This is a genomic window from Alkalihalobacillus sp. NPDC127517, assembly GCF_050276055.1.
Lineage (GTDB): Bacteria > Bacillota > Bacilli > Bacillales > Bacillaceae_D > Alkalicoccobacillus.
Genome location: NZ_JBNNQX010000001.1, coordinates 1 through 48841, shown reverse-complemented (window position 1 = coordinate 48841; position 48841 = coordinate 1). Strand labels below are relative to the sequence as shown.

At 41.0% G+C, this 48841-nt stretch carries 47 protein-coding genes, 1 other RNA gene and 2 riboswitches; of the genes, 37 read left to right on the top strand and 11 right to left on the bottom strand.

The window, feature by feature from the left end:
- Window positions 1-256 precede the first annotated feature (256 nt).
- Entirely contained in the window at window positions 257-850 is a 594-nt protein-coding gene (gene clpP, locus ACQKKO_RS00240) for an ATP-dependent Clp endopeptidase proteolytic subunit ClpP (RefSeq protein WP_479823290.1), read from the bottom strand.
- Window positions 851-1101: 251 nt separating this feature from the next.
- On the opposite strand from clpP, the gene ACQKKO_RS00235 reads away from it, so the two are divergent.
- The 8 genes from ACQKKO_RS00235 (at window position 1102) to secG (ending at window position 8937) form a co-directional block, all read left to right on the top strand.
- Window positions 1102-1359: a glutaredoxin family protein gene (locus tag ACQKKO_RS00235; RefSeq protein ID WP_498643177.1), complete on the top strand. Its 258-nt coding sequence runs from the start codon at window positions 1102-1104 to the stop codon at window positions 1357-1359.
- A gap of 136 nt (window positions 1360-1495) precedes the next feature.
- A complete protein-coding gene (locus ACQKKO_RS00230; protein ID WP_498643769.1) occupies window positions 1496-2518 on the top strand; it encodes a sugar-binding transcriptional regulator in 1023 nt (340 codons plus the stop codon).
- A gap of 65 nt (window positions 2519-2583) precedes the next feature.
- A complete protein-coding gene (gene gap / locus ACQKKO_RS00225; protein ID WP_498643176.1) occupies window positions 2584-3591 on the top strand; it encodes a type I glyceraldehyde-3-phosphate dehydrogenase in 1008 nt (335 codons plus the stop codon).
- Between the two features lie 88 nt (window positions 3592-3679).
- Entirely contained in the window at window positions 3680-4867 is a 1188-nt protein-coding gene (locus tag ACQKKO_RS00220; protein ID WP_498643175.1) for a phosphoglycerate kinase, read from the top strand.
- A 23-nt stretch (window positions 4868-4890) separates the two neighbouring features.
- Window positions 4891-5646: a triose-phosphate isomerase gene (gene tpiA / locus ACQKKO_RS00215; RefSeq protein ID WP_498643174.1), complete on the top strand. Its 756-nt coding sequence runs from the start codon at window positions 4891-4893 to the stop codon at window positions 5644-5646.
- On the top strand, window positions 5643-7175 hold the full coding sequence (gene gpmI / locus ACQKKO_RS00210; RefSeq protein ID WP_498643173.1) for a 2,3-bisphosphoglycerate-independent phosphoglycerate mutase: 1533 nt from the start codon (window positions 5643-5645) through the stop codon (window positions 7173-7175). The genes tpiA and gpmI overlap by 4 nt, the downstream gene beginning before the upstream one ends.
- Before the next feature lie 32 nt (window positions 7176-7207).
- Window positions 7208-8491, top strand: coding sequence for a phosphopyruvate hydratase (eno, locus tag ACQKKO_RS00205; RefSeq protein WP_498643767.1), 1284 nt, complete (start codon window positions 7208-7210; stop codon window positions 8489-8491).
- A gap of 194 nt (window positions 8492-8685) precedes the next feature.
- Window positions 8686-8937 (top strand): preprotein translocase subunit SecG, encoded by a 252-nt coding sequence (gene secG, locus ACQKKO_RS00200; RefSeq protein ID WP_498643172.1) that lies wholly within the window; start codon window positions 8686-8688, stop codon window positions 8935-8937.
- A gap of 56 nt (window positions 8938-8993) precedes the next feature.
- On the opposite strand, the gene ACQKKO_RS00195 is transcribed toward secG, so the two are convergent.
- Complete coding sequence (locus ACQKKO_RS00195; RefSeq protein WP_498643171.1) at window positions 8994-9515, bottom strand: isochorismatase family protein; 522 nt, start codon at window positions 9513-9515, stop codon at window positions 8994-8996.
- 65 nt (window positions 9516-9580) lie between these two features.
- Between ACQKKO_RS00195 and ACQKKO_RS00190 the strand changes: the two genes are divergently transcribed.
- The 13 genes from ACQKKO_RS00190 (at window position 9581) to ACQKKO_RS00130 (ending at window position 26365) form a co-directional block, all read left to right on the top strand.
- On the top strand, window positions 9581-10558 hold the full coding sequence (locus tag ACQKKO_RS00190; protein ID WP_498643170.1) for an AEC family transporter: 978 nt from the start codon (window positions 9581-9583) through the stop codon (window positions 10556-10558).
- A 71-nt stretch (window positions 10559-10629) separates the two neighbouring features.
- Complete coding sequence (locus ACQKKO_RS00185) at window positions 10630-11670, top strand: LacI family DNA-binding transcriptional regulator (RefSeq protein ID WP_498643169.1); 1041 nt, start codon at window positions 10630-10632, stop codon at window positions 11668-11670.
- Between the two features lie 123 nt (window positions 11671-11793).
- Entirely contained in the window at window positions 11794-13074 is a 1281-nt protein-coding gene (locus ACQKKO_RS00180; protein ID WP_498643168.1) for an extracellular solute-binding protein, read from the top strand.
- Window positions 13075-13141: 67 nt separating this feature from the next.
- Window positions 13142-14080, top strand: coding sequence for a carbohydrate ABC transporter permease (locus ACQKKO_RS00175; RefSeq protein WP_498643167.1), 939 nt, complete (start codon window positions 13142-13144; stop codon window positions 14078-14080).
- 16 nt (window positions 14081-14096) lie between these two features.
- The gene (locus ACQKKO_RS00170) at window positions 14097-14933 is read left to right on the top strand and encodes a carbohydrate ABC transporter permease (RefSeq protein ID WP_498643166.1); all 837 of its coding nucleotides are present in this window, start codon (window positions 14097-14099) and stop codon (window positions 14931-14933) included.
- Window positions 14934-14951: 18 nt separating this feature from the next.
- Window positions 14952-18035 carry a beta-galactosidase gene (locus ACQKKO_RS00165; RefSeq protein ID WP_498643165.1) on the top strand — a complete coding sequence of 1028 codons (3084 nt, stop codon included), beginning with the start codon at window positions 14952-14954 and terminating at the stop codon, window positions 18033-18035.
- Between the two features lie 159 nt (window positions 18036-18194).
- Window positions 18195-19193: an LLM class flavin-dependent oxidoreductase gene (locus ACQKKO_RS00160; RefSeq protein WP_498643164.1), complete on the top strand. Its 999-nt coding sequence runs from the start codon at window positions 18195-18197 to the stop codon at window positions 19191-19193.
- Window positions 19194-19222: 29 nt separating this feature from the next.
- Window positions 19223-19951 (top strand): alpha/beta hydrolase, encoded by a 729-nt coding sequence (locus ACQKKO_RS00155; RefSeq protein WP_498643163.1) that lies wholly within the window; start codon window positions 19223-19225, stop codon window positions 19949-19951.
- The gene (locus ACQKKO_RS00150; protein ID WP_498643162.1) at window positions 19932-20678 is read left to right on the top strand and encodes an alpha/beta hydrolase; all 747 of its coding nucleotides are present in this window, start codon (window positions 19932-19934) and stop codon (window positions 20676-20678) included. The genes ACQKKO_RS00155 and ACQKKO_RS00150 overlap by 20 nt, the downstream gene beginning before the upstream one ends.
- 57 nt (window positions 20679-20735) lie before the next feature.
- On the top strand, window positions 20736-23093 hold the full coding sequence (gene rnr / locus ACQKKO_RS00145; RefSeq protein WP_498643161.1) for a ribonuclease R: 2358 nt from the start codon (window positions 20736-20738) through the stop codon (window positions 23091-23093).
- 74 nt (window positions 23094-23167) lie between these two features.
- Window positions 23168-23641, top strand: coding sequence for an SsrA-binding protein SmpB (smpB, locus tag ACQKKO_RS00140; RefSeq protein ID WP_498643160.1), 474 nt, complete (start codon window positions 23168-23170; stop codon window positions 23639-23641).
- Between the two features lie 78 nt (window positions 23642-23719).
- Window positions 23720-24082: a transfer-messenger RNA gene (gene ssrA / locus ACQKKO_RS00135) on the top strand.
- Window positions 24083-24181: 99 nt separating this feature from the next.
- Window positions 24182-26365 (top strand): Z1 domain-containing protein, encoded by a 2184-nt coding sequence (locus ACQKKO_RS00130; RefSeq protein ID WP_498643159.1) that lies wholly within the window; start codon window positions 24182-24184, stop codon window positions 26363-26365.
- Window positions 26366-26416: 51 nt separating this feature from the next.
- On the opposite strand, the gene ACQKKO_RS00125 is transcribed toward ACQKKO_RS00130, so the two are convergent.
- Together ACQKKO_RS00125 and ACQKKO_RS00120 are read right to left on the bottom strand one after the other, a co-directional pair.
- Complete coding sequence (locus ACQKKO_RS00125) at window positions 26417-27265, bottom strand: carbonic anhydrase (protein ID WP_498643158.1); 849 nt, start codon at window positions 27263-27265, stop codon at window positions 26417-26419.
- Window positions 27266-27582: 317 nt separating this feature from the next.
- Window positions 27583-28749, bottom strand: a complete 1167-nt coding sequence (locus ACQKKO_RS00120) for a hypothetical protein (protein ID WP_498643157.1) — start codon at window positions 28747-28749, stop codon at window positions 27583-27585.
- Between the two features lie 176 nt (window positions 28750-28925).
- Here ACQKKO_RS00120 and ACQKKO_RS00115 point away from each other — a divergent pair, with 176 nt between their 5' ends.
- The 3 genes from ACQKKO_RS00115 (at window position 28926) to ACQKKO_RS00105 (ending at window position 31239) form a co-directional block, all read left to right on the top strand.
- The gene (locus tag ACQKKO_RS00115; RefSeq protein ID WP_498643156.1) at window positions 28926-29447 is read left to right on the top strand and encodes a GNAT family N-acetyltransferase; all 522 of its coding nucleotides are present in this window, start codon (window positions 28926-28928) and stop codon (window positions 29445-29447) included.
- Window positions 29448-29570: 123 nt separating this feature from the next.
- The gene (locus ACQKKO_RS00110) at window positions 29571-30497 is read left to right on the top strand and encodes a manganese-dependent inorganic pyrophosphatase (protein WP_498643155.1); all 927 of its coding nucleotides are present in this window, start codon (window positions 29571-29573) and stop codon (window positions 30495-30497) included.
- Between the two features lie 124 nt (window positions 30498-30621).
- On the top strand, window positions 30622-31239 hold the full coding sequence (locus ACQKKO_RS00105; protein ID WP_498643154.1) for a superoxide dismutase family protein: 618 nt from the start codon (window positions 30622-30624) through the stop codon (window positions 31237-31239).
- 42 nt (window positions 31240-31281) lie between these two features.
- Here ACQKKO_RS00105 and ACQKKO_RS00100 read toward each other — a convergent pair whose 3' ends face one another.
- From ACQKKO_RS00100 to ACQKKO_RS00080, 5 genes are all read right to left on the bottom strand, one after another.
- Window positions 31282-31965, bottom strand: a complete 684-nt coding sequence (locus tag ACQKKO_RS00100; RefSeq protein WP_498643153.1) for a DUF4052 family protein — start codon at window positions 31963-31965, stop codon at window positions 31282-31284.
- Window positions 31962-32846 carry an ATP-binding cassette domain-containing protein gene (locus tag ACQKKO_RS00095; protein WP_498643152.1) on the bottom strand — a complete coding sequence of 295 codons (885 nt, stop codon included), beginning with the start codon at window positions 32844-32846 and terminating at the stop codon, window positions 31962-31964. Before ACQKKO_RS00095 ends, ACQKKO_RS00100 begins: the two co-directional genes overlap by 4 nt.
- On the bottom strand, window positions 32843-33214 hold the full coding sequence (locus ACQKKO_RS00090) for a GntR family transcriptional regulator (protein ID WP_498643151.1): 372 nt from the start codon (window positions 33212-33214) through the stop codon (window positions 32843-32845). The genes ACQKKO_RS00095 and ACQKKO_RS00090 overlap by 4 nt, the downstream gene beginning before the upstream one ends.
- 143 nt (window positions 33215-33357) lie before the next feature.
- Window positions 33358-33678 carry a spore coat protein gene (locus ACQKKO_RS00085; protein ID WP_498643150.1) on the bottom strand — a complete coding sequence of 107 codons (321 nt, stop codon included), beginning with the start codon at window positions 33676-33678 and terminating at the stop codon, window positions 33358-33360.
- A 17-nt stretch (window positions 33679-33695) separates the two neighbouring features.
- Window positions 33696-33968, bottom strand: coding sequence for a hypothetical protein (locus ACQKKO_RS00080; RefSeq protein WP_498643149.1), 273 nt, complete (start codon window positions 33966-33968; stop codon window positions 33696-33698).
- Between the two features lie 148 nt (window positions 33969-34116).
- Between ACQKKO_RS00080 and ACQKKO_RS00075 the strand changes: the two genes are divergently transcribed.
- The 12 genes from ACQKKO_RS00075 to sufB all read left to right on the top strand — a co-directional run bounded on the left by ACQKKO_RS00075 (window position 34117) and on the right by sufB (window position 45050).
- A complete protein-coding gene (locus ACQKKO_RS00075; RefSeq protein ID WP_498643148.1) occupies window positions 34117-34473 on the top strand; it encodes an arsenate reductase family protein in 357 nt (118 codons plus the stop codon).
- A gap of 71 nt (window positions 34474-34544) precedes the next feature.
- Window positions 34545-34934, top strand: coding sequence for a glycine cleavage system protein GcvH (gene gcvH, locus ACQKKO_RS00070; RefSeq protein ID WP_498643147.1), 390 nt, complete (start codon window positions 34545-34547; stop codon window positions 34932-34934).
- A gap of 120 nt (window positions 34935-35054) precedes the next feature.
- On the top strand, window positions 35055-36332 hold the full coding sequence (locus ACQKKO_RS00065) for an MFS transporter (RefSeq protein WP_498643146.1): 1278 nt from the start codon (window positions 35055-35057) through the stop codon (window positions 36330-36332).
- A 54-nt stretch (window positions 36333-36386) separates the two neighbouring features.
- Window positions 36387-36503, top strand: a riboswitch (SAM riboswitch).
- Window positions 36504-36581: 78 nt separating this feature from the next.
- Complete coding sequence (locus tag ACQKKO_RS00060; protein WP_498643145.1) at window positions 36582-37607, top strand: methionine ABC transporter ATP-binding protein; 1026 nt, start codon at window positions 36582-36584, stop codon at window positions 37605-37607.
- Window positions 37600-38268 (top strand): methionine ABC transporter permease, encoded by a 669-nt coding sequence (locus ACQKKO_RS00055; RefSeq protein ID WP_498643144.1) that lies wholly within the window; start codon window positions 37600-37602, stop codon window positions 38266-38268. Before ACQKKO_RS00060 ends, ACQKKO_RS00055 begins: the two co-directional genes overlap by 8 nt.
- Window positions 38269-38291: 23 nt before the next feature.
- On the top strand, window positions 38292-39158 hold the full coding sequence (locus ACQKKO_RS00050) for a MetQ/NlpA family ABC transporter substrate-binding protein (RefSeq protein ID WP_498643143.1): 867 nt from the start codon (window positions 38292-38294) through the stop codon (window positions 39156-39158).
- Window positions 39159-39266: 108 nt separating this feature from the next.
- Window positions 39267-39656 carry a carboxymuconolactone decarboxylase family protein gene (locus ACQKKO_RS00045; RefSeq protein WP_498643142.1) on the top strand — a complete coding sequence of 130 codons (390 nt, stop codon included), beginning with the start codon at window positions 39267-39269 and terminating at the stop codon, window positions 39654-39656.
- A 194-nt stretch (window positions 39657-39850) separates the two neighbouring features.
- Window positions 39851-40636, top strand: coding sequence for a Fe-S cluster assembly ATPase SufC (gene sufC, locus ACQKKO_RS00040; protein WP_479828248.1), 786 nt, complete (start codon window positions 39851-39853; stop codon window positions 40634-40636).
- Window positions 40637-40669: 33 nt separating this feature from the next.
- Window positions 40670-41971, top strand: coding sequence for a Fe-S cluster assembly protein SufD (gene sufD, locus ACQKKO_RS00035; protein ID WP_498643141.1), 1302 nt, complete (start codon window positions 40670-40672; stop codon window positions 41969-41971).
- A complete protein-coding gene (locus ACQKKO_RS00030; RefSeq protein ID WP_498643140.1) occupies window positions 41971-43191 on the top strand; it encodes a cysteine desulfurase in 1221 nt (406 codons plus the stop codon). The genes sufD and ACQKKO_RS00030 overlap by 1 nt, the downstream gene beginning before the upstream one ends.
- Window positions 43181-43621 (top strand): Fe-S cluster assembly sulfur transfer protein SufU, encoded by a 441-nt coding sequence (gene sufU, locus ACQKKO_RS00025; protein WP_479828254.1) that lies wholly within the window; start codon window positions 43181-43183, stop codon window positions 43619-43621. Before ACQKKO_RS00030 ends, sufU begins: the two co-directional genes overlap by 11 nt.
- Before the next feature lie 31 nt (window positions 43622-43652).
- Entirely contained in the window at window positions 43653-45050 is a 1398-nt protein-coding gene (gene sufB, locus ACQKKO_RS00020; RefSeq protein ID WP_498643139.1) for a Fe-S cluster assembly protein SufB, read from the top strand.
- A gap of 79 nt (window positions 45051-45129) precedes the next feature.
- Here sufB and ACQKKO_RS00015 read toward each other — a convergent pair whose 3' ends face one another.
- Both ACQKKO_RS00015 and ACQKKO_RS00010 read right to left on the bottom strand, forming a co-directional pair.
- Window positions 45130-46458: a TrkH family potassium uptake protein gene (locus ACQKKO_RS00015; protein ID WP_498643138.1), complete on the bottom strand. Its 1329-nt coding sequence runs from the start codon at window positions 46456-46458 to the stop codon at window positions 45130-45132.
- A gap of 1 nt (window position 46459) precedes the next feature.
- Window positions 46460-47128, bottom strand: a complete 669-nt coding sequence (locus ACQKKO_RS00010; RefSeq protein ID WP_498643137.1) for a potassium channel family protein — start codon at window positions 47126-47128, stop codon at window positions 46460-46462.
- Between the two features lie 52 nt (window positions 47129-47180).
- Window positions 47181-47334, bottom strand: a riboswitch (cyclic di-AMP (ydaO/yuaA leader).
- Between the two features lie 198 nt (window positions 47335-47532).
- Between ACQKKO_RS00010 and ytvI the strand changes: the two genes are divergently transcribed.
- On the top strand, window positions 47533-48591 hold the full coding sequence (ytvI, locus tag ACQKKO_RS00005) for a sporulation integral membrane protein YtvI (RefSeq protein ID WP_498643136.1): 1059 nt from the start codon (window positions 47533-47535) through the stop codon (window positions 48589-48591).
- Window positions 48592-48841 lie beyond the last annotated feature (250 nt).

Here is a 48841-nt window from a genome sequence, read left to right as displayed (position 1 = left end):
TAGCGAGGTCCGTGCTCAAAAAGGTGTAGAAAGCGCAAAAAAGCGAAATCCGTGCTCAAAAAGCATCTAGAATGTTCAAAAATGCTGAGATCACTCATTCTAAACATGATTATCTATAAAATTACCCAAAGCTCCAAGTCTTCTCATCCTGGTAGCGGGTTGTAAGCAGTAAACTTAAGATCATAGCTAATCCCGGCACCAACATACGACCTGCCCACATAAAAAAAGCAGCCACGCAGGCTGCTTTTCTTCGTTATTATTTCTGATCAGATGGAGAAGAGATCACTTGGTCAATTAGACCGTATTCTTTTGCACGTTCAGCTGTCATGAAGTTATCACGATCAGTGTCACGAGAAATGATGTCGATTGATTGACCAGTGCGCTCTGATAGGATTTCGTTTAGTTTCTCACGCATTTCGATGATACGACGAGCGTGGATTTCAATATCAGACGCTTGACCTTGTGTTCCACCTAATGGTTGGTGAATCATTACTTCACTGTTAGGGAGTGCAAGGCGTTTTCCTTTTGCTCCGGCTGCTAGTAGGAATGAACCCATAGATGCAGCCATACCGATGCAGATTGTTGATACATCTGGCTTAATGAAGTTCATTGTGTCGTAGATTGCCATTCCAGCTGTGATGGAACCACCTGGGCTATTAATATAAAGAGAGATATCTTTGTCTGGATCTTCTGCTTGTAGGAATAGTAATTGAGCAACGATTGAGTTTGCTACGTTATCGTCAATGGCACTTCCTAACATAATGATACGATCTTTTAAAAGACGAGAGTAGATATCATACGCGCGCTCGCCGCGGTTTGTTTGTTCAATAACTGTAGGGATGAGATTCATGGATCATTCCTCCTGTGAAATGTAATTTAAATTCAATTTACTGTTTGTCAGCTCTTTCATTGCTGTTATGTACATCATACCTATTAGGTCAGAGAAGGTCAAATATAAACCACTCTACACATATACATTCCCTATTCATTGCGTAATTCCTCTATTCATCATTTCCGTTTCTAAAAGAAGTTAAACCGTTAGTTATGAAAAGCTTGTTTGGTATACTGTGAATAGAAGCAAATAAATGGAGGGAACTCTTAATGGAGATTATTTTCTATTCAAAGGATCAGTGTTCTTTATGTGAAAAAGGTAAAAAGGTGTTAGATCAATTAAACATCAACTATCAAACCATTGATATTTATCAAGACGATGTTTTGCTTGAAACCTACATGTTTCGCATTCCAGTGGTGACGGTTAATGGACAAGTTGCCGATGAAGGAATCCTTTCATACGATACGTTAAAGGATTCAATTCAGTCTGCCACTCATGCTAACAGATTATCAAATGAAAAAAACTAAGCTAAAAAACTTGTCATTTTGGTGAACGATTGGTATGATGACTTTGTGGCAAACGTTTCGTGCGCATAAGTCGGGACGTAAAATGTCATCGCGGGACGTATTAGGTCCCTATCTGAGGAAGAGGTGCTGCGAAATGTTGAGAAAGCTGGTTAATATCCAAAAACAGCTAGTACCAGATTTAGTAGAAACCATGCAGAAGCGATACAGAATGCTACAGTTTGTTCATCTTAAACAACCGATTGGTCGAAGGTCGCTTTCCGTGAATCTTCAGCTTTCTGAACGTGTAGTTCGAGGTGAAGTCACCTTTCTGAAGGACCAACGTCTTATTTCATTTAATACGGCGGGAATGAGTTTAACAAGAGAAGGAGAAACTGTTCTTGTTCAGCTTGAGGAAATGATGAAGGAAATTCTCGGGTTACGTGCCCTTGAAACGGAGCTTGAACAAAAGCTTGGCGTGACAAAGGTCGTTATAGTGCCGGGAAATAGTGATGAAGAAGATTGGGTAAAGCAAGAGATGGGGCAGGCTTGTGTCCTTGAGCTAAAATCAATCATTATTCCAAGCTCAGTTGTTGCAGTAATGGGCGGAACGACGCTTGCTGCTGTTGCACAAATGATGACGCCTGATCCAAAGGTGAGTCAATCGATTTTTGTTCCAGCTAGAGGTGGGCTCGGAGAACGAGTTGAAAATCAAGCCAACACCATTAGCGCAGAATTCGCTGATCGAGCAGGAGCTGAATACAGGCTCATGCATGTTCCAGATCAGCTAAGTGAAGAAGCGTATTCTTCATTAGTACTTGAGCCTTCCGTCAAGGAAATTCTAGATTTAATTAAAACATCTCGAATTTTACTACATGGGATTGGTGATGCTACTAGAATGGCTGCCAGACGAAGCTCAGAAGAACCGTTTATGAATAAATTAAAACGGGAACACGCAGTAGCAGAGGCATTTGGTTATTACTTTAACCAAATGGGAGAGATTATTCACAAACAGCGGACAATTGGTCTTCAATTGGATGAGCTAGATGCAGGAAAGCATGTGATTTCTGTTGCAGGTGGTGCATCAAAAGCCAATGCCATAGCAGCTTACATGAAGCATCGACCAAGTGATGTTCTCATTACAGATGAGGCTGCAGCTAAAAGATTGCTTCACAATGAATAGGAAGAAAAGGGTTTTGCCCTTTTTGATAGATTAAGCTTTTTAATAGAAGTCAGGAGGAATTTAACATGGCAACAAAAATTGGTATTAACGGTTTTGGTCGTATTGGACGTAACGTATTCCGCACGGCTCTTAACAACCCTAACGTAGAGGTAGTAGCAATCAACGATTTAACGGATGCAAACATGCTTGCACACTTACTTAAGCATGACACGGTTCACGGTATCCTTGATGCTGACATTCAAGTAAAAGACAACTCTTTAGTTGTAAATGGTAAAGAAATCAAAGTTTCTGCTGAGCGTAACCCAGCTGAAATCGGATGGGATAAGCACGGAGTAGAAGTTGTAATTGAGTCTACTGGTTTCTTCACGAAGCGTGCTGACGCTGCGAAGCACATCGAAGCAGGAGCTAAAAAAGTTATCATTTCTGCACCAGCATCTGATGAGGATATCACAGTTGTTGTAGGTGTTAACGAAGACAAATACGATCCAGCAAGCCATGACGTTATCTCTAACGCATCTTGCACAACAAACTGCCTAGCACCATTTGCGAAAGTATTAAACGATCAATTTGGTATCCGTCGTGGACTTATGAACACTGTTCACTCTTACACGAACGACCAACAAATCCTTGATCTTCCGCACAAAGACTACCGTCGTGCGCGTGCTGCAGCTGAGAACATCATCCCAACTTCAACAGGAGCTGCTAAAGCAGTAGCACTAGTTCTTCCTGAACTTAAAGGTAAACTTAACGGAGCTGCAATGCGTGTTCCTACACCAAACGTATCTCTAGTTGACCTTGTTGTTGAACTTGATAAAGAAGTAACAGCTGAAGAAGTAAACGCTGCTCTTAAAGAAGCGGCTGAAGGTAACCTTAAAGGAATTCTTGGATACTCTGAAGATCCACTTGTATCTCAAGATTACAATGGTAACACTCATTCTTCTACAATCGACGCACTTTCTACAATGGTTATGGAAGGTAACATGGTTAAAGTTATCTCTTGGTATGATAACGAGACTGGTTTCTCAAACCGTGTCGTTGACTTAGTTGAATACATTGCTAGCAAAGGGCTATAATTAAGCGAGCGGCATAGAAGGGGAGGAGGGTCCAGAATCTGACTCCCCTTTCCGCTTGTCACAACATATGAATAGGAGGAGGTTCGTTATGAATAAACAAACCCTTCAAGACGTAACATTAACTGGGAAGCGTGTATTTGTGCGTGTTGACTTTAATGTTCCAATGAAAGATGGAGCAATCACGGATGAAACTCGTATCAAAGCAGCACTTCCAACGATTAAGCATTTAGTAGATCAAGGGGCAAAAGTCATTCTTGCTAGTCACTTAGGTCGTCCTAAAGGTGAAGCAGTTGAAGAGCTTCGTCTTAAGCCAGTTGCAGAGCGTCTGTCTGAGCTATTAGGTCAGCCTGTTGCAGCAAGTACTGAAGCTCGCGGTGAAGTAGCAGAAGCAGATGTAAGTAAGCTTGAGAATGGTGACATTCTATTGCTTGAAAACGTACGTTTCTATGCTGGTGAAGAGAAGAATGATGCTGAGCTTGCAAAAGAATTTGCTTCTTTAGCTGATTTTTATGTGAATGATGCATTTGGTGCAGCTCACCGTGCTCATGCTTCTACAGAAGGCATTGCAAAACACCTTCCTTCCGCAGCTGGTTTCTTAATGGAAAAAGAGCTTGAAGTGCTTGGACAAGCCTTAACGGAGCCTAAACGCCCATTCACAGCTATTATCGGTGGAGCGAAAGTAAAAGATAAGATTGGTGTTATTGACCATCTTCTTGATAAAGTAGATAATTTAATTATTGGTGGCGGACTTGCTTACACATTCGTAAAAGCATTAGGTCACGAAGTTGGGTTGTCACTACTTGAAGAAGACAAAATCGATCTTGCTAAAACCTTCATGGAAAAAGCGAAGAAAAATGGCGTGAACTTCTATATGCCTCAAGATGTATTAGTAGCTGATGATTTCTCAAATGATGCCAATACAAAGATTGTGCCAATTAGTGAAATTCCATCTGATTGGGAAGCATTAGATATCGGTCCAAAAACTCAAGATACATACAAGAGTGTGGTTTCTGAATCTGCGCTTGTCATCTGGAATGGACCTATGGGAGTGTTTGAAATTGAAGCATTCGCTAGTGGGACAAAGGCTGTAGCTACAGCTCTTGCAGATAGCACTGATACGTATTCCGTTATTGGTGGAGGAGATTCAGCAGCTGCTGTTGAAATGTTTGGACTGGCAGACAAAATGAGCCATATCTCTACTGGCGGAGGCGCGTCATTAGAGTTTATGGAAGGGAAAGACCTTCCAGGCGTTGTCGCTCTTTCAGATAAAGAGTAATTAATTACGAGAGGTGATGAACCATGCGTAAACCAATTATTGCAGGAAACTGGAAAATGAACAAAACACTCTCTGAAGCAAAATCTTTTGCCGAAGAAGTAAAAGCAAAGCTGCCTAGCTCTGAGTCTGTTGACTCTGTTGTTTGTGCACCTGCTCTTTTCTTACAAAGCTTAGTGGAAGCAGCAGAAGGTACAGATTTAAAGGTAGGAGCTCAAAATGCTTACTTTGAAACAAGTGGAGCGTTCACTGGTGAAATTAGCCCATCAGCACTTGCTGATCTAGGTGTTCACTATGTGGTTTTAGGCCACTCTGAACGTAGAGAATTGTTTGGAGAAACAGACGAACTCATTAACAAAAAAGTTCATGCTGCTCACGAACAAGGTGTAACTCCAATTCTTTGCTGCGGTGAAACATTAGAAGAGAAAGAAGCAAACCGTACAAATGAAGTTCTTCACGAGCAAATTACAAAAGGTCTTGAGGGACTTTCTGAAGAGCAAGTGAAAAACACGGTTATCGCTTATGAGCCAGTTTGGGCAATTGGAACTGGGAAATCTTCTTCTTCTGAAGATGCAAATGAAGGCTGCGGATACATCCGTACCGTTGTTGCAGAAGCATTCACACACCAAGTATCTGATGCTGTACGTATTCAATATGGCGGTAGCGTAAAACCTGCTAACATTGCTGAATACATGGCGCAAACTGATATTGATGGAGCTTTAGTTGGAGGAGCGAGCTTAGAGCCAGCTTCATTCCTTGAGCTTCTGGAGGCGGTAAAATGAGTAAGAAACCCGTTGCTCTGATTATCCTAGATGGCTTTGGTTTAAGGGACGAAACCAAAGGCAACGCGGTAGAGCAGTCGAAAAAACCTAATTATGATCGGTACATCAATGAATTCCCCCATGCAACACTCAAAGCAGACGGGGAAGCAGTTGGCTTACCAGATGGTCAAATGGGGAACTCAGAGGTTGGACACTTAAATATTGGTGCTGGCCGTATCGTTTATCAAAGTTTAACAAGAGTAAATCTAGCTATCCGTGAAGGTGAGTTTTTTGAAAATCAAACGTTCCTTGATGCCATTGATCATGTAAATGAAAAGGGAACCGCTCTTCATTTATATGGCTTGTTATCTGACGGAGGCATTCATAGTCACATTGAGCACTTGTTTGCACTCTTAGATTTAGCTAAGCGTAAAAATGTGAAAAAAGTATACATTCACGGCTTTCTTGATGGGCGCGATGTAGCTCCAACAAGTGCGGAAACCTACCTTCGTTCACTTCAAGAAAAGCTTGATGAAATAGGCATTGGTGAGCTTGCTACTGTGCACGGCCGCTATTATGCAATGGATCGCGACAAGCGTTGGGATCGTTTAGAGAAATCATACCGCGCCATGGTTTATGGTGATGGACCTTCATATGAAAATGCTCTAGATGTACTCGAAGATAATTACAAAAACGAAATCCATGATGAGTTCGTGATTCCTTCTGTGTTGACGGACAAAGAAGGTAAACCAGTAGCGACTGTTCAGGATAACGATGCTGTGATTTTCTTTAACTTCCGACCTGACCGTGCAATCCAATTATCACAAGTATTCACAAACGAAGACTTTAGAGGATTTGATCGTGGAGATAAGTTTCCAAAGCATCTACACTTTGTGTGCTTAACAAAGTTTAGTGAGTCTGTTGATGGATTTGTAGCCTTCAAACCAACAAATCTTGATAACACTCTTGGAGAAGTTCTTTCACAACAAAATCTTCGGCAGCTTCGAATTGCTGAAACAGAGAAATACCCTCATGTTACGTTTTTCTTTAGCGGTGGACGTGAGCAGGAATTCCCTGGTGAATCTCGCATTTTAATCGATTCACCTAAAGTAGCAACATATGATTTACAACCTGAAATGAGTGCATATGAAGTAACAGATGCATTGGTTTCTGACATTGAAGCGGACAAGCACGATGCGATTATCTTAAACTTCGCAAACCCTGACATGGTCGGCCATTCAGGAAAGCTTGAACCAACAATTAAAGCCATTGAAGCAGTAGACGAATGTCTTGGAAAAGTAGTAGACGCAATCCTTGAAAAAGGTGGCGCGGCCATCATTACCGCTGATCACGGGAATGCTGATGAAGTCGTTACACTTGAAGGAAATCCAATGACAGCTCACACAACAAATCGTGTGCCAGTCATTGTAACTGAAAAGGGCGTTACACTACGCGAGGATGGTATTTTAGCTGACCTTGCACCAACTGTTCTTCAATTACTTGATGCAAAACAACCAGAAGAAATGACTGGAAAGACGTTAATAAAATAAACCAACCATTAAGGGAGATGATTAGCTTGACTATGATTACTGATATTCATGCCCGTGAAGTTCTTGATTCACGTGGTAACCCAACAGTAGAAGTAGAAGTATATGTAGAATCTGGAGCAATGGGACGTGCCCTTGTACCAAGTGGCGCATCTACAGGAGAATACGAAGCAGTAGAACTTCGTGACGGTGGAGACCGTTTCATGGGCAAAGGTGTATTAACAGCTGTTGCTAACGTTAACGACATTATTGCACCTAAATTAATCGGTGTTGACGCAATGGACCAACTTGGAATCGATCAGCTTCTTCTTGAGCTTGACGGTACAAAAAACAAAGCAAAATTAGGTGCTAACGCAATCCTTGGTGTTTCTATGGCTGTTGCTCACGCTGCTGCTAAAGCGCTTGGTATTCCTTTATACGTATACCTTGGTGGATTCAGCGCAAAAACTCTTCCAGTACCAATGATGAACATCATCAACGGTGGAGAGCACGCTGATAACAACGTAGATATTCAAGAATTCATGATCATGCCAGTTGGAGCTGATAGCTTCAAGCACGCTGTTCAAATCGGTGCGGAAATCTTCCACAACCTTAAATCAGTTCTTAAATCTAAAGGCTACAACACTGCAGTTGGAGACGAGGGTGGATTTGCTCCTAACTTATCTTCAAATGAAGAAGCACTTCAAACTATCATTGAAGCCATTGAAAAAGCTGGTTACAAGCCAGGTGAAGAAGTACAACTTGCAATGGACGTTGCCTCTTCTGAGTTATTCAACAAAGAAGATGGTAAATACCATCTTTCTGGAGAAGGTAAAGTATTATCTTCTGAAGAACTTGTTACATTCTATGAAGATCTTGTTTCTAAATACCCAATCATCTCGATTGAAGATGGCCTAGACGAAAACGACTGGGAAGGTCACAAGCTATTAACTGAAAAGCTTGGGGACAAAGTACAGCTTGTTGGTGATGACTTGTTTGTTACAAACACTGAAAAGCTTGCTGAAGGGATTGAAAAAGGAATCTCTAACTCAATCCTTATTAAAGTTAACCAAATCGGTACGCTTACTGAAACATTTGAAGCAATCGAAATGGCTAAACGCGCTGGTTACACAGCAGTTATCTCTCACCGTTCTGGTGAAACTGAAGATGCAACAATTGCTGATATCGCAGTTGCTACAAACGCTGGTCAAATTAAAACGGGTGCACCATCTCGTACAGATCGCGTAGCGAAATACAACCAATTGATTCGTATTGAAGACGAGCTTGCTGACGTATCTGTATACGGCGGACGTAAGTCTTTCTACAATCTTTCTAAGTAATAACAGGTGAAACCCACTCACAGAGGTGAGTGGGTTTTTCTACTTTTTGCTAGGGGAAATGTAACTATTGCTCGGGAAATAGATGAGATGCTGTAGAATGTCGTGGAAATTAGCTATTAAATGACTTATACACAATTTTTACTAAAGTAGATTGAATTGATTACGTGGTTATGGTAGATTAAAATTAGCGTAAAATGTGCTTGGAGGTGGATTTTTTGCAATTAGTACTTATGGTATTATTAGTGATTGTTTCAATCGCTTTAATTACGGTTGTTGTACTTCAATCAGGTAAGAGTGCCGGTTTGTCTGGAGCAATCTCAGGTGGTGCTGAGCAGTTACTAGGTAAACAAAAAGCCAGAGGAGTAGACTTAGTTCTTCATAGAGCAACAATTGTCCTAGCTGTACTATTCTTTATCTTGGCTGTTGCTCTTGGTTACTTCTTATAATAGATCCATACTCGACCACTCCATTTCACTTGAAGTAATGGAGTGGTTCTTTTTATTTATCCGATGTATTCCTCTGTATCCATGACTTTGATTGTACCAGACCAGTCAAGTAGGGTTGCAATGAAGTCTCGAATGTCTAATCCAGGCATCTCGTAGGTTTGATCAGTATTAACTGTAGCGGAGGCATCTTCTATAAATGTGACCTGATACCCCTTTTCATGAGCAATAATGCTGTTAAACAAACAACAGTATTCCACATTAAAACCAGTAACAACAAGTTGTGTGATTTGATTCGTTTTCAAATACTCGTCAAGATCTGTTTGTAAAAAAGCACTAGGCTGCTGTTTCTCAATAATTTTATGAGTGAATGATTGAAGCGAAGCATGTAATTCCCCAGAATGTGTCTGGTCTGTTATTAGACTCTTTTCATTTGAATCAATATGTCTTGTCATGATGACAACTCCTTGTTGCTGTTGAAAGTAATTAGCAAGTAATTGATTACGAGATAACACTTCACTGAAGTCGCCTGCTTCTGTAAAACCGTTTTGGATATCGAGCATAAGTAGAGCTGATTTCATTGCTTCATCCTCCATTTTTCTCTTATTTAGATCTTTTCTTCCAACTATAATATAATTAGGAGTGGATGGGAATCAATCAACTCGTTTTTGCGATGAGTATCATTGTTTTAGGTTTGGTTATTGGCGGAATGCTAAGAGTGATGGCTGAAAAACAATATACGCCTAGTTGGTTTCCTTTATCGGCATTTTTGTTTTATTGTATTCGAGTTGTCTTACTAGGGATGAACCCTATTATTCTAGTGGGGGCTTTTTGGTCTGCTGAATTAACAGATGGGAATCTCGTTTTTCTACCACTACTCGGAGTGCTGACAATTGTACTAGGTGGGTTATTGGGTATCCTGTTATCAAAAATGTTTTCTCTTAACAAGCCGCAAACAGGTGCGATGTTTGTGACGGGATCCTTTATCAATTTAGGAACGTTTGGCTCACTTTTTTGTGTGATGCTTCTTGGGGAAAAAAGCTTAGCTTATGTTGCGATGTTTAGACTGTTTGAGGAATTATTCTATTACACGGTTTGTTATCCAGTTGCTAAAAGATATGGTGTTTCTCAAAATGAAGGTAGGTATAGGGGATGGCGTTCTATCATTCGAGACCCCTTTATTATGGTGACCTTTCTCTCAATTGTCATTGGTGGCATGTTAAATGTCTCGGGTTTAGAACGAATTGATGGCTATGGTCAAATGATACAAATTCTTGTACCGCTTACCGCCATTCTCTTGCTGATTCCAGTAGGTTTTTCAATGAGAATCAAATCGGTACGGAAGCATTTATTACTAAGCGTGTCGCTATCATTGGTAAAAGGCTTATTGGTTCCTCTTCTAGTTGTCAGTGCAGCACTTGCGCTCGGATTGGGAAGCATATACGACGGTTATATTGTTCAAGTCATCCTTATCTTATGTATGATGCCAACAGCTGTTTCTGCTTTAGTGCCTCCTCAGCTTTATCGACTTGATGTTGATTTGGCGAATTCAAACTGGTTGGTGAATACTTGTCTTTTAGTAATATACATACCTCTGCTTTATGTAGTTATTCCATTAATTTAAACGCTTTCTGCTAATTATTCTGTTATAATGCTAACAAAGATAACAAAAGTGAACGTTGACGAGGTGGAAGAATGGGCCATAGAAAGATAACCATGCAAGTGATTGCTGATACGGTAGGAGTGTCGAAGTATGTGGTATCAAAGACATTAAACAGCAAACCAGGTGTAAGTGAAGCAACAAGAAAGAAAATATTATTTGCAGCTAAGCAATTAGGTTACTTAAAAGAAGGTACGAATCCAAATCAGGGTTTAAATAATGAAAAAGTAGAAGTTGAAAATGGGTATGTTCTTGTTTTCTTGCCAAACCAGCAATACCAAAACATTACCTACACATATTGGGGAACGGTGTTTCAAGGTGTGTCTGCTAGTATTCAGTCTAAAAAAGCCGGGATGATTGTTATCTCCAACGAAATGGACTTATCTAAAAAAGTCGATCTTACGAATTTAATTGGAATTATCACACTTGGTACGTTGGATGAACAAACGCTTGTCGCCTTATCTGACTATGGTTTACCAATGGTAATGATTGATCACGAGGATAAGATGATGCGTGCAGATAGCTTGTTTATGAATAATCGGAATGGGATTGAACGAGTGACGGATCATCTAATTGGCTTAGGACATAAGCGCTTAGCTTTTGTTGGGCAAGTGAATTATTCTACCAGTTTTTTTGATCGGTGGTTAGGATATCGAACATCTGTTGAACAAGCGGGTCTTGATCGGTTATCGACTTTAATGGATATCGAATATCATGACGATATGGAAATAGCCATTCAACATGAGATTGATGTATGGAAGCGGAACAAGGTAGAATTCCCAACTGCTTTTGTGTGTGCAAATGATCACATTGCTAGGCGTGTCATCAATTTACTTGATCGGAACGGCTACACCTGTCCAAAAGATGTATCGGTTACGGGGTTTGATTTATTAGATGAAGAAGAAGGTAAGAAGCCTTCACTTACTACCGTTCAGGTCTTAAAACAAATGATCGGGCAACGTGCAGTGGAACGTTTGGTATGGAGATTACAGCATCCTGAATATCCTTCGGAGAAAATATTAATTGCGGGTGAGATGTTGTTAAAAGAATCTGTTGATGTACCAAGGAATCGGTGAGCTAGCGCTCATCGATTTTTTATTTTTATTAAATTAAGCGTTTACATTAATCGTTAGTAGTGATATGTTTTAGTTATAAATAACAACTTAAGATAACAAAAATAACAAATAAGGGGAGTTATTATGAAGAAGCTTACTCAAAAATCGTTATTAGTCTTAGGAAGTGCCGGACTTGCAGTTAGTTTAGCAGCGTGTTCATCAGGATCGAGTTCTGATGGAGGCGGTAGTGATAGTGGAGGCGATGTTACGTTAACGATGTGGCTTTGGCCAGGAATGGGCTTTGCTGAAAAGGCTAAGCAGTACGAAGAAGAAAATCCGGGAATTAAGATTGATATTCAAGAAGCAGAATATGCAGATGCTCATCAGAATTTAATTACTGCACTTGCAGCAGGTTCAGGAGCTCCTGATATCTCTGGAGTCGATGAAGGTTACTTAGAACGAATCAAAGAGAGTAGCGATATGTTTTACGACTTGTCTGAATACGGTGCACAGGACTTGGAAAGCGACTATCTTGATTGGAAGTGGAAACAAGCCTCTTCTGATGATGGGTCGGTAATAGGAATTCCAACAGATATAGGACCGATGGCTATGGCGTATCGGGTTGATCTGTTTGAAGAAGCGGGTCTTCCGACAAACCCGGATGAAGTGAATCAAGTACTTGGAACTTGGGATCAATACATTGAAGCAGGCAAACAGTTAAAAGAACAGACGGGCTCATTTATGTTCAGTGATGTAGCTGATATGTATTCTGCGATCAGAGAGCAAGGAGATAAGCAATACTTTGAGACAGATGGCACACTCATCCTAGAAGACAGCCCTCAAATCCAAAAGGCCTGGGATAAATCGGTTGAAGCGATTGATATTCAAGCGAATATCGAACGAGGCACACCAGAGTGGGGAGCAGCTCTAGCAAATGGAGATTTTGCAACAGTTTTCTTACCGCCATGGATGCTTCAAAACATTAAAAATGATGCACCGGATACATCAGGACTTTGGGACATTGCTCTTATGCCTGAGGGTTCAGGAAACTGGGGAGGTTCATTCCTTACCGTACCAAAGCAGAGTGATCATCCAGAGGAAGCGTACGAATTTATTACTTGGTTAATGTCTCCTGAGAACCAGCTTGATATTTTCAAAGAAAATGGAAACTTCCCATCTACACCAGGAATTTATGATGATCCTGCGGTTCAAGAGCTAGATGATGAATTCTTTATCCGTAAAGATATTGGTGCGATCTATGCTGAAGCTGCGACACTTGTTCAAGATGTGTATCGTGCTCCGATGACAGCGCCAATTAATACGATTATGCAGGATGCGCTTGGTTCCATTGCGGATGGGGTGTCCACACCTGAAGCTGCTTGGGATAAAGCCTTAGAAGAGGTAGATAGACAGGTCTCTCGTTAACAGGATGGATAACAGCGTAGGAGAGATCTTACGCTGTTTCTTATGAAAATTAGAAAGGATGAAGATGATGGGCACTCCAACAAACGTGCAACAAGCTACACCACCCGCACCCCGCGCGCCAAAGAGAAAGTATAACCAACGGGTTCGTGACCGAATCTCAGGTTATCTGTATATTTCTCCGTTCTTTTTACTGTTTGGTGTCTTTGGGATGTTTCCACTTATTTTCACAGCGTATCTATCTTTTCATAAATGGAACATTCTCGGCGAACGAGAGTTTATTGGATTTGCAAACTATGTAGGGTTATTTACAAATGACCCGTTGTTTTGGAAGTCAGTGGGAAATACATTTAGTATTTGGGCACTCTCGACGATACCACAGCTGTTTGTCGCATTAATTTTGGCATTTATTCTAAACCAGGCCTTTTTGAAAGGCAAAAGTCTTTTCAGGTTAGCTGTGTTTATGCCGAACGTGACGTCAATTGTTGCAGTAACCATTGTGTTCTCTGCTATTTTTGGTACTCAGTACGGAATCATCAACTATGTTCTTAGCATGATTGGGATTGATCCGGTTAACTGGAAGGGTTCCTACTTTGGAACGCATGTTGCGATCTCTCTAATGGTCATGTGGAGATGGGTCGGGTATAACACGATCATTTATCTAGCGGGCCTTCAAAGTATTCCGAAAGACTTATATGAAGCAGCAACGATTGATGGGGCTACTAAAGTTCAGCAATTCTTTTATATCACCATTCCAATGGTTCGACCAATTATCATTTTTACCGTTCTCTTATCATCCATTGGTGGAATGCAAGTATTTACAGAGCCATTAATCTTTGGTGCGGGTTCAGAGTCTCAAGGTCTAACAATGACTCTTTACTTATACCAAGAAGCATTTGAACGATTCTCATTTGGATACGCAGCAGCAATTGCATGGGTGTTGTTCCTCATTATCATTCTTGTTTCGCTATTAAATATGTTCTTAACCAAACGGATAAAGTCTGCATAAAAGGAGTGACATGACTATGAAAGAAGTTGGACAAAGAAAAGGGCCTAAAGTGTTGTTATATACCTTTTTGGTCATCAGTTCCTTATTATCGCTGTTCCCTTTTTACTGGATGTTTGTCATCGGTTCAAATACGACCTCTTCTGTTAATCAGTTCCCACCGGCGATGTTACCGGGAACTCATTTTATTGAAAATGCGATGAACGTGTTTGATCGCATCGACTTTTTTGGAGCGATGTTTAATTCCTTTTTTATCTCATCAACTGTTACGTTATCTGTTTTATTCTTTAGTTCACTCGCTGGTTTTGCTTTTGCCAAGCTGCAGTTTGAAGGGAAAAATCTCTTATTTGTTTTCTTACTAGCAACGATGATGATACCGCCTCAATTAGGATTGATTCCATCCTTTATGATCATTAGTAGTCTTGGATGGATTGATACGCTACAAGCGGTTATTGTACCAGCGATGGTCAGTGCATTTGGAGTCTTTTGGATGCGACAGTACATTTCAACTGCCATTCCTGATGAGCTACTAGAAGCGGCTAGAATGGATGGGTGCAGCACATTCAGGACGTATTGGAATATTGTACTTCCTACTGTGAAACCAGGGCTTGCCACACTTGGAATCGTTACGTTTATGAACACGTGGAACGATTTTCTCTGGCCGTTGGTTGTTTTAAAAGATCGCAGTGTACACACGATTCAAATTGCGTTACGGACGTTAAATGACGTCTTTTATACGGATTATTCAATGATCCTAGCTGGAACCTTTATGGCAACACTTCCGATCTTAATTGTATTTATTTTATTCAGTCGTTACTTTATCGCAGGTCTTACTGAAGGTGCTGTGAAAAACTAGAAGTAAAGGGGTTCGATCATGAGTATTTTGTTTTTCTATGATTCTACGTTTCCATTTGATGGCGTGCGCCCGTCTGAAAACCAACTTGCTAGCCTCCAAGACATTGCAAACACCGATGAGTTGGAGTTGGCGCTTGCGAGTGGTAACTACCAGACCCTTGTACATTTACACGGTTCCTATTTTCCGAAAGACCATTGGCATACGATCTTGCGTTTCCTCCAAGGCGGAGGAGGGCTTGTCCATGTAGGGGATATTCCTTTTCGCTTTCCTGTTTATAAAGAAGAGGGTGAATGGAAGATTGAAGTGGAGCAAACAGCTTATCATCAGCACCTAAATATACATGAAGCCCTGAAGGTTAATCATTCTAAAGTACGTGAGCTTGTAAGTTCAGCTGATCGTCCAATGCTTGATGGTCTTGAAAAAGCCTTTTCGATTCAACCGACATATGGTTTTGTTTTGCACCCGACAAAGCAGGATGATCAACCACATGAAAATGGGTCAAGTGGACCGATGGATGCGCATATCTACCCAATGCTTAAAGGGATTTCAGAGGAAGGTAGAGAGATTTCGGCTCCTGTTGTATTAATTGAAAATACAAAGGGTTCATTTGCAGGTGGACGTTGGATGTTTATTAATCAACGGACGGATGATGTGTTTTGGGAGCATGGAGTAGAGGTGCTTAATGAGTCTGCGCGCTATACGTCTGAGGGCGTAACGGAAATTTGGGTAAAACCAGGGTATGCCAGCTACTACCCAGGTGAGACTCCAACTCTAACGATACAACTTCAAAGCCTGGCTCACATAAAAGGAAAGCAATGGACGATGCAGCTGCATGTTCTAAAGGATGGATCTGATGAGATCAGCTATCAGGAGGTATTTACGTTTGATGAGTCGAGAGAATGGTCAAGTCTCAGAAGAACGATGCCGTTTCAGGTGGAGGAGGGCTTCTACACTATCCATGTTAAAGCCCTTTCATCAACGGGAGAGGTTATCCATTTTAACCAAGGATTTTGGGGATTCTCAGAAACCTTACTGCAAGAAGGTTCACCGCTAATTGCAGGCCGAGATTATTTTGAGAAAGACGGTAAACCATTCCCGGTTGTTGGTATGACCTATATGACATCGGATGTGGCGAGGAAGTTCCTCTTTATGCCGAATGCGCTTGTCTGGGATCAAGACATGGAACAAATGAGAGAGGCGGGCATTAATCACATCCGATCGGGCATTTGGACGGCATGGAGACAAGTGATGTATGTTGATGGCCACCCGTATGAAGAAGTACTTCGTGCAATCGATGCGTTTGTTTTAACCGCTAAAAAGAACGACCTTGACCTATGCTTCACATTCTTTGCGTTCACGCCAGAGATGTGGGAAGGAAAGAACCCGTATCTCGATCCAAGAAGTCTGGACGCACAGAAACGATTTATTGCGGCGATTGTATCTAGATACAAAAAGGCTACGCACTTGCATTGGGACCTCATTAACGAGCCATCAATGTTTGATCCGAAACGAATCTTCTCGGGGCCACGTTCAGCTAGAGATTCATTTGAGATCAAGGCATTTCAAGAATGGACAAAGGATAAGTACGGTACGATTCGTAAGGTTCAAGAAGTATGGAATTATTCATCTGTAGAATTGAGTAGCTTTGAAGATGTCATGCCTCCTGAACCAGAGGATATGAATTTTGACATACAAGATATGAGAAACCCAGCAAAGAATTTAATTTGGCGTGACTACACTTTATTTACGATGGATATGCACAATAGGTGGGCGCAGGAGCTATCAAAAATCATTCAAACAATAAATAGCGACCGTTTGATCACTGTTGGTCAAGATGAGGCATTACGTTCTCAACGACCTACTCCTTTTTTCTATGAGTCTGTTGTTGATTACACAACGAATCACACATGGTGGCAGATGGATCATCTTGTATGGGACGGCGTGTTTACAAAAACACCTTTCAAACCGAATCTAGTGCAGGAAACAGGCATTATGTATCTGGAGCAACCAGATGGCCTCGCAAAACGCTCAGAGGAAGAGTTGAGAAATATTCTAGAGCGCAAGTATGCCTATGCATTTTCAACAGGAGGAGCCGGTGCGGTGCAGTGGCTTTGGAATACAAACTTCTATATGGATAATGTGAACGAGTCTAACATTGGAGCGCTTCGTGCAGATGGAACCGAGAAGCCGGAAGCGGATGTATCCTATGATTTTGGTGCATTTATAAATGAAGCAAAAGAGCTCTTCGTTGATCGGAAACTTGAAGAAGTGGCGGTTGTCTATCCGTATTCAAACGACTTTTCTACTCGCAAGCTTGCGTTTGAGGCAACAACAAAAGCAGTGCGCACGCTGTCGTACGAATGTAATGTTCATGCGCGGGGATTTAGCGAGTACCATTTACACGATCTGTGTAAGGACAAACCGAAGCTTGTTATTGTTCCGAGTGCGCATAATTTTAGTGACCATGCATTTGACCAGCTCCTGGAGTACGCGAATCAAGGAGGGACGGTTCTTTACACAGGACCACTTCGGTTAAATGAAAGCTGGAAAACGTCGGAACGACTGAAAATAGAGCTTGGTGATTCCACCCTCTTAAATGTGTTGCGAGAGGAATCGTTAATGCTTGGAGATCAGGCACTTCCAGTGAGCTTTGGGGAACGGAAGATTGCAGAGTTGTCTAAGGAGCAATTGAACGATGCGAAAGGAAATGCTGTAAAAATATTAACTGTTGGGCAAGGGACGTTCATTTGGAGTCCTTTACCTATAGAGCTAAACGACCGAGTTGAAACCGTGAAAGCACTATACGGTTTTGCTCTTCAACAAGCGTTTGTCGGTGAAGAACTTATTTGGAAAAAAGGTGGCGATCATCCTGGTGTATATGGACGAAGACTTTCGTTTGCCCAAGGTGACTTGTATATCTTTGTATCTGAATGCGCCGGTGATGTGGAAGTTGAAGTGACTAATCCAGTCCTTGATCGGACCTATTCTATCGCACTAGAACAAGAGCGTTCTGTGTTGTTCTGTACCGATGCAAAGGGTGAAGTGATGGCAACCTATCGACCTAAGGAAGTTACCGTGCAGTCGGAAGGGTTAAGGGTATAAGAGAGTGAACAGTGAGCGTGGTCGATGCTCACTGTTTTTTTGTGTGTGGGGGAGAGGGGAGTGGAACATTAAACTCCCGCATACCATGTGTGGAAAGCAGATAAATAGGGAAAATAAACGTAAAAGGATACAATAGCTGGAGGGAGGCGAATACAGAAAATGAAATTAGGTGTATTAGATCAAGTCCCTCTATCTAAAGGTCAGACTGTAACCGAAAAAATGCAAGAAACGATAAAGATGGCTACGCTTGCTGAGAAGCTGGGGTATACTAGATATTGGTTTGCTGAACATCATGGAACAAAGGGCATGCAAAGTACGGCGCCTGAGATCTTAATGGCAGCTATTGCAGCTAAAACAGAGACCATTCGAGTAGGTTCTGGAGGCATATTGCTTCCTCAATATAGTCCTTTTAAAGTAGCTGAGGTAACGAAACAGCTTGAATCCGTATTTCCGGGCAGGGTTGATGTAGGGCTGGGACGATCTCCTGGTGGGACACCGGCGTTGCGTCGGGCACTGATGGATGGTACACCTCGAAGCTTAGATGATTTTTGGCGACAAATGGATGATCTCATCCATTATGTCAGAGACACTTTACCGCGTAGCCATCCGAATACGGGGGTTAAAGCGGCCCCAATACTAGAAACCCCACCTCCACTTTGGATTCTAGGATTAGGTGAAAATAGTGCTGAGCAAGCGGCGAAGCGTGGGCTAGGGTATGTGTTTGGACATTTTATTAAGTCAGCACGTGGGGAACAGGCGATGCGAACCTATCGCGAGCACTTTACACCGAATGAGTGGTCCAAAACGCCTCAAATGCTTGCTGCTGTGTTTGTGGTTTGTGCCGAAACAGATGAAGAGGCTGAGCGCTTAGCAAGTAGTCAGGATCTTTGGCTGCTTCGTGTTGAAAAAGGGCTTGATAGCCGTATTCCTTCCATTGAAGAAGCAAGCGGGTATCAGTATACAGATGAAGACTACAAGCGTATGATACATAACCGGACGCGAACGATCATTGGTTCACCAAAAACGGTGCGTGAGCAGTTAGGTAAGCTCGCCGAACAATATGGAATGGATGAATTTTTAATTCTATGTAATATCCATTCATTCACTGATCGCCTCCGTTCGTATCAACTCGTATCAGAGGCTCTGAACATAAAATAGTGATTTTATGAAAAAGGAGTGGAGAAACCATGATCGGTTGTCTATGTATTCATGGCTTTACAGGTAAACCGTGGGAAATTGAACCAATTGCTGAATCGTTGCGAAAACAAAAAGGGTGGCTGGTATACGCTCCTACTCTACCTGGGCATGGCCCAGATGAGGATTTACGAGAGGTTACGTATCAAGAGTGGCTTTATATGGTTGAAGTCGCGACACTAGAGCTCATCAAACGGTGTGAAGAAGTGTACGTTATTGGATTTTCAATGGGCGGCCTTTTAGCTTGTTATATTGCTGCTAAATATGAGATAAAGAAACTGGTTCTATTAAGTGCGGCAGCCTATTATTTAAATCCTCCTATGCTGCTTGAAAGTGTAAGGGCGGCGGTTCACATCAGACTAACGGGGCAAGCAGAACCAGATCAGCTTGTTGACTTGTATACACATAAGATGACGCATACGCCAATGGCTGCTGTTCGTCAGTTTATGACGGCGGTAAAAAAGATTCGTCCATACATTCGTCATGTGCATACGCCCGTTTTAATTATTCAAGGGGAAAAGGATGCGTTAGTTCCTAGGAAGAGTTCGGAATTTTTGTTTCGAACCATTGCATCCGAGGAGAAACACATTCATTATTTAAAAGATGGACGACACATGATTTGTCATGGCTTTGAAAAGGATCAATTAATGATTCTTATACATGATTTTTTATTGGATCAGATCGATCGAAAGGATGAACAACATGAAATTAGTAGCACCTAAGCCATTTTTCTTTGAAGGGGGTAAGCGCGCAGTCTTACTCCTGCATGGCTTTACTGGAACAACAGCAGATGTACGTATGATTGGTCGCTTTCTACAAAAGGAGGGGTATACCTCATATGCCCCGCTTTATAAGGGACACGGGGTCCCACCGGAAGAGTTGGTGCAAACAGGTCCTGAAGACTGGTGGAGTGATGTTGAAGCCGGTTATCAATTTTTAAAAGATAAAGGCTATGACGAGATCGCTGTTTGCGGTTTATCACTCGGAGGGGTATTCTCTTTGAAAATCGGTTACACTTTACCTGTAAAGGGTATCGTATCAATGTGTGCTCCGGTAAGAGCCAAAACAGAGGATGCGATTTATAATGGTATGCTTGAGTATGCAGAAGCATACAAAAAACGTGAACAAAAATCAGAGAGTGAAATCCAGGAAGAGATGGATGCGTTCAAACAGCTTCCGATGGATACACTATTTAAACTAAAAGAGTTAATGGACGATGTAAGAAGCCAGCTAGATTTTATTTATTCGCCACTCTTTGTTGTACAAGCAAGAAACGATGGCATGATTGATACAAATAGCGCAAACATTATTCATGATGAAGCTGAGTCAGTTGACAAACAGCTGAAATGGTACGAGCACTCAGGTCATGTCATTACACTTGGGGATGAGAAGGAGCAGCTCCATCAGGATGTTCTTAACTTTCTTGATTCATGTGATTGGGATCAATAGCTTAGTGCAGGGACAGATAGAACGGGCAAATGGAAGAAACGAAAGGAGTACGAAAAAATGAATGAAGAATTAGTAGTCAAACTCACTCACTATTTTAAAGATGTAGCAGAAAAGCCGCTATCTGTCTCGGAATTAGAAGTGGCGTTTCCCACTAGAGATAGTGATGAATTTAAAGAGCTTGTTAAAGTATTAAATGAGATGGAACGCAGAGGTATTCTTGTGCAGACAAGAACCAATCGATACGGTGTACCTGAGAAAATGAACCTAACAAGAGGTAGACTTCAAGCGCACGCAAAAGGTTTTGGATTTGTTATTCCTGAGGAACAAGGGGAGACAGACATCTACGTAAGCGCGGAAGACATGGAAGGTGCGATGAATGGCGACACCGTTCTTGTTCGACTCCATTCTAAATCATCAGGTTCGAGGCAAGAAGGGAAAATCATTCGGATCGTTGAGCGCGGGTCTACCGATATTGTTGGTGAATATCTAGATTACGAAGCCTATGGAATGGTACGAGCGGACGACAAGCGAATTCCTGATGATATTTTAATACCAAAAGGAAAAGAAAAAGGAGCAGTCGCTGGTCATAAAGTTGTTATTGAGATTACAAAGTATCCAAAAGGCCGCGCCGGTGCTGAAGGGGAAGTAAAGCAAGTACTCGGTCATAAAAATGATCCTGGAATGGACATCCTAAGTATTATTTATAAGCATGGCATTCCTTTAGCCTTCCCAGATGAGGCACTTAAGCAAGCAGAAGATGTGGGAGAGACCATTGACCCCGCTGCGATTGAAGGGCGCCGTGATTTACGCGATGAGACAATCGTTACCATTGATGGTGCGGATGCTAAAGACTTGGATGATGCCGTTCAAGTGAAACAGCTTGATAACGGAAACTATGTACTTGGTGTTCATATTGCTGACGTGACTCATTACGTCACAGAAGGCTCACCAATCGATGTGGAAGCAGCTGAGCGTGGAACAAGTGTATACTTGGTTGACCGAGTCATTCCGATGATTCCACATCGCCTTTCAAATGGGATTTGTTCATTGAATCCTCAGGTGGATCGATTAACTCTATCTTGTGAGATGGAATTTGATGCTCAAGGCAAAGTAGTAAAGCACGACATTTTTGAAAGTGTTATTCGTACAACAGAACGTATGACCTACCAAGATGTTAATTCAATCCTGTTAAACACTGATGATGAGGTTCGTGAGAAATATAAAGAACTGATTCCTTTCTTCGAGCGTATGGAAAAGCTTGCAGCCATTCTTCGTAACAAACGTACAGAGCGTGGTGCAATTGACTTTGATTTTAAAGAAGCAAAGGTCATTGTTGATGAAGAAAGTAAGCCAGTTGACGTGGCTATTCGTGAGCGTTCCGTTGCTGAAAAGCTGATTGAAGAATTTATGCTTGCAGCAAACGAAACGATTGCTGAGCATTTCCACCGTCTGGACCTTCCTTTCGTGTATCGAATTCACGAGGATCCTAAAACGGAAAAGCTTGAGAAGTTTATGGAGTTTATCACAACCTTTGGGTACGTTGTACGTGGAACAGCAAACACAGTGCACCCACGCGCCTTACAGAAGCTTTTAGCTGAAGTCAAAGGTGAGCCGGAAGAAGCTGTGATTAGTACATTAATGCTTCGTTCCATGCAGCAGGCGAAGTATGACCCGAACAGTGTAGGACACTTTGGTTTATCAACAGAATTCTATACTCATTTCACATCGCCGATTCGTCGTTATCCTGACTTAATCGTACACCGATTGATTCGTACGTATTTAATCAAAGGAAAAATCGATACGGCCACTCAAGACTATTGGAAAGAAAAGCTTCCTGAGATTACAAAGCATTCTTCTGAAATGGAACGCCGTGCTGTGGATGCAGAGCGTGACACTGACAGTGCGAAAAAGGCTCAGTACATGGAAGATAAGATTGGCGAAGTGTTTGAGGGAATTGTTAGTGGTGTGACCAACTTCGGACTCTTTGTAGAGCTTGAAAACACCATTGAAGGACTTGTTCATGTTAGCTATCTCACAGATGACTACTATCATTACGATGAAAAGCAATTTGCCATGATTGGAGAACGAACAGGTAAGATGTTCCGTATCGGTGATGAAGTAGAAATTCGTGTGGTCCAAGTGAATGTGGAAGAAGCATCCATAGACTTTGAACTGACAGGCATGAAAGCGCGAGCGCCACGTGCTCCGAAAAGTCGTCCAAAAGTAATCGACGGTGGAAAGCGTAAGCAACGCCCTGGAAAGAATGCACGTAAACCACTAAAAACAGCTGGTTCAAGAGAAAGCAAACCAAGTGAAGGCTCGTCCTCAACAGGCAATCGTAAAAAGAAAAAGCCGTTTTATGAAAATGCTCCAGGAGCAAAGCGCAAAAAAGGTAAACGGAAAAAGCGTTCATAGCTGATAGCCCCAATTGACGTTCACTTAAAGCCTTTGCTAAGATAGATGCACGAAGAGAATTTGAGGTGCGGACAATGGCAAAACCAAAAACAGATGATAATCTAGTCGCTCAAAATAAAAAAGCCAGACATGATTACTTTGTAGAAGAAACATTCGAAGCTGGAATGGTCCTTCAAGGAACAGAAATCAAATCCATGCGAGCAGGGCGAATGAACCTTAAAGATTCATTTGCTCGCATCCGTAATGGAGAGGTTTACCTCCATAATGCGCATATTGCGGAATATGAGCAGGGAAACCGATTTAACCACGAGCCAACACGTGCTCGCAAATTGTTGCTGAAGAAAAAAGAGATCAGTCAGCTGATTGGACAAACGCAACAGCAAGGCTATTCCCTAGTCCCGCTTAAAGTCTATATCAAAAACGGCTTTGCGAAAGTACTGCTAGGAGTAGCAAAAGGGAAAAAGAACTACGATAAGCGTGATACCCTTCGTCGTCAGGACGCAAAACGCGAAGTCGATCGTGCACTAAAGGAAAGATTTAACGGATAGCATATTTGTGGATTTTGTCCGCTGATTATGTTATTATTAGAGTTCCGAGGCACTTGAACTCGGAACTTTTTCTGACACGGGGACGTTTTGGATTCGACAGGAACAGGTCGTGCTTGCGTGGCGAGTCGTGGGGGTCGGCCACGTTAAAACGCCAAAGCCAATTAACTGGCAAAGAAAACAACAACTTCGCAGTAGCAGCGTAACAGCTCTTTTGCGGTTCCACCCTCCATCGCCCATGTGGTAGGACCTGGGACTCACTCTAAGTGGGCTACGCCTTTTCCCCTGCAGTCTGAAGGGGCAGGAAGAGAATAATCGGACTAGCCGTATCAAAGCCTGTTGCTGGGCTGAGATGACGGCGAAATGCTAATACAGTAACTACGCTCGTAGAAGCGTAAGTGTCGTTGTTTCTGGACGTGGGTTCGATTCCCACCGTCTCCATACATAGGGGTTCTTTGAACCTCGCCAAGCGTCACAAGCGATGAATCATTCACGCTTGTGGCTTTTTTATTGTAGTCTGTAACAAAGAGAGGGTTAAGAAAGATGTCGACAGAGCTCGTAGTAGGGGATTATTTCAAGCGTTTAAAAGAGAAAAATAGATACAACAAACAAGAACTGAAAACAATGCAAAACACCGTTCGAAACTTGCTTACAAGCTCAACCTCTTCAAACAAGCCAGGGATGCTATTAGGAAACATCCAATCTGGTAAAACACGTTCGTTTATTGGAGCAATGGGCTTAGCTTATGATAACGGATATGATGTGGTCGTTATTTTCACCAAGAATTCAAGTGCACTAGTTAAACAAACCTATGAACGAATTGAACAGGAGTACAGTGAAGCGATTGATCAAGATCAACTAGCTGTCTATGACATTATGAAAATGCCAGACAAGCTACGTAACTATGAATTAAAGAAAAAGTTAGTGATTGTGTTAAAAAAAGAAAAGAAGAACATGGAACGACTAGAAAAGCTGCTTTTCGAACAATATATCGTGTTAGCATCGCGCAAGCTTTTATTTATTGATGATGAGGCGGACTTTGCTTCTGTTGCGTATGAGAATGCGAAAGAAAAAAATATAGTAGAGTTACGAGTGATCGCTGGTCAAATTGATGATATAAGAGCAAAGCTTGTGAATGCTTCCTATTTACAAGTAACCGCAACACCATATTCACTATACTTGCAACCGGAAGACATGGCGATTCATGAACATAAAAGGTATCAACCGAAGCGTCCGGCGTTCACTGAGTTAGTACCGATTCATGATAAATATGTCGGAGGTAAGATGTACTTTGAACACTCAAAGGTTGATGATCATCCGGCGCGTTTTTTATACCATGAAATTCAAGAAGAAGAGCTGAAGATCTTAGCAAAGAGCGACAAACGTAGAGTAAAAGCAGATACCTTACTGACTAATCCGCGTATAGAGGGGATTCGAAGCGCTCTGATCAACTTTATCGTAGCAGGTAAGATTCGAAATCTGCAGCAGCGGAAGTTGGGCGATAGACTAGAAAAATATGCATTCATTATTCACACGATGACGTCAAAATCAGCTCATCAATGGCAGGAAGATGTTGCCATATTAATGGAAGAAAAACTGGTAGAAGCACTGAAGGATGATCCGGCAATTTTCGAAGAACTGATCCTTCATGCATATAATGATTTAAAAAGATCTAGACTGAGTGATGTATATTTTCCGTCTTTCACTGACGCACTAGAAAGTGTAAAAGAATCACTAATAGATCAAGAATTGTTGATTGAAATCGTCAACTCAGAAAAGGATGTAGAGAATCTCTTAGACAAGTCAGGACAGCTTAAATTACGTACACCCCTTAATTTATTTATAGGCGGTCAAATTTTAGATAGAGGGATCACGATCGGGAACTTGATTGGCTTTTATTACGGTCGTAACCCGCAAAGATTCCAACAGGATACGGTATTGCAGCATTCAAGGATGTATGGAGCACGCCCATTAGCGGATGTAGCCCTGACTCGTTTTTATACAACAAAGCGTATTTATTCTGTAATGGAGCGGATGCATGAGTTCGATAAAGAGCTACGCCAGGCATTTGAAACAGGCGCGAATGGTGGAGAAGTCACCTTTATTAGAAAAGATTTGCATAACAACATCATTCCTTGTAACCCAAATAAAATTCTTCTCTCCAGTATTCATACGTTAAAAGCAGGTAAACGATTGTTGCCTATAGGGTTTCAAACACTACCTAAAACCCAGTTAAAACCGAAGATGAACAAGATCGATGCCTTTGTAAAACAGTTGCGTGAGAATGCATTGAAAGTTGATTATGAAGACCGGCGCTCATTCCTCGTTCTTAAGGGGGATGCGGTACGATTGTTACAGCAAATCGCAGAGACGTATGTGATGCATGAGAACTATGAATGGGATCTAGAACAACATGTGGCGATCCTGAACTATTTAAATGAGGAAAACGAGACGAGGGATCGAGGCAAGGTTTGGATTGTTCTAAGGGAGAACCGGAACATTGGACGTATCAGACCTTCAACGAATAGCTTTGAAGATTCACCAGATACCGCACAGGATGAATTAAAAGTAGCGAGAAAGCTTGCAAAAACCGTTTCAGCACTGATTTTAACAAGGCAAAATGGACTGTTGGAGCAAGGATGGCGTGGTGGAGCTTTTTATTGGCCAGTGATTGTAACGCCACAAACAACCCAGACGACTATTTTTGCAAATAAGACGATTGATTGAATTTAGTCATTAAAAAAGCTCATCGCAGCACAATGCGATGAGCTTTTAATTTTAGTAGTGAAAACCAACTTCACGATCCCCTAAATCTTGAATGGGGCGATAGTTATTCGGGTACAAATCTTGAAAAGCTTGAAGCTGTTCCGCAGAGAGTGTGATAGAAGAATCACTCACACTCCATTTCACACCTTCCGAGCAAGGCGGGGTTGTAAGAGAACCGTCATATTGGAAAGTTGATAGATCAGTAGGAATTAGTTCATTAGGATTTAATTTGACCGTTTTAGTAGATGTTCCAACACGAGTCGGCATCCACTTCCACATATCTTTTAGCGTTTTATTATTTTTTCCTTCTTCCATTAATACCCCTAAAACAGCAAGATTGTCTTGCTCATCTTTATGTACTAGATGCACTTCCATTTCGTAGGATTCTCCTGCTAGCGTATGCTCACTCGGTGAATGAAAATGAAATTGAAGCAATTCAAATGTGGAGTCGCCAAGTGTTAATTGATTGGAAGGCTGACCTTTTTTCTCAACCACATTTGCTTGAATCGTATGACCATTGTTTTCAATGGAAAACTCTGTTCGCGCATAATCTAAATCTAGATTCCATTTTTCTTCGCCGACCTCGTTTGGCTCTAGCGCAATTGGGGATTGTTCGATGCCATTGGAGCAGGCTTTAAATTCAGAATCCAGCTCCCCCCAGAATTCAGGGCCTGTTGATCCGGAGTATGACCAATCACGAGATGGAGATGCGCTTGCAGTTAAACGATCATAGGGTGAAGAGATAATAGATGAGCTTGTCTGATTTTCGTGTGCAATCATTGCTTCAGGTAAAAAGGAAGTACTAGATAATAGAATGGTCGCTGCTACTGTAGTTTTTAAAAATGTGTTTGCTGGTTTCAAAGGAATGTCCCTCCAGATATATGAATGATCTCCATTATATCGCTAGAATGAAAGAATTAAGATTGGGAAAATAGTTTTACTAACTATGAGATTATCCATCTTTGGTGACTGTGGTAAGGGGGTTAATAGAGTCAAGCAAAATGAGGGGAGCCCGCGCATAGTAGGCTGAAAGTCGCGCAGGATGAAGGAAACCCGCGCACAGCAAGAGGAGAAACCCGTGTTAAGTCAAAGCACTCGGCCGACCTTCACGCATCAAAGCCTATCCAAAAACAAAAAACCGGACGAATCAACAGATTCATCCGGTCCTCTTTTTTCTTTTACAATGTCTCAACCAAAATACTTGCAATAACAATCGAACCGGTTGTAACAGTAGCGAACCCACCCATTAACATGGGAGTTACCATCCCGTTCATGATGGCTGCGCGCTCTTCTTCGTTTTCGCCGACTTCTCGTGCGACTTCCTCGCAAAGGATATAGTCTGCTGGAAAACCAAACAATGCTGTCAGAGCAACCGGTATTCCAAGGTTCTTTTCATATTTGAATAGTTTTGACATGATGAACCCACCGACCATGACACCAACTGTACCAATCAGACAAATCGTAAAGACCTGTGGAAGGTAGCTCATGAATACGTCCGGTGTAACTTGATCCATCGATGCAATGACAACAAGCATTAAGCTTGCCATAAAAATTCCTGTTGAGTTGGCTTTGTTTAGCATTTGCGGTTGCAAGATACCGAAATACGTTCCAACAATCCCAATGATTAAACAGAAAATCGAGTAGTTAATTCCTGTTACTGCTTCAAGGCCAATGGCGATAGAACCTGCAATGAACAGCTGAGCAAGTAGAACGATTGGTGTCTGGAATTTAGCAGGTAGTAATGATTTTCTTGTTTCCTCCGCGTGTGGATTTGCTGACATGGTTGTTGAACCTTTATATGAACCATCTTTTATGGATGCTTTAATAGATAATGCATGTTTTTTCAGAAAGTAAGAGGCAAATGGAATGCCTGCTAGTTTATGAATAGCAAGGATAAGTGCAGGTAGTACGGCAAGTGAAGCTAAACCAATTTGAGTCAATTTCTCACTTGTTAATAAGAAGGCAACGATTCCTCCTACAACCGGGCCTGCTCCTGAAACAGCTGTTTGATAATCAAAGAGTGCTGTAACAATTAATAGTACAAGACCAACGGCAAATAGAGAGCTGGTTACGGCGATGACGATCGGTTTCACTTGACCCTTAATTTGTGAAAAAGGAATAAGTGTACCAAGGTGTACGATTAATGGTGCGATAGCAAGCGAGCCAAATGTTTTTAGTAAAGAATCTGACATTAAACCGGCTGGAACAATACCTGTCCATAAAAGACCTAAATAGATCATTAACGAAGCCAGCAGCATAGGAACGCGAGCTTTTGTTAAAATGGAAATAAGCTCTCCTAATGCAAGGACTAGAAGCAAGATCATGGTGACAACAACTGGATTCATAATGATTTCCCCCAAACATTCTAAAAAAATGTGTTCATTTACTAATGTGTAAATTCAGTCTATTTAAATTGCGTGATAACATAAATAGTTCTGAATAATAAAAGCTATCATATCATATTCGTCAAGTTTCGACTATTTTCTTTTGATTTATTTTTCTGGGGAAGAGAGGAAATTATATGGATATTAGAACGGAAAGATTAACAATACGATCATTTAAGGAAAGAGATTGGGAGGAACTTTACGCATATACCAAGGATGCGAACGTCATGCACTTTATTCCAGAGGATCCTTTCTCACAGAATCAGGCTAAGGAATTTGTCATTAAGAATTCTTCAAAAAATGCACATTATGTTGCTGTTGTTTTAAATCGTACGGATATGTTAATTGGTCACCTTAGTTTTGCTCCATGTTTTGGTGACTTCACGTATGAAATTGGGTGGATCTTTAACCCTTCCTACTATAATAAAGGGTTTGCAACAGAAGCTGCCCTCGCAGTCCTTACTCATGCCTTCAAGTGTATGAACGTCCATCGAATCATTGCAACCTGCCAGCCTGAAAATCCAGCTTCGTATAAGATTATGGAGAAGTTAGGGATGAGAAGGGAAGGGTACTTTAAAAAATGTATTCCTTATCAGAATGATTGGTGGGATGAATACTATTATGCGATTTTGCGCGAAGAATATCTTCAAAGAAATTAATATCAAAGTATTCCGACAGATTTTTTCATTTTCCCTTTCTCTATTGGTTTCCCTAAAGGAAAAGATTTGGTATGATCGTATGGACATAAACATTTATCAAGTTGGATAAAGAGGGAGAGAGTTATGAGTAAACAATTGGTTTTTGGTCATAAAAATCCAGATACAGACACAATTACATCTGCTATTGTCTATGCAGAGCTTAAAAAGAAAGTAGGAGCGGACGTAGAAGCGGTTCGTTTAGGTGAAGTGAACGGGGAAACGGCGTTTGCGTTAGAGTATTTTAACATAGAGGCGCCACGTCTAGTTGATACGGTAGCAAATGAAGTATCAGATGTTATTCTTGTTGATCACAACGAGAAGCAACAAAGTGCAAACGACATTGAAGATGTACGTGTGGTTGAAGTGATTGACCACCATCGTATCGCAAACTTCGAGACGAATGAAGCTCTTTATTATCGTGCTGAGCCCGTTGGTTGTACGGCAACAATCCTTTTAAAATTGTTTAAAGAAAACAATGTAGAAGTAACAAAGGAACTTGCTGGGTTGATGCTTTCAGCAATTATTTCTGATTCTCTTTTATTTAAATCGCCAACATGCACGGATCAAGATGTGGCAGCAGCAAAAGAACTTGAAGCCATTGCAGGAGTAGATAGCCAAGTATATGGTTTGGAGATGCTTAAAGCAGGAGCAGACTTAAGCCAAAAAACAGTTCACGAACTGATCTCTTTAGATGCGAAAGAATTTGCAATGGGAGAGAAGAAGGTTGAGATCGCTCAAGTTAACACAGTAGACGTGCAGGATGTTCAGGCTCGTCAATCTGAGATTGAAGCAACGCTTGATCAAGTCATTTCAGAAAAAGGACTAGATTTGTTTGTTCTTGTCATTACAGACATCCTTGCAAATGATTCAGTGATTCTTGCTCTTGGAACCTCTACAGATGCGGTTGAAAAGGCATTTAACGTAACATTAGAGAATCATACAGCGAGCCTTCCTGGTGTCGTTTCTAGAAAAAAACAAGTGGTACCACCATTATCAGAAATTCTTCAATAAGAAGGCAACCAAGGACTCGGTGCACGTAACCGGGTTCTTTTTTAGATTTTCCCAAGATGTCTATGTTTTACGAACCCCTTATAACGGTTATAGAAAAATATACATAACGAGGGGAGACGGTTAAATGAAACGAATGGCCACGATCTTATTAGGAGTAACAGTCAGTCTTGGTTTAGTCGCTTGCGGGGAAGAAGAGCCAGCAACGGATGCATTTGAACCTGAATCAGACATTGAGGTGTCAGAAGGAACAGAGCCAGAAGCCTCAGCCGAATTGATGAGTGATGAAGGAGATTCAGTTGGCATGGTTAACTTTATTCTTTCTCCAGATGGAAAACTATTTGTAGAGGCTACGGTGAATGGGATGGAGCCTGGGTATCACGGGTTTCATTTACACGAGGCTCCAAGCTGCGAGCATGATCACAGTGATGGAGCCTTTACAACAGCTGAAGGGCACTATAATCCTGAAGGGGTAGATCATGGCGAGCATGCAGGGGATTTTCCTCCACTTTATGTGAATGAGGACGGAACCGCACAACTAACTTTTAGCTATGATCAATTTACTATAGAGGATCTAACGAATGAAACGTCAGTCATGATCCATGATGGTCCTGATAACTTAGGGCATATTCCTGACAGGTATCAATCTAGTGAACAAGACGAGACTGGACCTGATGATGAATCATTATCAACGGGAGATGCAGGTGACCGAGTGGCGTGTGGTGTCGTAGAGTCGAGTGAATAATAAAACAAACTGGTTCTCCCGAGGGGAGCCAGTTTGTTTTATTTATGCTGAAGCTTTTTGTAAGGTCAAAAAGCTAAAGAGAGGGATTAAAATGATTGCGCCGATCAATCCCCAAATAAAGAGAAGATCTGTTCCTCGATAGAAATCTATAACGATTTCAAAGAGTTTTTGATTCACAACGGGGATGATCAATGCAAGTACAAAGACTAATGCCACAATATACAGCGCTAGTTGTCCGAAGCGGTTCAGCAAACTAGCAAGGAAAAAGAGAAGAAATCCTACTAAAATGGTTAATAACAAATCCAGTCCAAAGTCTACAAAGAAACTAGTTTCAATGTTTAAGATGGAAGACCAAGACATAAAGGTTAGTGTATCTCTTAAAACAGAGCCTTGAAGAGTGGCAGCGATAAAAAGAACGATTTGGTGAACTAGGTTAAAGAGTACGGACATCCCAAGGATATAAACCATACTACCTAAAGTGAATTGATTACGTGTTAAACCAAGATGGATTGAGTAATCAAGATCTTCTTTGACTAAACGAAAAGCAGTGATAGCGACAAAGACAATGATTGGTGCGTTTGTTACAACAAACATATCCGGTACACCAACAAAAAATGCGATCAAATAAGAGGCTACAATGATCGTAAGTAAAATTGACCAAAAAATTGTTATGCTTTTTACAAGCTCAGAAGCATGAATTCGAAGTTGCGCAACTAACTGATTCATGTGAATGATTCCTCCTTATGATTTGTTAGATAAACCATTAATTGTTGTAAAGAGAGTTTTTGTCTGGAGCAGCTGGCCGGTATATGAAGACTTGCTAACTCTTCCGCGTCTTCAATATAAAGTGTGATGCTGTAATCTCCCATGAAATGAGACCGATCCAGTACCTTCCCTTTTGTTGCAAGAGCTTCAATGGCTTCCTTTGGTCCCTTTATAAGGAATGAACGCTCTTGAAGCTGTTCCACCGTCTCGTGTAGAGAGATCCGTCCTTTTTTCATGAAATAGATTTCTTGGAACAGATCGCTGACTTCGTCAATCAGGTGAGTGGATAGAATAATTGTTCGTGGATGCTCAGAATAATCCTCAATTAGTACCTCGTAAAATTGCTGCCGTGCATGGGCGTCCATGCCGATATATGGTTCATCAAAAATGGTTAGCGGAGATCTGCTAGCAATACCGACTGTAATGCCAAGAGCGGACTCCATTCCTTTTGAGAGCTGAGACACTTTTTTGTGATGAGGCAGCTCAAAGATCTCGAGAAGCTCAAGAGCCTTTTCAGCATTCCAATTAGGGTAAAAGGCAGGCATTGTTTTTAAGATTGTTTTAATTGTAAGGGTAGGCTTAAAGTTCTTACTTTCTCGGATAAAACAAATGTGATTTAACGTGTCGGAGTGGTTAAAGGGTTGATGGTTTTTGACTTTAACTTCTCCTGTATCTGGGAGTGTTTTTCCTGAAATGAGGTTTAATAAAGTTGTTTTACCTGCTCCGTTTCTTCCTAACAGTCCGTAGATAACATCCTCTTGAAATGAACAATTTACTTCGGTTAAAATTTGGTTTTTCTCGATTTTTTTTGAAACTTGTTGGACAGTTGCTTGAAACGTCATTTTTCATTTCCTCCTTCATCAATTAACAGTTTAATTTGGGTTTTACTAAGCTGAAGATACTCAGCTTCCTGTAGTAATGGAACAATATATCGCTCGTAAAACTCTACTTTACGTTCTTTCAGTAAAATCTCTTTGGCTCCCTCTGCAACAAACATCCCGACACCTCTTTTTTTGAATAAGATTTCTTGTTCGACAAGAAGGTTAATCCCTTTTGCTGCGGTAGCTGGGTTGATCTGATAATGCTTGGCAAATTGGTTTGTTGAAGGCACTTGTTCACCTTCTTTTGTTGTGCCGTTAATAATATCGTCCGCGATCCGTCTTGCAATTTGTTGGAAGATCGGTTGACTATCATCGATCGAATGAGACATCATTACCTCCTTGGTTCGTTACTAATGTAACTAACTATAGAACGTCGGTTGAATTGTGTCAACAAAAAAAGAATTAGATTATGAGGAAAGCATACGAAAAACACCTCTGAAGCATTGTTCTAGAGGTGTTTTTCTGCATTTAATTAATGTGTGCCAGAGTACGGAAACTGGTTGGAATATCCTGAAAATTGCTGGTAGCTTTGTTGTAATTTCTGTGGCGATTCGCTATCAATGGCATACAAACCTTTTTTAAACATGACATCATACAGATTACGTTGGCAATCCTGAGATTCTTGATAAATCGTGCTTATGTCCTGATAAAGCTCTGAATGACTGACCTCATTTTCAGCGACATCATATGAATGTGTGATGTACTTCTCAGTCGTCAGCATATCCGTGATGAATTCACGATCTGTCATTTGCGTATCTTTCGGAAATGATGTTTCTTGATTTTGAATTTTCATGTGAATTCTCCCTTCTTTTACTGTACAGTTGGTTGTTCAGTTGTTGGCTTCAGGTGATTAAGCAAACGCTCGTAATGGCGCTGGTGCATTTGTCCGGCTTGCGTGATCGCTTCTTTAATTTCTGTGTCCTGACAATAAGATGCATAGAAATTCGCTTTTTTCATCGCAAGTAGGTTCCAAGAAAGCATGTCGTTAAGGTAAAGATGATCCTTTACAGAGATAACCTGAGGTGGTTTCTGCATAAACCCTTGCTGCTGGTTAGCTTGTGTTCCTTGTTGTTGCTGTTGCATGATGTAGCCTCCTTTTTAATCAAACTGGCCATACGTCTTTAGTTTGAAAAATGTTGACGGTTTTTATCCATCCAAAATGCGTATCAATTGTAGAGGTACCGTAAATCGGACATAATAGCAGTAAGAACAACCTAGGGAGGCAACAAATATGAGTGTGACATTTTATCAGTATCCGAAATGTGGAACCTGTCGAAAAGCAAAAAAGTGGCTAGAAGATCATCAAGTTGATGTCAATTCAATACATATTGTTGAAGATCCACCTTCAAAAGAAACGTTAAAGGATTTGTACAATAAAAGCGGACTTGAATTAAAGAAATTTTTTAATACGAGTGGTCAAAAGTATAGGGAATTAGAACTAAAAGATAAGCTCGCATCAATGAGCGAAGATGAAATGCTAGAGGTCCTTTCTTCTGATGGAATGCTGATTAAACGACCGATTACAACAGATGGCGATAAAGTAACACTTGGATTTAAAGAAGAACAATTTGAACAAATCTGGAACTAACTCATTTTTTTTATAACGAAGTTCAGTTATAATAAATGCAGATTGGAACAAGTTGATGGAGGGGTTATGACATGACGAACAATTTACCAGCAGAACTTAAGTATTCAGAGGAACATGAATGGGTTAAAACAGAAGGAGATAAAGTTCGTATTGGAATTACAGACTTTGCTCAATCAGAGCTTGGGGATATCGTATTCGTTGAGCTTCCAGAGATTGGCGACGAAATCGAAGCGGACGAGCCATTTGGTAGTGTTGAATCAGTGAAAACAGTATCTGAATTATACGCACCAATCAGCGGTAAAGTTGTTGAGATTAATGAGAACTTAGATGACTCTCCAGAATTTGTGAATGAGTCACCTTACGAAAAAGCATGGATGATTGTTGTTGAACCTAAGGATGCAGGTGAAGTAGACAAGCTAATGTCTGCTGATGAGTACAACACAATGATTAGCGAAGACTAAATACGTACGGAAACCCTTCAATTTTTGGAGGGTTTTTTTGTGCGTTATCTCTTCTCTTTCTATAGAAGTTCGTATATGATTACTTAGGGAACCGAAATAGAAAGATATAGGAGAGGGCAAATGGCTCAATTTACAAAGGATTGGTCAACAAAAATTAAAGGATACAATCTGAACATTCGTCTATTTCTCTTGGCTTCTTTTATGCTGAATGTAGGAATGGGCATTTTTATGGTCATTTATAATTATTATATAAGAGAACTTGGCTATGCTGATGATGTAAACGGCCGAGTAATCGCCATGCAGGCAACGGCTACAGCAATTGCGTTACTTCCAGTAGGCTTGCTAAGCGATCGACTTGGGCGTAAGCGTCTCATTCTCATTGGTTCAATCATGGTCGCGGCAAGCTTGGTCTTGCGGAGTGTTGGTATCGCAGAAGATCTTTTAATTCTTGGAGCCTTCATCACAGGTTTTTTTATGGCATTTGTACAGGTAACAGCCATTCCACTCCTTGCAGAGAACTCGAAGGAATCTGAACGCGTCCATTTATTTAGCTTAAATGCGGCGATGATGATGGCTGCCAATGTTATAGGGAACTTATTTGGTGGAATATTAACCGACTCCCTACATACGTGGTTCGACATCTCCATGCTCGAGAGTGTCAGAATTACACTTTTAATTGGTGTGACCATTGTTTGTGTAGGGTTGATACCACTTATAAAAATAAAAGAAAAACGAAAGATAGCGTCGTTCCAAGCAGGACGATTGTCTGGATTCAAGCAGTTAGCTGAGAAAAAAGAATCCTTAAAATTAATTGTTTTATTTGCGTTGGCCAGCTTGTTAATCGGCTTTGGCTCAGGGCTGGTTATCCCATATTTAAATCTTTATTTCACGGATCGCTTTGATGTAAGTTATTCACTTGTAGGGATCATCCTGGCGCTCGGACAGGGGATGACAGCGGTCGCTATGATGATTGGACCGAGTGTGGTAAAACGATTTGGCGAGGTTAAAGCCGTTGTGCTACTTCAAATTGGATCACTACCATTTCTTTTGTTAAGCGCCTATACAGAAATTCTCTGGCTCGCCGTCATTGGATTTTTGTTCAGGCAGGCCTTAATGAATGCTGGAAACCCAATTCACTCAGCACTTATGATGCGATTGGTTGACCCCTCTATGCGTGGTCTCGCCAACTCATTAGGGCAAATGGTCTTTCAATTAGGTTGGGCAATCATGGGACCGGTGTCTATGGGCATTGTGTTAATGTATGGTTCGTATACAGGCTATGCCATTGTTTTTACAATTACCGCATGTCTCTATTTAATTGGTTCTGTTTACTTCTATTTTGTATTTGGCCGGAAGCAGAAAGATATTCCAGCCCCTCTAGTCGTTGAAAAAAGTTGACCAGTTTATGATTGCATGCTATGATTTTCCCAACTTAGTACAAAATTAAATAAACTCTTATCAAGAGTGGCGGAGGGACTGGCCCTACGATGCCCGGCAACCACGGAATCTCACAGATTCTGCAGGTGCTAATTCCAGCAAAGTAACGAATGTTGCTTTGACAGATGAGAGAGGGATATATGAAAACCTTCTGCTTATCTGCATGAGGTTTTTTTGTTTTAGTACGAATAGAAAGTGAGGATTACGCTTGTGATAACACTTAAAGGATTAAAGAAAGTTTTTGAATTAAAAAGTGGAGCCGTTACTGCAGTAGATGGTGTTGACTTAACAATCGAAAAAGGCGGTATCTTTGGCATCATCGGTTATAGTGGTGCAGGAAAGAGTACACTCATTCGTATGTTGAACATGTTAGAGCGCCCGACTAGTGGCGAAGTAAACATAGATGGAGAAGACATATCCAATTTATCAAAAAAAGAGCTCCGGAGATCCCGTCAAGAAATGGGAATGATCTTTCAACACTTCAACCTACTATGGTCTCGTACGGTATACGATAACATCGCCTTTCCTCTCGAAATCGCAGGGGTTAAAGGTGAAGAAAAAGATCAACGAGTTAAGGAACTAATTAAGCTTGTTGGGCTGGATGGAAGAGATGCAAGTTATCCTTCTCAGCTAAGTGGAGGACAAAAACAGCGTGTGGGAATTGCAAGAGCTCTTGCAAACAATCCGAAGGTGCTCCTATGTGATGAAGCCACTTCAGCCCTGGATCCAAAAACGACTGAATCCATCTTAGATTTGTTAGTGGATATCAATCAGAAGCTTAAGCTAACGATTGTATTGATTACACACGAAATGCATGTTATCCGTAAGATTTGTTCCGAGGTAGCTGTAATGGAGAATGGACAAATCGTTGAAAAAGGCCCTGTACTTGATGTGTTCCGACACCCTAAGGAAGAAATGACAAAAGAGTTCCTTAAACAAATTACAGAGCACGATGATACAGAAGAAACCATCCAAGAGCTTTTAGACGATGCAGGATCTGGAGACATTGTTCAGTTAACGTTCTCAGGAACGAGCGCAGAACGACCATTAATCTCAGAACTCATTCGTACATTTACAATTGATGTATCCATTCTTCACGGTAAGATTACAAAGGTTCAAGGTGGATCGTATGGAACCTTGTTTATCCAGATTACCGGTGATGATGCAGAAAAGAAAAAAGCATTAGATTATATTATGACCAAAGAGGTTGAAGCGGAGGTGTTACGCCGTGACTGAAGCATTATTTCCAAATGTTCGTTGGGATCGTATCTGGGATGCAACCCTTGAAACCATCTATATGACAGGAATTTCTTTAATCGCTACATTTATTCTTGGTATTCTGCTCGGATTACTGTTATATTTAACTGGTAAGGGTAACTTATGGGCCAATAAGCCGATTAATACGGTGATTGGTGCTTATGTAAATATCACACGATCGATACCATTTGTCATTCTTTTGATTTTAATTATTCCATTTACTAAGTTATTGGTTGGGACAATTCTTGGACCAACTGCTGCCTTGCCTGCACTGATTATTGGGGCGGCGCCATTTTATGCACGTATGGTTGAAATTGCTTTAAGAGAAATTGACCGTGGTGTGATTGAAGCGGCCCAATCGATGGGAGCAACATCTTCAACCATCATCTTTAAAGTATTACTACCAGAATCTACACCTGCACTTATCTCAGGTATTACAGTTACAACAATTGCAATGATCGGATACACGGCCATGGCTGGAATTGTTGGTGGTGGAGGACTCGGAACACTTGCTTACCAGGAAGGGTTCCAACGAAATAATAGTGATGTAACATTGGTGGCTACAGTTGTCATTCTACTAATCGTATTTGTTGTACAGTGGATCGGCGACCTTCTCACATATAAAACAGATAAACGCTAAAAAATCAGATGGGGGATGGAAACATGAAAAAAATCTTAGGTACGCTTGGAACAGCAAGTCTTGTATTAGCTCTAGCGGCATGCGGAACTTCTGGGGACGATGAAAGTAACAATGAAGGTAGCACAGGAGGAGACACTCCAGCAGAAGAGGAAACGTCAACTATTAAAATCAGTGCTTCTAATACACCTCATGCAGAGATTTTAGAAGAAGCAGCTAGTACTTTAGAAGAAGAAGGAATTGAGCTTGATGTAATCATTGCTCAGGATTACAACATTCCAAATATTGCCTTAGACGATGAAGAAGTAGATGCAAACTTCTTCCAACATCAGCCTTACCTTGATCAGCAAACAGAAGAATTTGGTTATGATTTTGCTGTAGCTGGTGCTATTCACATTGAGCCGTATGCACTGTATTCATCCGAATATGATAGTGCTGATGATATTCCTGAAGGTGGCACGATTATCTTTAGTAATAACGTTGCTGAAGAAGGACGCGCACTTCATTTATTAGCTCAAGAAGGTTTAATTACACTTGCTGATGGCGTTGGCTATGAAGCAACATTAGATGATATTGAAGAAAATCCAAAAAACCTTCAATTTAGAAATGATGTAGATGCATCTCTTCTACCTCAACTGTATCAAAACAATGAAGGCGATGCGTTGATTATTAATGCGAACTATGCACTTGAAATTGACCTGAATCCAACAGATGACGGTCTTATTACCGAGTCTGGTGATGCTGAAAACCCATTTGCTAACTTGATTGTTGTACGTGCAGGTGATGAGGAACGTGAAAATATCAAAAAATTAGTTGAAGTTCTGCATTCTGATGAGATTACAACCTTCATTAATGAGAAATATGAAGGTGCAGTTGTACCTGTACAAGAATAAAGGATAAAGCACACCTAACTCGGGTGTGCTTTTTTCATCGCATAACTTCTCACCAACCCGCTCATACTACTGACATACGAATATATAAGTAGAAGGAGTTTGAGGCTCATGGAACAGCAACAATCTAAGCAGGATAATACGATTCAAGAGGCACTTCACACGTACAAAGAAGGGCTTCATTCATTTACACAGAAGCTACCTCACATTGCGAAGAGTTATAATAAGTTCACAGAGTCCTGCTTTGAAGAAGGTACATTAACGAAAAAGGGGAAACAATTAATTGCCCTTGGAATTAGTGTTTATTCTCAGGATGAGTATTGCATTATTTACCACACAAAAGGATGTCTTGACCAAGGATGTAGTGAAGATGAAATACTTGAGTCGGTCGGAGTAGCAGCAGCATTTGGTGGCGGAGCTGCAATGAGCCAAGGTGTAACCCTTGTCCAAGAGGCGATACAGAAGCTTGGAAACAAATCAACAAAGCAAGCGTTTCAATAATAACAATGAGATCTAGCAGCACCCTTTGGTGTTGCTACTTTTTTTTGTTATAATGAAGTTTCGCCTAGTAGGCTCGACACCTTGAACTCAGGTTGGATTTGTTATAAGATTAGAATGAGAATAGAATGATAATAAGTAAATTGAACGGCTGTGTGAATTTTGTTTGTACAGCACATACATTGGAGGTAGTGAAAATGGCAGCATCACATTTAAAAATTGAGAACTTGAACGTTTCAATAGAAGGAAAACACATTCTAAGAGATTTTAGCTTAGACGTAAAAGGTGGAGAAATCCATGCAATCATGGGGCCAAACGGTACAGGTAAATCAACGTTAGCTTCTGCAATTATGGGTCATCCTAAGTATGAAATCACAAGTGGTTCAATCCATCTTGATGGTGAAGATGTACGTGAAATGGAAGTGGACGAGCGTGCACAAGCTGGTCTTTTCCTTGCAATGCAATACCCAAGTGAAATCAGTGGAATTACAAATGCAGACTTCCTTCGTTCAGCAATTAATGCTGGAAAAGAAGAAGGCGAAGAAATCTCTCTAATGAAATTCATTCGTAAAATGGATTCAAAAATGGATGTACTAGATATGGATCAATCTTTCTCTCAACGTTACCTTAACGAAGGATTCTCAGGTGGAGAGAAGAAACGTAACGAAATTCTTCAACTTCTTATGCTTGAGCCGAAAATTGCGATTCTAGATGAAATTGACTCTGGTCTTGATATTGATGCACTTAAAGTTGTTTCAAAAGGTGTAAACGAAATGCGCGGAGAAGATTTCGGTTGCTTAATTATTACTCACTACCAACGTCTGTTGGACTACATTACTCCTGATAAAGTCCACGTTATGATGCAAGGACGTATTGTTAAATCTGGTGGTCCAGAGCTTGCAGAACGTCTTGAAGCAGAAGGTTATGACTGGATCAAAACAGAGCTTGGTATTGAAGACGAGCGCGTAAATCAGGAAGCATAATAAAAGTAGATCAACAATAAAGGGTGGGTATATATGCCAGTTGAGACAAACGTACAAGTTTGGCAGGATGCTGTCCAAACATTATCTAAGGAACTGAACGAACCAAAATGGCTAAATGAACTGCGTATAAACGCCGTTTCTCAGGTGGAATCACTTGAATTGCCTAAACCAGATAAAACAAAGATTGAAAAATGGAACTTTACTTCTTTTACACATGAGCTAGTTGAGAATAAAGTGGTAACATCTCTGGATGCTCTTCCTGAGAGCATCCAATCTCTTATTGAGAAAGATGTACAAAACGTAATCGTTCAAGAAAACGGAGATACAACATTCAGCAAAGTATCTGAAGAGCTTGCTAAGCAGGGTGTCATCTTCACAGACTTGCGTACAGCAGTTCAAGAACATGCTGATTTGTTGAAGAAATACCTCTTTACTGAAGTCGTTGATTCTACGGAAAACCGTTTAACGGCTATCAATGCAGCACTTATGGCTGGTGGAGTGTTTGTCTACGTTCCAAGAAACGTAGAAGTAGAGCTTCCATTACAAGCTGTGTATGCGCAAAACCAAGCAGATGGTGGATTGTTTAACCATGTTGTCATTGTGGCTGAAGATAACAGCTCTGTGACTTACGTTGAAAACTACTCATCTACTGGGGATAAAGCATCTCTTGCAAACATTATTGCTGAAGTACACGTTGGTGCGAATGCACGCGTTTCCTTCGGTGCAGTCGATAACTTGGATGATCAAGTCACTTCGTATATTGTACGTCGTGGACATGTAGCTCGAGATGGCCGTCTGGAATGGGCTCTTGGTCTAATGAACAACGGTAATACAGTGGCTGAAAATACAACTCATCTAATTGGTGATGGTTCTACAGCTGATACGAAGTCTGTAACAGTTGGTACAGGTTCTCAAAAACAAAACATCACAACGACAATTTTCCATCACGGTAAAAACTCTGACGGACAAATCTTAAAACATGGTGTAATGAAGGAATCTGCATCAACCATCTTTAACGGAATTTCTAAGATTGAGCATGGTGCATCTAAGTCAAACGGTGAGCAAACAGAACGTATTTTAATGCTTAGCGAGAAGGCAAGAGGAGACGCTAACCCAATCCTTCTTATTGATGAAGATGATGTAACGGCAGGTCACGCTGCATCCGTTGGACGTATTGATCCACTTCAAATGTTCTACTTGATGAGTCGTGGAATTTCTCGTAAAGAAGCAGAGCGCTTGGTTATTCACGGGTTCCTTGCCCCTGTTGTAAATGAACTTCCAATCGATTCCGTAAAAGAACGTCTACGTGAAGCGATTGAAAGGAAAGTTAAGTAATGCATGCGGCTGAAATCAAGAAGCTTTTCCCGCTTCTTGATCAACATGTTAATGGTAAACCACTTGTTTACCTTGACAGTGCCGCCACTTCTCAAAAGCCTTATACCGTGATTGAGAAGCTGGATGATTACTATCGTCGCTACAACTCAAACGTACACAGAGGTGTTCATACACTTGGGACTATGGCAACAGATGAGTATGAAGGGGCTAGAGAAAAGGTTCGCGCTTTTCTTGGTGCTGCTTCTACTGAAGAAATCATCTTTACTCGTGGGACAACAACGGCACTTAACCTTGTTGCCAGATGCTATGGAACAGCGAACCTAACGGAAGGTGATGAAATAGTGATCACTCCGATGGAGCATCATAGTAATATCATTCCTTGGCAACAAGTAGCTAAAGCGACAGGAGCAACTCTTAAGTATTTAACACTACTTGAAGATGGCACGATCGATATGGACGAGGCACAGACGACGATTTCATCAAACACAAAAATCGTATCTGTGATGCAAGTGTCAAATGTGCTTGGAACCATTAATCCAATTAAAGAGTTAACACAGCTTGCTCATCAGCATGGAGCCGTTATGGTCGTGGACGGAGCTCAATCAGCTCCTCACATGAAGGTGAATGTCCAGGAATTGGATTGCGATTTTTTTGCCTTTTCAGGACATAAGCTTGGTGGACCTACCGGAATCGGTGTATTATATGGGAAGAAGCAATTGCTTCAGAACATGGAACCGTATGAGTTCGGTGGCGAAATGATTGACTTTGTTGGGTTATATGAATCCACGTGGAAAGAGCTTCCTTGGAAGTTTGAAGGTGGCACACCAATCATTGCTGGTGCGATTGGACTTGGTGCGGCCATTGATTTTATAGAAGATTTAGGGCTTGATACAATTAAGGCTCACGAGCAGGAGCTTGTCTCTTATTCGTTTGAGCGCTTATCAGAAATTGACGGATTAACGATCTTTGGTCCAAAAGAACGGGCCGGTGTAGTGACTTTCCAATTAGATGATATCCACCCGCATGATATTGCGACAGTACTTGATGCTGAGGGCATTGCTGTTCGGGCAGGACATCATTGTGCACAGCTTTTAATGAAGTGGCTTAAGGTTTCTGCAACAGCCCGTGCCAGCTACTATGTGTACAATACGAAGGAAGACATTGACGCTTTAAAAGATGGATTAGTTCAAACAAAGGAGTATTTCGGTGATGGCTTCTAATAATCTCGACACGCTCTATCGTCAGGTGATTATGGATCACTATAAGAACCCTCGTAACCAAGGTGAGTTCTCTGACGATACATTAACCGTGAACTTAAATAATCCTACTTGTGGAGATCGTGTTCAAATTCAAATGAAAGTGGAAGACGGACAGGTCGAAGCCGCTAAATTTGAAGGAGAAGGCTGTTCAATCAGTATGGCATCTGCATCCATGATGACTCAGGCCATTAAAGGTATGAAAGTCGAAGATGCATTAAAGATGTCTGAAATATTCTCTAACATGATGCTTGGTAAGGACTATGATGAAGACTTGTTTGATTTAGGTGACATTGAAGCATTACAGGGAGTTACTAAATTCCCTGCTCGCATAAAGTGTGCCACTCTTGCCTGGAAGGCAATGGAACAAGGGCTGAACGAGAAAGACAAATAAGCAAGTTGATTCTCATTAGGAGGGATTCACAATGGCAAAGAAAATGCCTGATATTGGTGAATATAAATATGGATTTTCAGACCGTGACGTATCGATCTTCCGTTCTGGACGTGGCCTAACAAAAGAAATCGTTGAAGAAATTTCACGTATGAAGGATGAGCCGCAATGGATGCTTGACTTCCGTCTGAAATCACTTGAGCTTTTCTACAAAATGCCTATGCCTCAATGGGGCGGCGATCTTTCAGAGCTAGACTTTGATGATATTACGTATTACGTAAAAGCATCTGAGCAAACAGAACGCTCTTGGGACGAGGTACCAGAAGAAATTAAAAACACGTTTGATAAGCTTGGGATTCCTGAAGCAGAGCAAAAGTATCTTGCTGGTGTATCTGCACAGTATGAGTCTGAGGTTGTTTATCACAACATGAAGCAAGAGCTTACGGATCTTGGAATTATCTTTAAAGATACAGATTCAGCTCTTCGTGAAAATGAAGATATCTTCAAAAAGCACTTTGGTTCCATTATCCCTCCAGCGGATAACAAATTTGCTGCACTAAACTCAGCTGTATGGTCTGGTGGATCATTCATCTATGTACCTAAAGGTGTAAAAACGGAAACGCCTCTACAAGCGTACTTCCGTATTAACTCTGAGAACATGGGTCAGTTTGAGCGTACGTTGATCATCGCTGATGAAGATAGCTCTGTTCACTACGTAGAAGGCTGTACAGCACCAGTTTACACAACAAACTCACTTCACAGTGCAGTAGTTGAGATCATTGTTAAGGACAATGCATATTGCCGGTACACAACCATCCAGAACTGGGCACCTAACATCTTTAACCTCGTGACAAAACGTGCGGTTGCAGATGCTGGCGCAACAATGGAATGGGTTGATGGAAATATTGGATCTAAATTAACAATGAAGTACCCAGCCGTGATCATGCGTGGAGAAGGAGCAAAAGGAACAATCCTTTCCATCGCTATCGCTGGTAAAGGACAGCACCAGGATGCAGGAGCGAAAGTCACTCACCTTGCACCTAACTGTTCTTCTACAATCGTATCTAAATCGATTTCTAAGCATGGTGGTAAAGTAACATACCGTGGAATTTGCCACTTTGGACGTCGCTCAGAAGGATCAAAATCTAAGATTGAGTGCGATACTCTAATCATGGATAACCAATCCACATCTGATACGATTCCTTACAATGAAATCTTAAATAACAACATCACGCTTGAGCACGAAGCGACGGTATCAAAAGTATCTGAAGATCAACTCTTCTACTTAATGAGCCGTGGAATCTCTGAGCAAGAAGCAACAGAGATGATCGTTATGGGCTTCATCGAGCCATTTACCAAAGAACTTCCAATGGAATATGCAGTTGAGATGAACCGTCTGATCTCCTTTGAAATGGAAGGATCAATTGGATAATTAGGAAATATTAAAAGCGAGTCCTTAGTGGGCTCGCTTTTTTGTATAGAATTAAATTCTTGAGTGTTAAAGAGGGTGTTTATCCAGTGAAAATATCACCCTTAGGATATTGTACTTTTCTCTTGTCGGCTTTTGCTAAGGCAAAAGCAAACGTAATAGGACCAATTCGTCCAATAAACATAAGTAGACAAATGACTAGCTTTCCTGCTACAGATAAATCTGCTGTAATACCCATGGATAAACCGACTGTTCCAAACGCAGAGAAAGCTTCAAATGCAAGTTCAAGGAACGTTGCGCCCTCAGTAATTGTCAGTACGAAGATTCCTCCTAATACAAATAGTAAGCTCGTCACAATGATTGCAAAAGAACGTGTAATAATTGCAGGGGCAAGGGCACGCTGGAAAATAACAGGTTCCTTGCTTCCTCTGATGTAACTAATCATAGCAATGATCGTTACAAGAAAGGTCGTGAGCTTGATCCCACTTCCCGTAGAAGCACTCCCTGCTCCAATGAACATTAGACCCATCGTTAAAAATAGCGAGCTGCTTTCCATACTACCCGTATCAAGTGAGTTAAACCCAGCCGTTCTTGGTGTAACAGCTTGAAAATAGGAGCTCCAAAGCTGATCACCTAAAGGTAGGGTAGCGATCGTTGCCGGATTACCATATTCTAAACCGAATATTAGAAGCGTCGCGACAACATTTATGCTTAATGTTCCAATTAACATAACCTTTGTGTGCAGGGAGAGATGCTTAAATGTTCGCTTAGACACAAGTTCATAAATCACTGTGAATCCTACCCCACCTGTAATAAATAACAGGGTGATTACACTATTTATGAGAGGGTCTCCTTGGTAGCCAATTAAACTATCAGACCAAGTTGAAAAACCGGCATTGTTAAAAGCGGAAATGGAATGAAATAAACTCATAAATAATCCGTCGCCTAATCCATATTCGGGAACCCATCTAAAGGCAAGAAGGGCTGTGGCAAACAATTCCATACTGATTGAAAAAAGTAGAACAAGTTTAACTAGTTGAACCATGTTGCCCATTGCATGCTGGTTAAAGGATTCTTGTACAAGCACTAAGTCTTTTAATCCAATTCGCTTGCCTAGTAGGAGTACGATAAAAATAGTGAAGGTCATTAGACCAAGTCCACCAATTTGAATCAAGATCATAATGACGGTCTGGCCAAATAGCGTAAAATCGACACCCGTGTCTAAAACGACAAGGCCGGTTACAGTTGTAGCCGAAGTAGCTGTAAAGAAGGCATCTAGTATAGTCATTGGTTGATGTGTGGCGATGGGAAGCATTAACAGAATGGTTCCTACAAGAATAATAAAGAAAAAACCTAACGCAAGCGTCTGGGGTGGAGATCTATGAAAAAGAACTCTCTTTATTATGCTCATCTCAGAGGCCTTTCTCTTCAAAGCGTTTAATGTCTTTTTTTAGACCAATGATAATGAGTAAATCATTTGTTTGCAAAACGGCCTCTGGCATTGGCGATGCATTGAGCCGGTTTTCTCTTTTTATGGCCAAGATGTTTATTTTATATTTTCTTCTTAGATCTAACGAACCAAGTGATTTGCCATTTACTTTATCCGTAGCATATAGCTCAGCGATACTGTAGTCATCTTCAAGATCGATATAGTCAATGATTTTTTTGGTATCCATGAACTGAGCAATTCGAATACCCATCTCATACTCTGGATGGATAATGCGGTCAGCTCCAATTTTCTCTAATACTTTATGGTGATGTTCATTCTGAGCTTTTGTCCAGACATTTTGAATACCTAGCTCTTTTAATACAAGCGTTGTCAGGATACTTGATTGTATGTCGTTTCCTATGGCCACCACCACATGGCTGCAATTTGTAATGCCAGCTAAGGATAGCGTTTGTTCATCTGTCGTGTCCATTTGGATACTATGAGTTGCATGGTTTGCGTATTCATTGACTCGATCGGCATCTCGATCGATGGCAAGCACTTCATGTCCAGACTTATAAAGCTCTTTGCACACACTTCCTCCGAATCGACCTAATCCAATCACTGCAACTTGTTTGTGCGTATGTTTCGCCATCATTCTTCGTCCTCTCCATTTATGAACATATCTATGATGTTCAGTTATCCTTCGTCCCTCAATATGAACGCTTACGAGATTAGTTGTCGGATTAGGAGCCATGAGTGCCCCTTCTATAATTAGATTCACCCCAGGACGTTACAGTGTGCGTTTGTCTGTTCTTTCTCTCCCGTTTTATCAAAAGATAAATTAAGCGATTTGAAGAAAATGAAGTTGTCAGAAGTAATTTACTCCTATAAAATTCAAGTGTCAACTTAATTTTTTTTGTCGTTATAAAAGCACCTTGTTCTTTCATATTTAATTAGATTTTTTTAAATACAGAAAATGGGAACGTTAGTTAGAGGTGTTTTCGTGATATAATTTTAAGTAAATCACTAACTATATATCTGAAAAGAGGGAGTCTTTTGTTATCTCCTACCTATCAAAGGTACTTTAATTTATTCCTAATTCCAGTCATTGTTTTATGCATTGGTTATTTCCTTATTCCAGTTTCTTACCCTATTATCTCGGCATTTATAGTTGGGCTTATCCTGACACCACTTGTGAAGTGGTGCAGTCACTTACTTAAGGTAAACCGTGTGGTCTCTGTAACCATTATCTTTACGTTGTTTTTGTTATTTATGGTGACCTTCTTTTTTGTGGCTATTACACAATTGATTACTCAAGGGATTTCCTTTTTTGAGAATCTCCCTTCCTATCTAACAAATATTAATGAGAGTTGGAACGCCTTTGTTATAGAAGTTGAAACCAGTTTTTCAAACTTTCCTGACGTTGTTCTTTCATCCATCAATGAGCAAATTACATTATTCTTAAATGAAATGCGATCAACAGTCATTCAATTAGATATTATTTCGGCCATTACAGCTGCACTTACGAGAATTCCTGGCTACTTAGTTTCGTTTCTTGTCTTTATCATTGCGTTGTTTCTGTTTATGGTTGAAATGCCAAGACTTAAAACTGCTTTCTATAGCAATTTCTCTGAGGGAGTCAATCAACGAATTCAGTTTATGGTTGGACGATTTTCCAAGGTCATTTCTGGATTTTTAAAAGCTCAGTTTATAGTCAGTATTCCAATCTTCATTGTTTCGTTAATTGGGCTCTTTATCATTACACCAAACGTTGCGTTAACCATGGCAATCATCATCTGGATCATAGATTTTATTCCATTGATCGGTTCAATTGTTATTTTGGCACCTTGGGCAACATACCTTTTGTTAACTGGAGATACGTCTACAGGTATTCAATTATTTGTACTTGCGGCTATCCTTTTAATTATGCGAAGAACCATTGAGCCTAAAGTGATGGGTGAGCAAATTGGCCTTTCTCCTTTAGCTACTCTGATTTCGATGTATTTAGGAGCACAATTGATTGGCTTTACAGGTTTAATTATTGGTCCACTCGTTGTGATTGGATTTAACTCAGCACGTGAAGCAGGTATCATAAAAATGCCTAAACGAATCTAACCTAATGTAATAAAGAGAGCGGGACATAGCTTAAAATTGAGGATTAAATCTCGAACATAGCAACAAATCCGCTACTGGAGAATCCCTCGCACCCGCGCGGAACGGCCTCAGCCCCTTTCGCGGGAAGGGCGCCGCTACAGTGTCTTCACCGCGTTCTGTTCCGTAGGAGCATTCCTGTGGGTTTTCTTTTGACCTATTTACACAAAAAAAGTCCTCCGTTAAGATGCAAGTAATCACACAAAACATCAAA

Coding starts and splice junctions, on each gene's coding strand:
- ACQKKO_RS00220 (WP_498643175.1), top strand. CDS start 3,680: ATGAATAAACAAACCCTTCAAGACGTAACATTAACTGGGAAGCGTGTA.
- ACQKKO_RS00190 (WP_498643170.1), top strand. CDS start 9,581: ATGGGAATCAATCAACTCGTTTTTGCGATGAGTATCATTGTTTTAGGT.
- ACQKKO_RS00050 (WP_498643143.1), top strand. CDS start 38,292: ATGAAAAAAATCTTAGGTACGCTTGGAACAGCAAGTCTTGTATTAGCT.
- ACQKKO_RS00160 (WP_498643164.1), top strand. CDS start 18,195: ATGAAATTAGGTGTATTAGATCAAGTCCCTCTATCTAAAGGTCAGACT.
- ACQKKO_RS00235 (WP_498643177.1), top strand. CDS start 1,102: ATGGAGATTATTTTCTATTCAAAGGATCAGTGTTCTTTATGTGAAAAA.
- ACQKKO_RS00120 (WP_498643157.1), bottom strand. CDS start 28,749: ATGAATCCAGTTGTTGTCACCATGATCTTGCTTCTAGTCCTTGCATTA.
- ACQKKO_RS00170 (WP_498643166.1), top strand. CDS start 14,097: ATGAAAGAAGTTGGACAAAGAAAAGGGCCTAAAGTGTTGTTATATACC.
- ACQKKO_RS00110 (WP_498643155.1), top strand. CDS start 29,571: ATGAGTAAACAATTGGTTTTTGGTCATAAAAATCCAGATACAGACACA.
- ACQKKO_RS00180 (WP_498643168.1), top strand. CDS start 11,794: ATGAAGAAGCTTACTCAAAAATCGTTATTAGTCTTAGGAAGTGCCGGA.
- ACQKKO_RS00175 (WP_498643167.1), top strand. CDS start 13,142: ATGGGCACTCCAACAAACGTGCAACAAGCTACACCACCCGCACCCCGC.
- ACQKKO_RS00195 (WP_498643171.1), bottom strand. CDS start 9,515: ATGAAATCAGCTCTACTTATGCTCGATATCCAAAACGGTTTTACAGAA.
- ACQKKO_RS00030 (WP_498643140.1), top strand. CDS start 41,971: ATGCATGCGGCTGAAATCAAGAAGCTTTTCCCGCTTCTTGATCAACAT.
- ACQKKO_RS00045 (WP_498643142.1), top strand. CDS start 39,267: ATGGAACAGCAACAATCTAAGCAGGATAATACGATTCAAGAGGCACTT.
- secG (WP_498643172.1), top strand. CDS start 8,686: ATGTGCTTGGAGGTGGATTTTTTGCAATTAGTACTTATGGTATTATTA.
- sufD (WP_498643141.1), top strand. CDS start 40,670: ATGCCAGTTGAGACAAACGTACAAGTTTGGCAGGATGCTGTCCAAACA.
- gcvH (WP_498643147.1), top strand. CDS start 34,545: ATGACGAACAATTTACCAGCAGAACTTAAGTATTCAGAGGAACATGAA.
- ACQKKO_RS00130 (WP_498643159.1), top strand. CDS start 24,182: ATGTCGACAGAGCTCGTAGTAGGGGATTATTTCAAGCGTTTAAAAGAG.
- ACQKKO_RS00080 (WP_498643149.1), bottom strand. CDS start 33,968: ATGCAACAGCAACAACAAGGAACACAAGCTAACCAGCAGCAAGGGTTT.
- ACQKKO_RS00065 (WP_498643146.1), top strand. CDS start 35,055: ATGGCTCAATTTACAAAGGATTGGTCAACAAAAATTAAAGGATACAAT.
- sufB (WP_498643139.1), top strand. CDS start 43,653: ATGGCAAAGAAAATGCCTGATATTGGTGAATATAAATATGGATTTTCA.
- sufU (WP_479828254.1), top strand. CDS start 43,181: ATGGCTTCTAATAATCTCGACACGCTCTATCGTCAGGTGATTATGGAT.
- gap (WP_498643176.1), top strand. CDS start 2,584: ATGGCAACAAAAATTGGTATTAACGGTTTTGGTCGTATTGGACGTAAC.
- ACQKKO_RS00010 (WP_498643137.1), bottom strand. CDS start 47,128: ATGGCGAAACATACGCACAAACAAGTTGCAGTGATTGGATTAGGTCGA.
- ACQKKO_RS00015 (WP_498643138.1), bottom strand. CDS start 46,458: ATGAGCATAATAAAGAGAGTTCTTTTTCATAGATCTCCACCCCAGACG.
- ACQKKO_RS00090 (WP_498643151.1), bottom strand. CDS start 33,214: ATGTCTCATTCGATCGATGATAGTCAACCGATCTTCCAACAAATTGCA.
- ACQKKO_RS00105 (WP_498643154.1), top strand. CDS start 30,622: ATGAAACGAATGGCCACGATCTTATTAGGAGTAACAGTCAGTCTTGGT.
- gpmI (WP_498643173.1), top strand. CDS start 5,643: ATGAGTAAGAAACCCGTTGCTCTGATTATCCTAGATGGCTTTGGTTTA.
- ACQKKO_RS00165 (WP_498643165.1), top strand. CDS start 14,952: ATGAGTATTTTGTTTTTCTATGATTCTACGTTTCCATTTGATGGCGTG.
- ACQKKO_RS00150 (WP_498643162.1), top strand. CDS start 19,932: ATGAAATTAGTAGCACCTAAGCCATTTTTCTTTGAAGGGGGTAAGCGC.
- rnr (WP_498643161.1), top strand. CDS start 20,736: ATGAATGAAGAATTAGTAGTCAAACTCACTCACTATTTTAAAGATGTA.
- sufC (WP_479828248.1), top strand. CDS start 39,851: ATGGCAGCATCACATTTAAAAATTGAGAACTTGAACGTTTCAATAGAA.
- eno (WP_498643767.1), top strand. CDS start 7,208: ATGATTACTGATATTCATGCCCGTGAAGTTCTTGATTCACGTGGTAAC.
- smpB (WP_498643160.1), top strand. CDS start 23,168: ATGGCAAAACCAAAAACAGATGATAATCTAGTCGCTCAAAATAAAAAA.
- ACQKKO_RS00085 (WP_498643150.1), bottom strand. CDS start 33,678: ATGAAAATTCAAAATCAAGAAACATCATTTCCGAAAGATACGCAAATG.
- ACQKKO_RS00095 (WP_498643152.1), bottom strand. CDS start 32,846: ATGACGTTTCAAGCAACTGTCCAACAAGTTTCAAAAAAAATCGAGAAA.
- tpiA (WP_498643174.1), top strand. CDS start 4,891: ATGCGTAAACCAATTATTGCAGGAAACTGGAAAATGAACAAAACACTC.
- ACQKKO_RS00115 (WP_498643156.1), top strand. CDS start 28,926: ATGGATATTAGAACGGAAAGATTAACAATACGATCATTTAAGGAAAGA.
- ACQKKO_RS00100 (WP_498643153.1), bottom strand. CDS start 31,965: ATGAATCAGTTAGTTGCGCAACTTCGAATTCATGCTTCTGAGCTTGTA.
- clpP (WP_479823290.1), bottom strand. CDS start 850: ATGAATCTCATCCCTACAGTTATTGAACAAACAAACCGCGGCGAGCGC.
- ACQKKO_RS00155 (WP_498643163.1), top strand. CDS start 19,223: ATGATCGGTTGTCTATGTATTCATGGCTTTACAGGTAAACCGTGGGAA.
- ACQKKO_RS00185 (WP_498643169.1), top strand. CDS start 10,630: ATGGGCCATAGAAAGATAACCATGCAAGTGATTGCTGATACGGTAGGA.
- ACQKKO_RS00075 (WP_498643148.1), top strand. CDS start 34,117: ATGAGTGTGACATTTTATCAGTATCCGAAATGTGGAACCTGTCGAAAA.